Source organism: Paenibacillus sp. GL_099_B (genome assembly GCF_057835695.1).
In genome coordinates this window covers 1,672,472-1,730,142 of record NZ_CM174430.1, presented here as the reverse complement: position 1 = coordinate 1,730,142, position 57,671 = coordinate 1,672,472, and the positions used below count along the sequence as shown (strand labels likewise).

The following is a 57,671-nucleotide window of genomic DNA, read 5'->3' as shown; positions in this document are numbered from 1 at the left end:
TGAAACATTTTTATATCCCTTAGCCCATTTGTTTTTTTCGACTTCCAGTACTTTATCAATTAACAAAAATGGATACCTATGAGGCAGAATATCTTGAATATTAATCATTTAAGAGACTCCTTTTTTATAAAACGGATTGTCAAACCAAGTGCGACAGTTCCTTTATGAAAGATTCGTGAGCGGTTTTCCAGCCCAGACATTTTCGGGGGCGATGGTTGATTAAGTGAAGCGAACGCTCCAATGTTGCATCTGATATTTGCTTAAAGTCCGTGCCCTTGGGAAAGAACTCTCGAAGTAAGCCGTTCGCATTCTCATTCGAACCGCGTTGCCAGGAAGAGTAAGGGTCAGCAAAATAAATCTGTACGTCGTGTGTTTGTTCCAGGTTCGCGTAGCAGGCGAACTCCTTGCCACGGTCTGCCGTAGCGGTTCGAAAAGCCTTAGTAGGATACTGAGCAGCGGCTACGCCAAAGGCGATCTCCATCGACAAAGCCGTCCGATCGGGCATTTGAATCGCGGTGTACAGACGTGTTTTCCGTTCAATGAAGGTTGCTACACAACCCTTGCTCTTTCCACGTCCCGAAACCACCGTGTCCAGTTCCCAATGCCCAAATGTTTCCCGAGAGCGAACGTCCTTCGGACGCTCGGAAATGGGTCTGCCTACAGCAAACTTACCGCGTGTTTCCGCAGGTTTCTGACGTTTACCTTTGTGCCGGAGTACATGCAAAGCACCTTTGGTTAGACGACCTGCATAGATCCAGCGGTAGATCGTTTTAAAACATACGGTGGGTCGATTTTCAGTTTTAAAGCGCTCCACGATCTGTTCAGGGGACCATGTGGCGTGCAACTTCTCTTCCAGCTCTTCAGCATGTGCTTTCGTCCATCTACCCTTGGATACGGAAGCTTTGCGGCGCTGCACATAAGCTTGTTGTGATCTTTCTGCCTGATAAGATTGTAGTTGAACATTCCGGCTGATCTCCCGGCAAATGGTCGTATGATGCCGACCAAGTTCCTCGGCGATGGCTCTTGCACTTTTCCCTTGTCGATGTAGGATTTCTAGCTTGCTGCGTTCGATTATGCTAAGATGTGAATAACTCATGGACTGATTCTCCTTGTGTGAATGCTGGTGTGGTAACTTTCATTCTACACGAATCAGGCTATGAGCCATTTTTTATTTCCAGTAGGTGTCGCACTTCATATTACAATCCGTCATAAATTGCAATAATTTCAGATAACGTCTTTTCTACGAATTCACCCATTTCCCGCGTAAGAGCAAATATACGAATTCGCTTAATGTCCCATATGTATTATTAGACGAAGAGAGGGCTAATCCTCCATCTCCGACAGGTTGCTTCTTATGAGTCGGTCCAGAGGGCTATAAACTAACGTTCCATCTGCCCGCGAGCCTCATTATTATGCAGAATGCATTGGTACGCAAAAAGGCAGCTTCTGCTTTACACATCGCTGCCTATTTGCTTATTAACTTTTTTCCAAAGGACCTATCAATCGTTATCTACATAAAAATTGCGGTCGCTGATTTGGATATCCTGCGAATTCGGCTCACGTTTAATCAAATTCAGCATCCCATCTCTGCCTTGGTGCGTCCTAACATCCCTGGGGTTCCGCCTCGTGGGAGCTTCATTCATACAAATGATGTTCAACCTTTTATACCGCTAAATGTAATGCCGCTAATAAACGTCTTTTGAAGAAAAAAGAACAAAACAATAATAGGTAATGTCATCAAGGTGGATACGGCCATTAATAGACCCCATTCGGATCCCTTTTGACTCTGAAATTGCTGCAATCCGAGCGAAACCGTGTAAGATGGTTCATTGGTTAAATAGAGCAAGGGGCCCATGAAATCAGTCCAGCTCCCCATAAATTGAAACAATGCCACGGCTAAAACGGCGGATTTGGCTAGTGGAAACATGATCTGTAAATATATGCGGAACTCACTAGCGCCGTCTAAGCGGGCCGCTTCGCGCAGGGCATCAGGCAGTCCCATGAAAAACTGCCGCAATAGAAAAATGTAAATTGGCACTCCAAAAAATTGGGGTACAATCAGTGGAAGAGATGTTCCTACCCAACCTAATTTAGTAAACAACAGGAATAGAGGAATCATCGTCACCTGTCCGGGGATCATCATAACAGCGAGGGTAACAAAGAAAAGTATACCTCTCCCACGGTACTCTAACTTGGCAAAACTATATGCAACTAAGGGACAGGATATGATCACACCAAGCGTACTAACGATTGTTATAATCGCCGTGTTTTTCAGATATGTCCAGAAAGGGATATACTCAACGGCACGGGAATAATTACTCCACAGAATTGGATGCGGAATCCACTCTGGGGGGAACGTAAAGATTTGTGTGAGTGGTTTAAGAGAAGTCGAAAGCAGCCAAATGAACGGAATAATGAAAAATGCAGAAGCAACAATTAGACATAAATAGGCTAACGCACGATTGAGTCTTTTGATAGCGATAGGATTCATCCCTTACTTCCTCCTCCTTATTTCCCTTGATAATGAACCCAGCGTTTAGACGTAATAAAAACAATCCCGGTTAATGCCATAACTATAATAAATAAGATCCAGGCCATTGCGGAGGCATAACCCATTTTGAAATACCTGAATCCGTTCTCATATAAATACATGACGTAAAAAGTCATGGAATTTGCAGGAGTTCCTTGCCCTTTGGTCAACGTATAGGGAAGAGTAAACTGTTGGAATGCACCGATCATTCCCATGACAAGGTTGTAGAAAATAACGGGAGTGAGCAAAGGCAGGGTTACCTTTCTCGTTTTCTGAAACCAGTTAGCTCCATCGATTTGTGCTGCTTCATAGTACTCTTCAGGGATGTCTCCTAATCCAGCAAGGTAGATGACGACGGCTTGCCCAATACCCCAAAGCGACATCAAGATGAGTGAAGGCTTGGACCACGACTCACCACCAAGCCAAGAAGGCCCATCGATACCGATATTCGCTAACATCCCGTTCACCAATCCGAAGTTTGGATGTAACAACCACATCCACAGAACAGCCAAAGCCACTTGTGGAACAAGTGTAGGCAAGAAAAAGATCGTTCTGAATATAGCCATCCCCTTGACCTTCATATTCAACATCATAGCGAGTGCCACACCGAAAAATATACTTAATGGAACAAAAAATACGGTGAAATAGATCGTGTTGTATATGGATTTCCAAAACAAAGGATCATGAAATAGATCTATATAATTACTCATTCCGACAAATTCACCAGGCTGCAGAATGCTGTAAGTAGTGAAGCTGAAGTAGATGGACATTAGCATCGGAATTGCATAAAAGCATAGCAGCCCTATAGCCCAAGGTGAAGCAAACAGCCACCCAATCACGTTAGTTCTGTGGAGTGCTCGTTTCCTTGCCGATGGAATTGCTTTTACTTGAACTGAATCGGCCAGTTTCGCCATGTGCATTCTCCTTCCAATTGTCATTCATTAATAGGCAAGGAGAGAGTTCGCTCCCTGCCTACCGAGCACCCTATTTGTCGTATTTTTCTAAAGCCTTATTAACAATCTCTGTTACTCTATCCAGGTTCTCTTTCGGAGTACCGTTACCGCGGGTAGCCTTTTCCGTAGCGGAAGCTAACTCATTCCACAACAGCTGTCCTTCAGGAATAACCGGGCGGTTATGTGAATTGGGCAAAATATTGATAAATTCTTTCATAATCGGATCGTCTTTGTAACCGTATTTGTCGTTAACCGAATCGATAACGGAAATTTGAGAGTCAGCGTTTAATAACGTTTGCCCCTCTTCTTTCCCTAAGAATTCGAGGAATTTCCAAGCAGCAGCGACGTTCTTGGCGCCTTTAGGGATAATAGCGGACCCGCCTCCCGACCATGTCGTAAAATTAGTACCTGTTGGAGTCGGTATTGGTGCAACACCGTAATTTAAATCCGGCTTAAATTTTTCGATACCCTTCACTGTAAAGTTTCCACTTATCTTCATGCTGACTTGACCGGAAATGAACGGATCCATTTCCTCCGTGCCAGCTGCGCTTGTGAATCCGGCAATATCCTCGACATTGTATTTTTTGCCGAAGTCGGTCATCCATTGTAGCGCTTCAACGACTTTAGGATCATTTGCGGTAATTTTGCCGGTGGCAGCGTCCTTGAATTCTCCTCCAAATGCCCATCCCCAAGTATACAGCCAGCCTTGCGAATACCATGGGATGAACCCGATCCGTTTGAAACGTTTACCTTCCTTGATGGTTAACTTTTCGGCGGCCGCTTCAAGCTCGGCGATCGTTTGTGGTGGTTTGTTGGGATCCAGCCCTACTTCTTTGAAATGATCCTTATTGTAAAATAGCAGGCGAGAGTCCGTATCCATCGGCATTGCATAAAGCTTCCCTTGATAACTGGACTCCTCCCAAGCAAATGGATAATACATTTCCTTTAGAATTCCGGATTCTGCTGCCATCGAGGATAAGTCAGTCAGAGAACCTTGCGCAGCCCAAGTACCGACCTTAAACCGGTCGAAAAGTGCAACGTCAGGAGGATTGTCGCCTGCGACTGCAGTCAGCAGCTTCTGATCGGATCCCTCACTGGATTCTGTATAAACCAATTTCATTTTGATGGTAGGATTTTTCTCTTCAAATGCCTTCACGACTTTATTCAAATTATCTAAATCAATGGAGGTAAGACCATGCCACATCGTAACCGTTGTATTCCCCTCTCCTGCCTGATCGCTTGAGTCTCCCTTCGTTGAGCAAGCGGTTACAAGTAGTGACATAGCCAGAAAGTAAACAAGAATTGGAAATGCGATTTTTTTGGATCTCCTCATTCAAAGTCCCCCTTAAGTTAAATTAATTCGTTTAACTTGAATTCCTATAAGATCCACTTCATTTTCTGATCAATCCACAATTTATGTAAGCGCTAACAAGATTGATGATATGAACTATTAAAATCAGAAAATGATAAACGAAGTGAATTTGTTATAAGAACCCCACTAGTTATACTAAGTATATTAATATGACATCATAAAGCGTGTCAATTGCAATATTACGACATAAATATTCATGACGTATGGCTATAATTAGATATATAAATCGACGTTTCAAGGTTCGTTAATCTCCCAGGTCAGGAACGTCCATGCTTCGAAGTTTATATTTCTTATATCAAAAAAAGTGCCGATAAGCCCCTGGGGGCTTATCGACACATTGAAAAATATCCTTGCTTTTGTTGAGCTGCGCTTGTATTAACCCTACCTGTTATTTTTCACGACCATACGATGTTCAATAATGTTCAGCTCGGGAACTGCTGTTCCATGCAACTGAGAGATTAGCATATCCACTGCCAATTCACCCATCTGCTTCTCATCCTGCTTAATATGAGTGAAGATGGGTTGACCCAAGTGATCGTTCAGGGAGTCGAAACATACAATCTCGAATTCCTCCAGAGATTTCCCCATCGAGTGGATGACCTGAGCCAGCATGGTAGCTATTAGAAATTCCGACGCGACAAACGCCTTTACATCAGGGTGTTGTTTCAAAAAATGCTTTACTGTTTCTTTATCACTTTCAATCGCTGTTCCGTTTATGTTCATGGGAAGGGTGCCCTTCAAGTTCGTCAATAAATAATCTTTGTTCAAGTTCATTCCTTCTTGGGTGAAGGCAAACGTATATCCGAGCAGCCTTTCCTCCAATGTCGAAGTGTTCTCTTCCGGCGGAGATAAAAAGGCAATTTTTTTATGACCTTTGCTAATCAGATGACGCGTAAGATCCATGGCTGCTTTCTTATTGTCTGTGTATACCGAACAAACCGGAATTCCTTTTAGATATCTATCGACCAAAACAATTGGAAACCGATCTAATACAAGTCGAAGCAGCTCCGAATTATAGTGTTGACCATGAATGGGGGTCACGATTAATCCTTTGATGCCTAAACCAATAAATAAGTCGATCGCGCGTTTTTCCTCATCCCGATCCCCGCAAGTTCGCTTGATAATGAGTTGATAATTATGCTCAGCACTCCGCTTTTCCATTGATCTAAGAAGTTGTAGGCCAAACTCGTCAGAAAAATTCGGTATAATAAACCCGATCAACCGCTTATCATCCTCAGGAACCAAGGTCGTTCTTACCTCTGAATAGTGCTTCGGTTCTTGTCCTCCAATTATACCATCGGCCACATATGAACCTTTTCCTTGTATTCGCTTAATAACCCCAGAATCCGCCAATTTCTCCAGAGCTTTTTTAGATGTAATACGACTGACGCCAAATTGTTCAGCCAACTCTTTTTCAGAAGAGACTCGGTCTCCTTCTTTTAATCGACCTTCTTTAATCTCTTGTACAATATAGATATATATCTGCTCGTATAAATGCAATTCCACAAAACCACCCTGACATCATAATATTAGTATACTAAGTATATTACACAAGGAGTAATTCGCAAAGTTACTCAGATTACCGACGAACTTCTGTAGCATTGAAGTCAAACTAGACGGATAATAATATGAAGTGCGACAAGCGGTGTTGCACTCCCCGATTCTTGAGCTAGATCCCAAGGACTTTATTGTCGTACAGAGCAAGACTTGCTTCATGGACGGTTCTGGACCTGGGGAACCAACAATTCAAAATCATTCTATATACATGTTTCATTCCAATGCAAAGTGGGTAATTTATTAAACATATTATTGCAGTTATACGGACCTACTCATAAGGGACTCGTTACCTGCTTTTGCATTTTGCATATATCCATTTGGGCGGAGAGAAGCAGTGGCACAATTACAGGCTACTTGAGTTCTCACAGGATGTTAGGGATTCATGTATGAGAACGCATACTTTCCCGTATACGAACAGGGGCTTAATACTTTTTGGATGGAATTTTTTTTACTTAAAATGTTATTACCCTCAGGGATTTCCTCGTTGAAAATTCTCCATCGCCTTGATGATGCGCTTAAACCTCATTTTGATTTCTTTAAAAGCTAACGCGCTTAGCTTCATTTCCATTTCTACATAACAAGTGTGCCGCCTTCCCTTAACTCTGACATCCAACTCTCCCCTCAACAGTTTTTTGGGTCTCCGATGGATAATATGCCAAATGCTCCGCATAATATGGATACTGCTTGCAAAGGGGCGATTGAATGATAGTACTAGAGCATGTGAACAAGGTTTATGATAATGGCTTTCACGCTCTGAAAGACCTTAACCTTGAATTCAAAAAAGGTGAAATTACCGTCCTTATCGGACCGAGTGGCTGTGGCAAATCGACAACGATGAAACTGATCAATGCGCTCAATACGCCCTCATCGGGCAAAGTGATGATTGATGGTAAGGATATTTCGAGATTGAATCCGGTTGAACTGCGGCGCAATATTGGCTATGTCATTCAAAGCGTTGGTTTATTTCCGCATATGAATATCTCCAAGAACGCTGGTGTGGTTCCGCGTCTGAAGAAGTGGGAAAAAGACAAAACAGATCAAAAAGTGAATGAATTGTTGGACATGGTCGGACTGGACCACACAACCTATGCCACTCGCTATCCATCGGAGCTTAGCGGCGGACAACAGCAGCGTGTAGGTGTAGTGCGAGCACTTGCGGCTGAACCTGACATCATCCTTATGGATGAGCCTTTTTCCGCACTGGATCCCATCAGCCGTGAGCAGCTTCAGGATGAACTGATCCGGCTTCAGCAGGATCTCCATAAAACTATTATCTTTGTTACGCATGATATGGATGAAGCTATTAAAATTGCGGATACCATCGTTCTGATGAAGGATGGTGAAGTGATGCAAACGGGTAAACCGGACACCATTTTACGGCATCCCGCAAACGATTATGTACGTGACTTTATCGGTTCGAAACGTCTGCAAGATGAAAATGAAAGCGCCTATGAAATTCCGCTTGTAGATGAAGTGATGATTACTAATCCGGTCACTGCATTCCCGAACAGGGGATTAGCTGAAGCCATAAAGATGATGGAAATGAAGCGGGTCGATTCGCTGCTGATCGTGGACCGTAACCGCCAGCTTCAAGGAGTGGTTTCAATCTACCGGGTTCTCGACCAATACGGCGAGGAAGGGAAAACTGTAGCTGACGTTATGCATCCGGTCCGTTTTTCCGTCGCTTCGGGAAGCACGCTTCCACAGGCAATCGAGACCATGGACAGCCATCAACTCAGCAATCTCCCTGTAATAGACAGTAATAACCGGTTCCTCGGATTAATTACAAGAGGCAGTGTGGTTAAACATTTGGCCGAAGTATATCCAATGATGGTCCCTCCGGTGCTGAACGGAGAGGATGAGTGATATGAACGCATTCTGGAGTTTCATTACGGATCGTTATCCGGATATTCTGAAGGCATTGCAGGAGCATCTGATCCTCTCATCCTCTGCCGTGCTTTTGGGGACGATTATTGCAGTACCAATCGGTATACTATTGGTATACAACCGGGTAGGCTGGATTAATAGCATCGTATTTTTCATTACAAACCTGTTTCAGACGGTTCCGAGCTTGGCACTTCTGGCTATTCTGATTCCGCTGCTCGGCATCGGAATGAAGCCGGCCATACTGGCGCTGTTTCTGTACTCCCTGATGCCGATCCTGCGTAATACCTATGACGGTTTTCACTCCGTGGATAAAGGAGTACTCAATTCTGCCAGGGGAATGGGATATAGTACCGCTCAAACGATTTTGAGGATTCAGCTTCCCTTAACCCTTCCTTACATCATGTCCGGTATCCGCATAACGACGGTGTACATCATCAGCTGGGCAACACTGGCTTCCCTGATTGGTGCTGGCGGTTTAGGCCAGCTTATTGTATCTGGACTTGGTGTCAACAAGCCCGAGATGATATTCATCGGTGGCATTGGTGCTATACTCCTGGCACTTGTAGCTGACGGTTTGCTTGGTCTGCTTGAGGGCTGGCTCAGCAAGCACTACCATCAGAATCAGACCCGGGACGCAGCTATATGAGTAACAACAACCGCAGACTGCGAGCCAGACGGAACAAGGAAGGCGTGATGAAACTGATTAAGCTCAAATGGATACCGATGTTAGTCTGCATGATTGCTCTTGCCGCTTTTAATTCCGCATGCGGAATTAAAAGCGAGATTACGATCGGGACTCAAACCTATACCGAAACCAAGATTATTGCCGAAATGTACAAAGCTCTGATTGAAGACCAAACCAATCTGAAGGTAAATATTATCCCGGATCTGGCATCCAGTTCATTGGTCATCAATGCGATGAAAAGAAACGACGTTCAGATGGCGACATTATATACCGGTGAAATTTTCAACAACCATTTTCCGATCAGCGGTACCAAAGAACGCGCCAAAGTCTTGAAGGAAGCACAAGATGGATTCCTGGAGCACTTTGGGTTCATCTGGATGAATCCTTTGGGTTTTGAGAACACATATGCGTTCACGGTAAGAAAGGATCTTTCCGAATCCAATGGGTATACCAAAATTTCCGATGTCAAACAAGACATGACCAATATGAAGCTGGGGGTAGATACCACCTGGCTGGAAAGAAACACCGATGGATATCCAGCATTCTCCAAAGTATATGACATCAAATTTGGACAGGTGTTTCCTATGGAAATCAGTCTAGTATACAGCGCGGTAGCCAATGAGCAGGTTGATATCGTATTGGCCTATTCTACGGATTCCCGGCTAAAAGCCTACCAATTGCAGACACTTCAGGATGACAAGCAATTCTTCCCTCCATATGATGCAAGTCCGGTATTGCGTTCGGACCTTTTGAAGGAGCATCCTGAAATTCAGGATACAGTAGCGCCTTTAATCGGTCATCTGGATGCAGATACGATGATATCGCTCAATTATCAGGTGGACATTGAGAAGAAAAGCGAGCGGGAGGTCGCGATTACGTACTTGAAAGAGCAAGGCCTCTTGAAAAGCTAAAGGAGGGTAAGCATGGAAAGTGAACATTTAACATTTGCAGACTTTTTGTCCTATATTTCACGAAATAAAGGTTTGCTCTGGGAGTATTTCATCCAGCATGTTACGATGGTGGTTATCGGTCTGGGACTGGCAGTAATCATCGGAGTGCCTCTTGGAATCCTCTGCTCTAAAAGCAAATGGGCTGCCAAGATCATTTTATTTATTACAAACATCCTTCAGGTGGTACCGAGCTTGGCCATGCTTGTGGTTCTCATGTTATGGCTGGGACTCGGAACGAAAACGGTCATGGTTGGGCTCTTCCTGTATTCACTGAATCCAATCGCACGTAATACATACGTTGGGTTAAGACAGGTGGATCCCAGCTATCTTGAATCTGGAAAGGGAATTGGTATGAGCGCCTTCCAAATGCTCGTTAAAGTTCGTTTTCCGCTCGCGCTGACTTATATCATTTCAGGTTTGCGTATTGCGGCCGTCATTGCCATCGGCGTGGTAACGATTGCTCCCCTCGTGGGAGGCGGCGGGTTGGGACGGGAAATATACGCTGGACTGAACAGCAATAACTCCCTCCGGATCTTTGCAGGTGCCATTCCTGCTGCGATGCTGGCGATCGTTGCGGATCTTGTGCTTGGAATTTTGCAGCGTAAAATGGATCTGTCCAAACGAAAGTCACCCAATGCGGCTCCATCACCTGCTAAAATACAAAATATCAAATGACATTGACTCCATAGGGGGTATCCCAAAAGATCTAAGATCGGGATGCTCCCTTTCTTTCAGTTGTCAGACGCTCCGTGTACGAATCATTCCTCCCATAGCTGTTTCCCGACTTCCTCGAATTGCTCTCAAGTCTTCATTCTTCATATCAGCCTTTTCCATAAATATATGTAACATCGACTGGAGGTCTGCTCAGTCGAGTGTCTGGCTTATAAGATTTTGTTACCCTTATTGCCCCTAAAGCCTCCACGTTCTCCCGGCTCCCCCCATCGTAAAACGACCACAAAAAAAGGCCAACCAGTAATTACTGGCTAACCTGATAATACGAAAACCATCCCTCAAAATATATTCATACCTTGAGGAGCAGCTTATCGATACACTGCTGATTATTTAGATAGCTCTTCCTTCACCATAAGCTGACGGGCATATTCATTCAGATCGATAGACTCGCCTCCGTTCAGCCGTGACTTTTCAGCTGCGAATGCAATCAGATGACTCCGGACGGAAGCTGCAGCAGATGTCAGGCTTTCCTGGCCGTTATAGTGACGGACCTCATTCAGAAAATTCCTCACAATGCCGCTGTCTCCCCCACCATGGCCACTGGTTTGAGAAGGGATTGTGATTTCTGTTTTTTGATGTGTCAAAAAGTCGTACACGGTAATTTGATCTTCCTCACCACGAAGTTCTCCTTTCGTCCCCATGATCTGGATTCTACGTTCCTGCTCAAATGTAAAGCCGCACATACTGAACATGGCCGTAGCTCCACCTTCAAATTCCATATTCACGACCTGATGATCTACTACATTATTGTCACTCCGGTATACACACCGGCCGTAATCGGTATTACGTAAGCCCTGTATGATATTCGGCTTCGTCAGCTCCTGTGTAAAATGTCCTGCCCAACCCCTGAACTGGTCACTCAAATAAAATCTTGGTGCAGAATACGCGCAGGTTGGTTCTACAGCACAATCCAAGCATCGGTCAGCGGAACCTTCCGGTGCATTGCCTTCATGAAAATGTTTAAGAGATCCGAACGAACTGACCTTGAGACAAGGCTGATCTACGAGCCAGGATAATACGTCCATATCATGGCATGACTTGGACAGGATCATCGGGCTGGATGTGTTGGAATTGTTCCAATTTCCTCGCACGAAGCTGTGGGCAATATGCCAGTAACCCACATTCTCATTCAACTGAATGGAGACAATTTCTCCGATACGTCCTTCTTGTATCACCTTCTTGATTGTATTCCAGAACGGTGTGTACCGCAGCACATGGCAGATCGTCAGCAGACGGTCATTATCTCTGGCCGCTTGTTCCATCTCAAGACATTCCTTCGGATCAGGTGACATCGGCTTCTCCAGAATAACATGATACTTCTTATCTAAAGCCTGCATCGTTGGACCATAATGCATTCTGTCCTGTGTACAAATAACCGCAATATCAGCCAGCTTAGGTTCAGCCAACAGAGGCTCCCAAGACTCATAACAGTGTTCCGGTGGAATCCCGTGCTTCTCAGCAAATCTTGCTCTCCTCACTGGGTCGGCTTCGGCAACCGCAATGAAGGTAAGCTCATGCGGATAATCAAGTGCATAGGGTGCATAGCCACCAGCTCCCCTCGCACCTGCTCCAATCAGGACTGCTTTCATTTGACTCATATTTGTTCACTCCTTTATGATCTGAAATCTACGGATGAACCTTTAATCCGCTTGGGTATAACGGTCTGCTGCTGATTGATAGATGGCTACATATCGTTCTACGCCCATCTTTTGGAGAGCTGCCACATACTGATCCCAATTGTCAAAGGATTCATTTCCAGTAATGAATTTGTCACGCATTTCATCTACATACGTTTCAATATCCGTTTGGAAAGTGGTCAGATCCCGCTGCTCTTCCTGCGTGAAATTAAATGGAGGCCAAATTTGATCTTGTGGTAAGATGTGAGGCTCTGCTTTTTTCGCATTATCAACCGAAGTTGGCAGACCTTCAGCACCCTTGAAGTACTTCTGCTTCACAAAACCAGGGTAGTACCCACCCGGCCAGATCAGGTATTGACCTACCGCCTGGTCTAGATTAAGGCCATCCGGGTTGTTTTTGATATTGTCGACATAGTCTACGTTACCGTCTGCGTCTTCTTTATACGTCTCATCTTTCCATCCCATGAAGAACGTCTTGATGCCCTCATCGCTGTAGAAATAATCCATCCAGCGGATCATGGCCTCTGGGTTTTGGGCTTTATCTGTAAGTACGAACATCCCGATATTACCGAGTGGAGAACCATATGCATTGTATGTCTGATCGCCATGAGGACCCTTCAGTACTGGCATGCCAACATAACCTTGCTGATTGTATATCGCAACTGGATCGACATTATCAACGACTCCGATCAGGCCTTCCATACCTTTAGCATCCACTTCGGTACTCTTAACAGATACAATGTCCTGCTCGAGCAATCCGTCTTTGTAGAGCTTGTTCACGAACTGTAGCAGCTCCTTGTATTGGGGATCGGTTGGAATAAAGCGTACTTTATCCGTCTGAGGGTCTGTATCAATGTTAATGTTGGAGGTTCCATGATTATTCACCCCAAATGAACCTCTCAGGTAGTTCACCACACCAGCCGTTCCCACACCGCCCCAGGCAATCTCGTCCTTTTGCCCGTTGCCGTTCGGGTCCTTTTCTTTAAATGCTTTCAACATATTATAGAAGTCATCTAATGTCTGCGGTTCCTGCAAACCTAATTTATCAAGCCACTCTTTCTTCACCCAAGGTGTTCCGTACAGAACCGACTTGAATTCCGGATCATACAAGGTTGGCAGCCCATATATGTTACCATCCGGCATCGTAATCCCTTTGCCAATAACCGGATACTTCTTCATTAGAGCCTTAAAGTTAGGCGCGTATTGGTCGATCAGATCATTTAAAGGAATGAATGCGCCCTGCTTGCCGTATTTCAGCAGATCTGATCTCGAAAACGCCGAGGCGTAGAACAGCTCCGGGTAAGCGCCGCCTGCCAGCAGGAGATTGCGTTTTTCCTTCAAATTATCCTTCTGCACCGTATCCCACTGGATATGAACATTGGACATCTTCTCGTACTCTTTCCAGAGTCTGAGATCATTCCAGTCCGCATTGGCAAAAAACTTTCCGGCAAATCCGCTCACTTTAATGGTGTCATTTACGATCGGAAATCCGCTCGCATTGACTTTGCCATTGGCAGCTCTTTTATCCTTGCTACTTCCCGAATCAACACCCTTAGAACTGCATCCAGCCAGCATCGAAACGGACATCATACAAACTAGAGCGATACTCCCCCACTTTTTGAGCGTCATTCTTATTCCTCCCTTTGTCCCATCGTTATCCATACAAGGAATTATCCTTTAATGGCACCAATCATTACGCCTTTAACAAAATATCTTTGCAGGAAAGGATAAAGCAGGAGCACCGGTATGTTGGCAACGACGAGTACAGCATATTTGATGCCCTCCACTTCCCTTTGCTGCTTAATCGCAGACTCGGTTGACATTTTGACCATATCGTTCGTCTGGCCTTGAATCAGAATCTCCCGCAAAATGAGTTGAAGTGGAAATTTGTTCTTGTCTGACAGATACAACATTGCGTTAAAGAAGGAGTTCCAGTGCCCAACAGCATAGAACAGAATCGTCACCGCTATAATGGGCATGGATAATGGCAGGATAATCCGGGTTAAAGTTTGAATATTGGAGCAGCCATCGATTGTCGCCGCCTCATGCAACTCATTTGGAATCGATTGCTGGAAGAATGTCCGCATAATGATAATGTTCCAGATCGAAACGGCATTCGGAATGATCATGACCCAAAATGTGTTTAACATGCCAAGGTTTTTGATTAGCATATAGGTTGGAATTAATCCGCCACTGAAGAACATCGTGAAAACAAACAGGGCCATGATGGCATTGCGGCCTATAAAATCCTTTCGAGATAGCGGATATGCCGCCAGAATCGTCATGACGAGATTAATCAGCGTCCCCACTGACGTATAGATCAGTGTATTGGTATAACCTCTGAGGATATCTTTGTTCTGAAAAATCTTCTCGTAAGAATGGAGATTGATCCCCTTGGGCCATAGGAACATTTCACCACGCAGGACGGCCTGTGGATCACTGAACGAAGCGCTTAACACAAAAACAAGCGGGTAGATAACAATGAGCGTAATTGTAATTAACAAAAAATGGTTAATTATATTAAAAATACGATCTCCTCTAGATTCAACAAGCATGCATCAGCAACTCCCTTACCATAGGCTCGTTTCACTCATACGTTTTGAGATCTGGTTAACAGTGACTAGTAAGATGAAATTGATTATGGAGTTAAACAGACCAATCGCCGCCGAGAAGCTGTATTCAGCATCTTGTATCCCGCTCCGGTAAACGTAGGTAGAGATAATGTCCGAGGTTTCTAAATTCAGTGTGTTCTGCATCAGCAGGACTTTCTCGAAACCAATACCCATGATGCTTCCGATATTTAAAATGAACAAAATGATAATTGTCGGCATAATACTCGGTATATTAATATGCCATATCCGCTGCAACCGGGTTGCCCCATCCACACGCGCTGCTTCATGAAGCTGAGAGTCCACGCCGGCTAATGCCGCCAAATAAATAATCGAGCTCCAGCCCATGGTCTGCCATACATCCGACATCACAAATAAGGTCTTGAACCAGGAAGGTTCAGACAAGAAATTAATGGGATTACCGCCAAACATACCAATGAAATGATTAATGATTCCGTATCGCGGCGATAAAAACATCATCATCATGCCTACGACCACGACGGTTGATAGGAAGTGCGGCGCATAGGTTATGGTCTGAACAAATTTTTTAAACTTTTCCGCCCTTACCTCATTCATCAGAAGCGCCAAAATGATAGGGACTGGAAAACCTACCGCCAAGCTGTACAACCCAAGTCCAAGCGTATTTTTAATTAATCTCCAGAAGAAATAACTGTGAAAAAAACGTTCAAAATGTTCAAAACCGACCCAGGGGCTTCCCCAGATTCCCTTCGTTGCAATGAAATCCTTAAACGCGATTTGAATGCCATACATCGGCAAGTACTGAAAGACAATGTAATAAGCAACAACTGGTGAAATTAACAAATAAAGCTGCCAATTTCGTAAAATGGGGTTCCACTTTTGACGTCTTCTTCTCTTCTTTTCATGTACTGCATTCATTGCAGGTTGTACAGTTGTATTGGCCATGAACATCCCCCCTGGAATTGTCACTACAATCCTGCCTGGCAAAATGTCTTTGTGTTAAATCACCAGCGTCTTTACGCTGCTCGAAGCAGTTCCCACCTTTCTTCTTTGATTTCTAAGATTTGATTTACAGTACTTATATGTTAGAAGTTGTTACACAAAGTGAGTGAATAACGTTAATAGATGAGTTCATCATCTAACGCAAGGGGATTTGTTTTTTTTGGATATATATTTGGATATTTATTTGGTACTAATTTGGAATATATTATATGTAAATTGGTAGGTATCAGTTGGGATAATAGGTTATAAGAGTTTTAGAGGATTCTTGTTTATTTTATATAAACATTGATTTAAAGGGGATGAAAGCGAAATCAATAATTTGGTTTAAGATATAATCTTAGCTGCTGGCTGAATCCAAAAACATGGATAATTACGCCAAACGCTTAATTTCATACATCATAATATAGCCCATAGAAGGTTGTCAAACATTTTTTTGGCTTCATTTGGATTATTTTTGGCTAAAAAACAAGAAAAACCCACGCGGATGCATTCCTCGTAGGTTTTATATGAAAGTTATCTGGATTCATATGTAATATAATATCACACATCTAACTAGTCATTTGTACGATTTGTACGATCATAAACAGATGATTCTCTCACAATAAGGGTGCTGGGCAACAAAACTTTATGGAGAGATGAATAACGTCCATCCAAATAATCGTTAATTAGTTGTGCTGCCACTTTGCCGATTTCATATTTTGGAACTTGCACGGACGTCAGAGGTGGTGTTGTATACTGCGCCATAGAAATATTATCCATGCCCACGAACGCGATATCTTGAGGAATACGGCCATTTTGTTCAACAACTGCCCGCATCGCAGGAATAGCGAGCATATCACTTGCACAAAAGATTGCCGTCGGCCAATCAGACTTGGGCGTCTCGGTCAGGAGATCCGTCAGTCTGCTGTAGCTGAGATTCACATTCCAGTTGGTGTTGATAATCCAATGTTCATTCAGATTCAGGTTTGCTTCCAGCATGGCAAATTTATAACCGACATACCTTTCTTCGCTCTCTATTTGTTCCGAATATGCGGGGCCACCGATAAACCCAATCCGGGTATGGCCTTGCTCGATCAAATGACGGACTGCTGTACGGGCAGAAAATATTCGGTCACAGTCAACGACCGGTACAGTAAGCCTTTCGTCATTGAGACTTACACCCAGTACAGTGATATTCTCTTGCTCAAGCAGCTCAAACAATTTTTCATCGTACCAGCTGATTGCGACTATACCTTGAGTACCCGTTTCCTGAAGCATCATCTTTATCCGTTCGGTGTCACTAAGTTCTTCGCAAGTGCGGACAATTGCTGGAGGTAGCCCCAGTTCCGTCATTTTGACGTGAAAACCTGTCAGTACCTGTGAAAAGTACGGATGATCATCCATCAAAATCTGTGGCACGATACAGGCTATCCGTTTGGCTGAGGTAATCTCTTTTCCAATTGATTTGGAGGATTCATCCAAAATGTATCCCAACTCAAGAGCAGCTTCCCTAATTTTTCGCTTTGTCCCTTCATTGACCGGTCGATTGGTATCATTGCTGATCGCACGCGAAACCGTTGATATGGATACGCCTACACGTTCTGCGATATCTTTTAATTTTGGCATTACAGCACCTCCCCTTGCTCTCTTCATTTGGAGCCAAAATTTATGTTTAGCAATGATCATATCATAATATTGTAATATTTTGGCGTCAATTAAACAAGCCGCGGTACGAGTTCTGTTATACTATCAACACGCGATTTTTGCCACTTTTCATAAGCTTTTAAATTGTTTGACAATCTGTCCGATAAAAAAGCCCCCGGTTTCCCGGAGGCTTATCGAATACTAGTTATTTTACAGCGATAACTTCAATCTCCACAAGTCCGTCCTTCGGCAGCTTCGCAACCTCAACGGCGCTACGTGCCGGATAAGGCTCCGCAAAGAAAGTGGCATATACTTCATTAACAGTTTGGAAATCGTTCATGTCTTTTAGAAATACTGTCGTTTTCACTACATGCTCCATGGCATAATCTGCCGCTTCCAAAATTGCCTTCACATTAGTTAGCGATTGCTTCGCCTGCTCCGATACAGAATCCGGAAACTCTCCTGCAGCATTCATTCCAAGCTGTCCGGAAGTAATAATCATATTCCCAAATTGCACAGCCTGTGAATAAGGGCCGATAGCACCTGGAGCGTTTGAAGTTGCGATTGTTTTTCTCTCTTGTTTTGTCATAGAAATTCTCTCCCTTTATCCACGCATTAATACGCTTTGTTTTTTTCTGTTTTCACAAGCGAGGGGGGTGATCCCCCTCTTATAATGATTTAGCTGCTTTTGCATCATCATATTCCTTGAGCATTTCCTGCTGCTGCTCTGTAGTCAGCTTGGTGATTCCAAAGCCTGTAAAACCCCATATGATCGCAAAGATAATACCTGTCCAGCAGAGGACTGCCCAAGGCAAATATGACAGAGTTGCGACGCCAAGCGTACCAGCCATATAAGCCCCTGCTGCGGTCCACGGCAAGATCGGTTCAATAATGGTAGCGGAATCCTCAATGGTTCGACCCAGGTTCTTCGGATGCAGGCCACGTCGAATGTAAGCCTCACGCAGCATTTCACCAGGCATCAGGATCGATACCTGCCCATTACTCGTTACCCCGATCATAGTCAGACCGGTAGCAATTGTTGCCAAAATCAGCGATCCTGTCGAATGTACAAATTTAAGGATCTTACCTACAATCAATTCCAGCGATTTGGTCAACGAAATGGTACCGGCGAACGTAATAGCACAGAAGCAAATCAACAATGTTCCCATCATGGAATTCATCCCACCGCGGTTCAGCAAGGTGGGAATATCTGAAATCACTGTAGCCGCATCGAAGCCTTGGACGTTAATCATAGCTACATCGAATCCATTAATGACGGAAGAAGTCACATCATGCAGTGTGAATCCTTGAAAGATCATGCCACATGCCATCGCTACAAAAGAGGAAATCAGCATCACCGGTATGGTAGGCTTTTTGCGAATGGATCCATACAATACGATCAATACCGGAAGCAGTAATAATAAATTCCAATGAAACACCGTACTGAGCGTGTCCATAATGGTAATAACCTTATCAGGAATGGCGATATTGCTGGCATCGGTATTGAATCCCGTAATCAAGAAGACCGCTCCAGCCACGATAAATGATGGCACCGTCGTATACAACAAATGACCTATATGTTCATACAAGTTAACTCCTGTTGACAGCGCTGCCAAGTTTGTTGTATCTGATAAAGGGGACAGTTTGTCTCCAAAATAGGCCCCTGCTACGACTGCACCTGCAACAGCAGCCAGATTCGCATCAAGGCCAGCTCCTACCCCCATAAATGCTACCCCGATCGTACCTGCCGATCCCCAAGAGGTTCCTGTACATAAGGAGACAATGGAAGTGACAATGAATGCCGTAATCAGCAAAAATTGCGGATTAATAATATTAAGTCCATAATAGATCATCATGGGTATCGTACCACCGATCATCCAAGCGCCAATCATAAATCCGACAGTAATCAGGATCAAAATAGCCGGCATGGTCTTTGCGATTTTTTGCGCGATGGAACCCATAATGTCATCATAGTTGTAACCCAGCTTGATGGCGATGATTCCGGCAACCACTGTGGATATAATGATTAGCGGCTCAGGTGGCAATTCGAATAGAACATATCCTATACATAACAGCAGAATCATAGTAACAATCGGCAATAAAGCTAAAAACAGAGTAGGTTGCTTAACCGTCTTTTCCTTATTTGGCATAGCCATTGTAAGGTTCCCCCTATCGATGATGTAAGAAGTTATCTGTTACTTTAAAGGGTAATTGCTGACCATTCGCTCAAAAGCCTCTTGCAATAGTGCCCTGGGAGCACCGAGATTCAGGCGAATAAATCCTTCGCCATCCACGCCAAAGGACGAACCAAAACTGACGCTAACCCGGCTCTTTTGTTGAATCCATTCCATTAAATCGCTTTCATTCCTGCTAAGGGCCGTACAATCTACCCACAGAAGGTAGGTTCCTTCTGCTCTCACGATTTTCAGTTCAGGCATATGCTCAGTAAAAAAATCTTCCGTAAATGAAATATTGTCCGTAATATAAGATCGAAGCTCGTTAAGCCAATCATCACACTCTGTATAAGCCACATCCAAAGCAGGGATGGCAAAAAAAGTAGGATTATGAATACCAGCCTGTCGTAACCCAAGTTGGAAACGCTCTCTTAACTGCATATTCGGGATCACAATATTAGCGATTTCAAGACTTGCTAAGTTAAAGGTTTTACCTGGCGAAGTGCAAATAATGGAACGCTCCGCAATCTGCTCTGATAATTTCGCGATAATCGTATGCTCATGTCCTTCGTGAATAAAATCGGCATGAATATCATCCGATACGAGCAGTGCATCATAACGAATGCAAAGCTCGGCTATACGTTCCAATTCCGCCTTTGTCCATACACGCCCGGTCGGATTATGTGGGGAGATTAACAGAACAATCTTGACCCCTGCACTCATTTGGCGTTCCATATCATCAAAGTCGATTTCATATCGTCCATCTCTAAGCAGCAGCCGGCTTTCCACTAATTTTCTATGATTAATTTCAACAGCATTAGCGATAGGTTGATATGCAGGAGTATGCATCAAAATTCGGTCACCAGGTTCTGTGAATCTCTCGATTATAATCGATACGGCCTGTACAATACGCGGGCAGAACACAATCCATTCTTGCGGTACATCCCATCTGTAAGCTTTATCAAGCCAATGTTGTACGACCTTATAATACGGAGGGAACGCATCGGTATATCCGTAGATTCCATGCCGTGCCATCTCGCTCACCTTATTTACGACTTGAGGAGGCGCTTGAATATCCATATCCGCAACAGAGAGGACGATCATATCATCCCCCAAGCTGTCCACTACCCCGTCCCACTTCGCGCTATTAGTGCCTATTCTGCTAATCACTTGATCAAAGTTATAGCTCATGTGTCTCACCTTCTTGTTTTCCATCTAGATTTCTGTTTATTTCAGCTTTTGTAAATAGCGATATACCGTAGGTTCAGATATTGATAAAGAAACTGCTACCTGTGAAACGCCGCCTTTCAGTAAGAAAACTCCAAGCTCGTTTAATTCGCGGACAACTTCAATCTTCTCCTGCGATGACAAACGTTCCGGCGGAATTTTTAATTTGCCAATAACCGAAGTTATCATATGTTGCAGCAGATCATCTGCATTTCCCTGCAGGTACTCCGTTGTTTGCTTTTCTTCCTTCGACTTTTCAGCAGCAGGCATTACATACGGGTTAGGTCCGCCTTGTAAAATATGTTGAACCCATTCAGCCGCTACTTCCATATGAGTAACGTCTATATTCAGGCAGAGCAGACCAACCAGCTTATTCTGATCATTCTTTATATAGTAGGTAGACGATCGGAAACTTTGACCGAATTTGCCTGATGCTTTGTAGTTGGCTATATACTGTTCCTCATGATAAGCTTCCGATTTGAGGATTTTCAAAACAAGGTCAGTGGATGCATCGCCTACTTCACGGCCACTAATATATCCGTTCTCAATAAAAACAATAGAGTGCTCCGGATCACTGATATCATGTACGACGACTTCACATTTAGGTCCTATAATTGCCGCAATAAATGAAGCGATCGGAAAAAATCTCTCAAGATACTGCCGATTCTCACTCCCCATCACTTTGAACTCCCTTCTCTTCATTCAACAATGTATTTTTATTGTACAAATAATAAATTATTATCTTGATAAAAGAGTATCACACTTATAAAACGCTTTCAACTTTTTTTTGTAGATGACCCTCATTTAAATAAAAAAAAGCCTGCACGATCACTCCTGTGACCTGTGCAAGCTTCTCACTCATTTTCTCGAACATTGAGTCGATAACAAAACTGAATTACAACGCGTTATTTTTCCCAAAGCTCGATCAGTCGACCTTCAGGATCTTCAATCCAGACAAACTTTCCATACTCACTAATCTCTTTTTTCTTAACAAGAGGAACCCCGATATGTTCAAGATGTTGAATAGTCTCGTTTAGATTATGCACTTGGAAATTTAACATCACTTGTTGTTCTGTTGGAAAATAACTGTCATTCTCCGGAAAGAAAGAAAAGATAGTCTCATTACCTGCTTCGGGTTTGATCACAGTCCCATTCCAATCTTCTATTTCAATCTTCAGCACATCACTGTACCATTTTTTTATCACTTCAAGATTCTTAGTTCTCCAAAAAATCCCTCCGAAGCCTTTTATCATCGTTTCCAGCTCCTGTCTATCATCAAATTTTAAATATCCATTAAATTAGATATATCACGAATCCTAGAATCTTAATCCCCCAATAGGGCGCCCGCAATGCGCTTGGCATTAAGTGATGTCAGACCTTCATGCATCAGCTGCATTTTACTGCTCAGATTTGTTATCTTTCTCATTGCCGCGTTTATAATTCCCAGTAATCTTTGCCATGACTAACTGTATTTTCTTATGATCTTTACCTTCAATTGAATTTATAAATTTATTACTTGCCTTCGTGTAACTTAGATCTGTAAACTTATGAATCTACCGAATTAGCAAAATCATCCCCAGGTTTCATCAAGATGTTGTGCATAGTATTGGATCGGTCTGCTAAAATACTGAAGTTTTTCATCTGAAGTTGTTTCTAGCAAATTAGATAAAAGAAGTTCCGTCGACTCTTTGTATTTTCCCGTATTATAAAGAGAGATCGCCAGAAACACTTGAAGGCCTCTATGATCAGGGAACTCTTTTACACCTCGACGTAATGTTTCCTCTGCTTCCTGATAAAATCCTAAATATCGATATGTGCTTCCTAGACCAAGCAAGGCTCTTTCAAGATCCGGTCCAGATAGTCCTTGTTCAATAGCTCGAACATAAAATGGAATGGCATCTTTTCCTAGTCCCGAATTGTCATGAGCAACAGCCGTCTGAAAGTTGATCTCCGCATCGTCCGGGTAAGTGAAAAGCAAATCTAAAAGCATTGTACGCGCTTCAGCAAGTATCGCTTGATCCTGCTTAGCTCGGCCTTCTTCGCGAAGTTGTATGGCCGTATCCAAAAGTTCTCTTTTCATTTTTACATTTACCTCTCTTTTTGAAATCTTGGATATAATGTTATCTGACGTAAACCTCTACTGTGAATTAGCTATAATCTTCTCCGTTAAGTTAAACTCATGACGGCATTCATAGTAATAACTTTTGAATTTATATCCCCCAGCTTTAAATACAGGCTTATGTTGATACCACACTATAATTAGCGTTCCTTCAAAAAGGATTCTACGAAGGATATAAACTATTCGGTTAAAGAGAACGTTTCTATTTTGAGCAAATTTATGAAGTGTTTCGGATTGAAACTGAACATGTTTCTCCTCATCACTTAAAATCTGATTACATAAATCTATTAATACTTCTGACTTTGTAGATTTTTGCAAGGCTTTATAGTACAACTTAGCAATGATCTCAGCAGTTAATAGAACAATGACTGATTGCTCTAGACTCGCATATCGACGTAATCTTCTAAATACATTGTCCACCCAATGTCTACTAAGGAGTGGGATTCCCTGTACCTTCATAAATCTGCCTAGATCTCTAGCGTGCCTCTGTTCTTCTTTAATGAATTCTATAAGTGCTTCATAGTAATCCTGATCTTGTGTCTGATATACATATTCTTGCGCACGTTTAATTAGATATTTACCTTCAGAGTTTTCTCCTAATTGAAACTGTTGAATTGACTTAATGATTATTTCTCTTTCATTAGTTGTTAATTTATAGTTGTCATCCCAATGAATATATTTGAGATTTTGATTATTTCTTCGATAATATTGCACCCATTTCGAGAAAGTGATATTCATTATTTTCTCCTAAAATGTAATAGGTTTATGTCAGATAACCGTTTTGTATTGACGACGTCCTGGCCCCTTAGAGTCGCTGCTTATAGTGTGAGGCTTGCCGAACACCTAATGCAGTGGGTCCCGACGGGCTTAGGGGCTGAATCTGGTCATTCGCTTCTCAGAGTGACCCGGATCGTCAATATTTTGTTAGTCGACGGAAGTTTTGGAAGCAGCCATTGCATTTATGGCGTTCTCAAAATAGCTATATACTTCATCTGCAATTCCCAGAAACTCTTCAACAAGTACATCACTATCCAAGTAACAAGCATACAGATAATCAACTAAAGCGGAGTCAATCTCACAATAATTTAATATGGCATTCTTCATCTTAATAATGTCATCTTGCCATACCCCTGTATGTTCTAAAACCAAAGAGTATAATGCACGAATTAATCTCTTAGAGTAACCTTTAATATATCTAGTTTTCATTGTGTGATCACTAGCATTAGAAAGTGAACGATGTACACGATCCACTTCCTCCTTGGTCTCTGTATTTAAGTCTATGATGAACTCTGGAGAAATCATGATCAGGGGTACTTTTTCACCAATGTCATCCCCATGTATGCAAACACAAATGATCTTAACCCAAAAACCCCACTCATGTGGTTTACTTAATACATCGTCAATCGAGCAAATAATCGTATCGATCTTAGTTAGGACTGGATATTCTTCCAAAAGCCTATCTTTAATATTTGATATTCTTTCGTAATCAATATCTTCAGGATTTGCACATACAATAGTAAAGTCTGCATCTGACTTAAAAGGTGTAGCCGTTCCTTTTGGAACCGAGCCACACATATAAATGCTATGAATCTTACCTTTAAATTCAGTAAGTATATTATTTATATACTTATCAACAAAATCCTTATATTCACTTTGTATTACAATTCTATTTATAACTTTTTCTAATATCATATAGACTCCTCCTAAACTAAAAACTTCTTTCGACTAACGTTGTGTATTCATGACGCTTGGCGAATGCCAAGTGTGTCCGGCAGCCTCTGCTTACCTGAAATACTTCTGCAGGACCGAGGGCGTATGCTCGATGCGTGAATATATTGTTATCTGATTTCAGGGTAATCTATGAATAACTTTCAATAATGTTTCAACTATGATCTTCAATCAGTATTAACTTCTTATCTTTCATTTGAAATATTGATTTCCCTTGAAGTTTTAATGTTTCTCCTGCCTTCATTCCATTAGGGAGATCACTGGACAATATTCCCTCATAATCAATGTCAACCTCTGCTTTATCTCCTGCGAAAATAATGTTCTTTATTACTTGACGCCTTTGAGAAAATACCTTAATTGACTGCTCTGCTAATGTGCGAAATTCCTGAATCCCCTTTGTTTCCGAATTCACTTCACCTTTAGAAATGTTTCGAAAATGAATATTTTCATTCAAAACTCCTATCATTCCATCAATGTTAAACGTGTTATATGCGCTCAGGTATTTTTCAATAAGATCTTTTAAATTTGAGTTCTCCAAGTCGAATCACACTCCTAGATTTTGATATTACATATTTGTCCTGATTTCAGATAACGTTGCTGTATTCACGAATCCGAGAGGCTTAAAGGAGCGTAGCGACTGGGTCCGTCAGGACTTGCCTCTCAGTGGTTGTCGCCTGAGTCCGCTTCCTTTCTACTGAATTTCGCCTCGTTATGAATCTGCTTATCTTGTTCCGGTCGACCCAGGGCCTTACCAGGCCCGCAGCGTGAATATAATGTTATGAGATGTCATCGACTCCAATGAAATACAAGAATATTATTAAATGTGGTTTTATTTCAATTAAAGTTTAATAAACTTATTATTTCGCTAAAACCTCATCAATGTTATCCCATTCATAAATTAATTCATTTAGAACTTTTCCTCCGATTATTATTTGAATTGATTTACATAATTTAGCTCCATAATGTTCATAGAAATATCGTGTATTATTATCTTCTAGAACTTCAACAAATATCTTTTGATAGCCTAAGAATTTAAATTGTAGAAATAGTTGTTTAAGTAATTCTTTCCCTAAACCTCTTCCGTGATATTCCTTAAGTATGTATATAGATGTTAAATCACTAGAATTGGCTATTATATTTGTTTCTCTCTTCCAAGAATCTGCAAATCCAATAATTTCTCCTTCTGGGTTTTCTGCTATAACTACAAAATTATCTTCTCTTTCAATATTTTCAATCCATAATTCAGTTCTTTTTTTATATGATAGATTATATAAGAATTCATCTGGAATAATACCTTTGTAAGTTGTTCTCCAACTATCCACATGAACTTTTGCAATGCCTTCTGCATCATTAATCGTTGCTTTTCTTATTTGCATAATAACCACCTCATAAGATTAGTTAAAACGAATATTTCAAGCACTTAGCCATAACTGTATATAATGAGTAGCATTATACAGTTCCTATCTTGTAATTTATTTACGGTGATTTCTCATAACTTTCTTGTATTCACGAAACGCCCCGGCCTTAGATAGCTCTTATCTTAGGCTGGGGCGTTTGTCGACTGAGATTTCTTCCATAATTATACACATTTCAATCAAGGGGCGATAGCCCTACAGCTTGAATAGTGTGTTAAACGCAGTTGCTGACTTCATCGAATTATCAAATGTTTGCTTTCAGTTTGTTTTATATGATGCAGCATATGGTTTATATTCTATAAAATTGTCTATTAGTTTGAATAGATTCTCCCAATTATCCATCGAAATACTCCAATCATCAGGAATCCCATTGAAATAGATAACATTCATCCGGTGATGCATATATGACCCGATATGGCCTTCTTTATCCATAACCATTGGCAACACGCTTTCCTCGAGACACAAAAAAGGACAAGGCTATCTAAATGGTATCGATCATAAAAAAGTACTGGATAAGGAGAGAACCATATTAGGAATAAGTAAATGGCATACAGGAAAACATAAATCCAGGAACTTCATTAACTAACGGATCTAGGAGGTCGGCAAATGGCAAAGTTTTTCGTTTTAATAATATTATTATTGGTGGCAGGCTGTTCGTCCCATAACAATATGATGCAAAAACAAGTGACTCCTGAGCAAAAACAAATTTCAATTCATGATCATGCTGCTGCACCAAACTCTGTCCTCACACAGGCATCATCAACAGCTACATCTTGGCAAGAGAGATCTATTACAACAAAAGAAGCCCAAAATGGAATTCCATTGGATTTGTTGGATCTGGTTCGAACACCGGATGGAAATCCAGTAAACCAGGCACCTGCAGGAAATCCTGAAAATAAGGAGCCAACAGGACAAGTACAGGAAGGTAAAAAAAATACTACGGATAAAACCGATTTTGAGCAGCAGGTTCTGGATCTAGTCAATCAAGAAAGGGCCAAAACAGGATTAAGTTCCTTGAGTAGGAATGAAGAATTGTCAAATGTGGCTATGGTCAAGGCACAGGACATGTACAACAACAGTTACTTTGATCATAATTCGCCAACACATGGATCCCCCTTCGATATGATGAATGAATTCGGGATCACATATAATACCGCTGGAGAAAACATCGCAAAAGGGCAAACCACCCCTACTCAGGTTATGAAGGAGTGGATGAATAGCCCTGGCCACAAAGCAAATATACTGAATAATAGTTATACTCATATCGGTATTGCTTTTTATAACAACACATGGGTTCAGGAATTTACTGGGTAGCGCCTTTCATCTCCCAACAATAAAGTATCAAAAACCCGCAATTTATGTCGGGTTTTTGATACTTACAGATCCTGCATACGCCACCAGTTGTTCCTCTGTGAAAGATTCGTGGGCGGTTTTCCAGCCCAGACATTTCCGAAGGCGATGGTTGATTAAATGAAGCGAACGATCCAATGCTGCATCTAATATTTGAGTAAAGTCTGTTCCCTTGGGAAAAAACTCACAAAGTAAACCGTTTGCATCCTAATTTGAACCTCGTTGCCAGGAAGAGAAAGGGTCGGCAAAATAGATCTGTACGTCGTGCGTTTCCTCCAAGTTCGCGTAGCAGACAAATTCCTTGTCACGGTCTGTTGTAGCAGTTTGAAAAGCTACAGCAAGATACTGAGCAGCACCTACACCAAAGGCAATCTCCATCGATAGATTTGAATCACGGTGTACAGGCGTGTTTTCCGTTCAATGAAGGTTGCTAAATTGTCGATGTAGGATTTCTAGTTTGCTGCGGAGCTTCTGGAATGTGATACGGAATACAATCAGCTTTCTACGGAGACAGATCAATACTTTAAAACACTTCGTGATGCTTTGCCCGATCAATCCATCTTAGAAAGAAGTATCTACTTACAAGGTTTCAAAGACGCTCTACAACTCTTTAGTGAATTGCAAAACTCTAACATTTAAAGGATCATATGATCCTCTTTTCTATTGTTTTTGATTCTGTCGTATAACGTTCCTGTATTCATGACGCGAGCCGGCCTTAGATAGCTCCTATCTTAGGTCGGCTCGTGTGTCGTCCGAATATCTACCATGATTATACATCTGACCATCAAGGTGCGTAAGTCCCGATAATACGTTGTTATACAAAGGGTTTTGCTCCTTAGAATTTTCTAAACATTTATTGCATTGTAAATGATTTTTCCTAAGCTACTGACGTAAGCAACCTTATTAAATTCCCCCTTTGAACCAATAAAAGATAAATCATTCACACCAACAAATCCATATGATTTTAATCTTTCAATTGAAGCTAATAACATATATTTATCAATCGTAGGAACTGAAATATTTTCAATTTCAACTGCCCCTTCAACAAGCAAATTATCAAGGACAGCTATGTCAATAAGTTGCATTGAATCTAAGCATTCCGAAAAGTAACAAAATGTTTCCCAATTATATTCTTCATGTACGTAACCCATGAGTAGTTTAGCAAGCAAAATAGCACGCTGTTCCGTTCTTAGTCTATCAATACTTACTATAATTTGTTCTGTTACTTTATCTTTAAATTTCAGATCTGTATTGAGTTTATTTTTAAATTTCGCAATATAATTGGACGAACTTCCTGAATGAAACTCCTTTAAGAAACAAAGAACTTTTTTAGTGAAGTGAAGTTGCTTAATAGAAATCCCTAATCTACCCAAAGCAACAATACTCTTAACTATTGGTATTTCGCTAATAAGATCATTACTCAAAATTGAATCCAATGCTATTTCGCTATAATCAACAGTTAAATCTAAAGCAGTATTTATCAGTTCATTAGAAACAGCATCATTTATTGGTACACTTTGCAGTTCATTAATATTCATTTTCACTTCCCTCCCTCTGTTCTACTCTTTCGCATAACGTTCCTGTGTTCCCGACATCCGGCGTAGTCGGATGTGTCCGGCTGAATCATCTTCCTTGCACATTACATCTACCGGAAGCCCACAGTGGGAATAAATGTTAGATGAAGGAACTTAGAGTTGCCTAGAAATTAATTGAGTTTTTGTGTCAAATTAATTGGGTTTACAAATTCAATAGTTGGACAAAGTCTCATAAGAACATCTTGGTTCATAGGTACTCTACTTAAAATTGTTGCTTTGTCTAAGGTTAAAAAATAATCGCACTTTTCCTTCATTGCATAAAAAATATGCTCAGAATCATCAAGATCAAAAATCTCTTTTAATTGTGAAAATAATTTATCCTCAATAAAAGTCGGTCTATTAAATGCCATTCTATTAAATCCCATCTCACGATGTATCAAGTTCTGATTAGGTATTTTTTCAATAAATTTATATATCATTTTTAACGCGACTCGAGTGGAATCATTCTTAGTTCGGATAAACTCTTCAAATGATTTCTTCGAAGTTACGAAATTCAGATCTGGATTTTCACTTAACTCATCTAATGCAGATAGCTGATGTTCATTAATACGTGCATCAATTAACCTAGAAAAGATGCATGTGTCTAGGTATATTTTTTTGATTTTTGCATCTTCTTGAATACTCATTATCATTCTCCGTCCTTTCATTTTACGTTCCCTTATTCATGACGTCCTACGTAGTCGAATGTGTCTGCTGAATCTACTTCCTTGGAATCCATCCGGCAGACCAAGGCTCCGTGAGAAGCCGCAGTTTGAATATTTTGTTAGGTGAAGTACTATGCTTTCTAGACATTCTAGAAGGAATTTTTCTGCGCCCATTTCTCTATTGCTTGCTCTAATAGATCTCTTTGAGTTAAACCTCTTGATTTATAGTAGGGATTTCGTTCATCCTTTGGTAGGCAACTTATTGCTACTATAAAGGCTCTCCTGACCCAAGGGTCAGAAATAATACTAAATTTGTTTTCTCTAAAATATCTATGATTTTTTGATCTTCCTAAATCCAGGATCAGCTCTCTCACTGTGAAGTTATCATGATATTTCTTTATTAATTCTGAAAAAAAATGTTTATTGTTCCATTCATCATTATTAGAAAATAGATGCAATAACCACGATCTATTGAATTCTAACTCACTCATAAAGCTACTTTGAAGTAGGCTTAACACTTTATTTCCTATTTCATGTTTTTGTTCTTCACTATAAGATCTAACTAGTTCAAGATGATTAATAATAGTTTTAATAATAGGAAACAACTTTCTCATATTTTCTTCTGTCAATATCAATTCTGCTACTTCAGTATTATCAAAACGCGCTAAATTTCCGATTAGAAATTTAGCAAAGCCTATATCAAAGTCGTCTTTATCAAGTTCTTCTTCTAATAATTCAAATATGTTTAACTCATGGAGTTTTTTTATTTCTTCTTCTCCCAATAAGGAAAGATCAATTTCCCCATAGAAATCTCTGCTAAAACCCAACTTATCTAATAACTCATAGAACTCTTCAATTACCCTATCTTTTTCTCTATCCTTATATAAATAAAGATACTTAGAAATAAAGCTTTCAGTAGTCAAAATTTTAGTTTTTTGTTCATTTAATTATAAATTTAAAATATCATATAACTTTTGTGCTAAGAATGCTAAAGATTTATAGGCATCATTTTCAGATTTACAAAAAAGCCGATAATCATCGACATATCTAATAAACATAATATCATTTTCAATAAGTATCAGATCGATCTCATTTAGTATAAGCTCTGCTATTGGGCGACTAAACTGAGGACCAATTGGAAGTCCTTTATGAGTCTGACTGATGTGCATAGCTTTAATTATATTAATCAAAGTCTCAGCATGTGCATTTTTTCCACTTAACCTAACACATTCGCGCAGATGGGTTTCAATATTATGTAAATATATACTTGGGTAAAAGTCCGTAATGTCTGTCATCACAACATACGAATACTCTTCAGATTCTAACAAATCTCTTGTTTTATCTTCGAATGCTTTCCAGTTGTATTTATGATCAAACAGGGTACCATCACTTTCAGGATTTAGCCTGAATGAATACACAACATCATATACAGCTGATATTCTTTTGTTTTCTATTTCTTCGTATATCTCATAAATCAATGCGTTATATACTATTGAATCTAAGGGATCTAATTGAGTACATATTCTAAACCCGACATTACTCTTTGGTGTAATAGTAGTTCTATATGGTCTAACTCCATTAGAGTATACATCAGTTGTTAATAGATGATTTTTCACATCATCCCAATTCTCATTAATTGCTTCAAATTCAAAAAGCTTTGGAAAAACATAAGAATCCCCGTATTTATTAATATGCTTCAAGGACCAATTGAGAGATTCTTCTTTTAGTTTCAGCATTTAAATTTTCCCTCCAAATTATTATAGTATTTCACCTAACATTCCTGTATTCATGAACCTTGTAGGGGTTATCTGCATGCATCCGCTTCCCCCCATTATCTACGGCAGACCCAGGGCCGAACGGCCCGCAGCGCAGGATATGCATAAAACTCTATTTCTTTACGATGACGCAGACCTTTCTGTTCATACAATATTAGAACGTAAAATCTATTTACAGGGTTTTAAGAATGCTCTTCAATTACATGATGAATTAAATATATCAACTAATTGAAAGCTGAACAGCTCTCTTTTCATTTGAGTCTGTCGTATAACGTTCACTGTATTCACGACCCAGCGCATGCTGGGTGTCCGGCGTATGCCGGACCAAGGACGTATGTCCGCAGCATGAATATTATGTTATAAGATGTGGGCGTCTTCTTAGAATTACTGAATTAAGATTTTTAATTTATCAAGGAAATTTTCACTGAACAAACCGGTTAACGATCCTATAATAAAACCACCTAAAAAATCCTCAACGGTAATTGCCTTGGTAGTATTGGATTTTCTAGCTGTTACTAACGCGACCAAAAGTCCCAATAGTATACTTCCCGACATTGAACTCCAATTGATTTGAGTAAGACTATTAGATGATATTAGACTTAGTTTAATAAGATATCCACAGAGTGATCCAAGCATACTTCCTGTAGGTACAGCAAATGCAGAAGGATATATCTTTATTTTTTGAGTTATAGAACTATTAATAGTGGTACCACATTCAGACTCTTTGTAACTTGTTTTAAATTGTTTTTCTCCAACTTTTGATTTTAATAGGTGAGGCGCCTTAAAACTAAAAGGGAATGTTAATGTTTCCCCCGCCGCTAGAGTAAATCCTTTGTTTAATTCGTTTGAGCTTCCTAACTCGTTTTGCAAATTTATTTTATCTATGATTCTTTTTAGCTTATCTTTATTCATTAAAAATGCTTTTTTGAGAAATTTATCCTCTTCAATTTTTCCCATTATATCATTTTCAATTCGTTCAACATCTTCCCAATCATCAATTTTGAGGGCTTCTGTGGCCCATGTTGGTGTACTTTTAATAGTTTTCTTGCCTGTAAGATATCCAAACATCCCAGCATATACATCCATTATTTGTACAAATGTTAAAATAATTTTTTCAAATGTATTCAAAGAGTCTAGTTGATTTCTCTCATATTCACTATCAATCTGTTTTTGCATTTCATTAATTATTTTATTTTTCTTTTCTTCTAAATCACACAATTCCACATTTTCAATTTCATTTAGTGAAGTTAATTGTAGACCAATCGTATGTGTAGGAAAAACATCTAATTGATGAATTTCTTTGCCTGATATATTTGTTACATTTACGGAAATAGTGTATTGTGTGCTTCCTACGATTTGTTCATCTGCTACAATGTCTATTTTGAGTTTTTTGTTTTTCATGTAAAGCCCCCATAAACTGTTTAAATATCTGTCTACGCCAATTTCTTATAACGTTCTGGTATTCACGAACCCGAGAGGCTTAAGGGAGCAACGTGACCGGGTGGCTCCGCCACTTAGCCTCGCAGGGTTGCCGCCTGAATACACTTCTTCGAGAAACTTCGGGCGGACCAACGAGCGTATGCAACGCAGCGTGAATACGTTGTTATAGGATGTCAGCGACTTCTTCGAAATACTAAAAAATCTTTCATCTTTCCCTTCATGTTAAAGATAATTCCTCTTCAATATCTCTAAATATTCAACTGGAACTTCAGTAATTTTCGAAATATCTGGCACTTCAATTCCTAATCTTAGAGCACTTCTTGCAGTTCTCAAATTATGTTTCACTTTAGTAATCCTACTTTCGAGTAATAAACCTCCAAAGTCTAAATAATCATCAGCTATCTCACCGTCTAAAAAGAACTCTATGTTGTAAGTACCAATATTTACTTCTATGTATGATACATTAATTGAGCAAAACACAAATGCTTCCCCAGCGTTAAACCTATACTGTAGGTATATAGCACGTTCCTCAAGTCTTATAAATTCATCATACAACTTCCCCTTAAATGTTTTGTGGTAATCATCTTTGTTTTCATCACGCCATTTTCTATATACCGACCAAAAACCATCCATAGTACGTTTCATCGCACTATGCTTGCTATCCCATTCGAGTAAAGTGTCTTTGTTCATTTTAATCACTTCCTAACACAAAAGTTCTGTGGATTTAATTAAAAATATGTTTCGCTGATTTCCTATAACGTTCCTGTATTCACGACCCGACGCATGTCGGGTGTCCGGCTTATGCCGGACCAAGGGCGTATGCCCGCAGCGTGAATATTATGTTATCTGTAGTTGATATCTTCCTGAAACACTTTCTGCTTTATGATTCATTAATAATCTGTACCAGCTCTTCACTGCCTATTCCTGAATAATTTTGAAAAACTACTTTTATAAGGTTCAACTCACTTTTAAAATTTTTTATTATTTTCTGCTTAGGAATGCCAGAGTCGATTTTCTGTTGAATTTTATTAGGAACATACGCAGCAAGATCAGCTAGTGAGCTATAAAGCAAGGCAGTTTTTGAATGAAAATGAGGATGCTTACATATGGAAATATATTGGCTCGGAAACTTCGGATACATTTGTTCAATTCCAGAATATAATTTTCTAAAAGTAACATCAGCAATATTTTCTATCTTCCCGTCTAAAGAATACTCTTGTTCGACAGATATATGATAAATATTGTTCTGAGTGTTTGGAATAGTTATTATTCTCTCAAAATTGTTCCAAAATAAAGTGAAGTATATTTCTTCATTACTCATCACTTTCTCATTTACTTCAGTGAATAATTCTTCCTTATTCTTTCCAATAAATAATGCGACCTTAGGTATCTGATTCACAACTTCAGCATAACTAGAAATAAATTCGTCCCTTCTATTTTTAAGTTGTTTAGAACCATAAATATCTGTAAAGTGAATTTTTTCAATTCCAAATTGTAACGTTAAATCCTCAAGCTGTTTTTCAATTCTGTTCAAAAAATCAGTAGCTAAAAAAGGCATCATAACTAAGCAAACTCCGTAATTCCCTTTAAACTCCGATTCATCTGATAAAATTGTATATAAATCTCCTCCAGGATTTATTACTGGATTTATATAATCATTCGCGTGATGCCCTGTTACTTTATACAATTGTTTAGAAAGGTCTGTGGAGTCATCTGATTTCTCATCATTATTTGTAAATCTATAATATTTAAAATTATTCACTTTAAAAATCCTCCTTCATCAATTACAGATAACGTTTCCGTATTCACGACGCTTGGCGAATGCCAAGTGTGCCCGGATCTTGCCGGGCCGAGGACGAATGTCCGATGCGTGAATATTATGTTAACTGATGTCCGATCTTCCTGTGTCTACTTTACAAGGATTCTTGGTTTTTAAATGTTTCTTATAAATCTTAAAAATTCTCTGCCAAAATCAGTGATATAAAGGTGTGTTAGGCCTTCCCTTTCCATATCTTTATAAGTGTTCCCTGTTGTTTTTGTATCTATAATAAGTGCTTTGGATATCAAATCACATATATAAAATTCATACTTTCCATGAGATTCAATAGTGGATAAGTGTGTAGATTCAGCCTTTATCTTTTGGATAATCTTATCTTTATAAGATGCACTCGTCAGAATACTTATACTACTATCATCACCTTCAATAATGTCCATACTTCCCGATCTTCCAGTGTGTTCAAACATCTTTAAAATTTCCATCTCCATAAAGTCCAACCTAGTAACTAAATCTAAAAATGTTTCGTTAAAATCTGATTGATACTTTGTAGTTAACGTTGAGGTTAGGATATCTCTAAAAGTTTTTAACTTATATTCATTTTTTGTATCAACTACACGCTTAATTATCGCTGCATAAATATCATTAAAATCTTCGGAACTAATAATCTCTTCGTCTAATGTAACCCCTAAATCATTTAGATGCGCTAAAAAGCTCTCTACAAATTGATTTATTCTATCTTGTGCAATTCTTCCTCTAACTTCAAAAAGTGCTTCATTAAGTACGCCGCCTAAATAAGGGAATGCAGCAGAGATGCTACTTTTCGCTACTCCAATCAAAACCTGTTTTAGTTTATTATTCATTTAATATATTCTCTACTTTCCTAATTATTTCAATAGTGCATCTATCGGATTTCAGTTAACGTTCCTTTATTCACGACCCGACGTATGTCGGATGTCTGGCGAATGCCAGACCAAGGACGAATGTCCGCAGCGTGAATATTTTGTTAGGCGAAGTTCGTGCTTCACTCTATGATTTCATAGTATATACTCAATACTTCAAACACTTCACTTAGTTCCCTCTTAAATATGTGAATATCCTTTACTGATTCTATAGTTAAAATATTTCTATACGTTTTCTTGAATTGGATATATCCGTTCATACTCTTTTTCCCCTTCTGAAATAACAGTAATGAAGTCGAAATTATCAGATTCACAGCGTGCTACTGTATATTCTATCCAAACTTCATCTATATTCTTATTTTTAACGTTATCACGTATCTCACAAATTAACTCGTTATACCCATCGTCTATTTCCAATCCCATTATTCTATAAAAATTATTATTAAAAAAAAGAATCTTCTTATCAACGCTATTACAGTTTTGAAATTTTTCTTTTGCTTCTTCAATCATTCGTTTAAGGTGTACGGTAGGAGTTGAGAAGGTAGAATTTAAAACACTAGGAGCAATTTCAATGTCATTACTAGAATCTATAAGTTGGATAGCAATCGTTATTTTTTTCTCACTAGTGTGAATATACTCTTCCGTTTTATAAGAATGATTTAATAATGTATTTTCATTCAAGTAACCTTCCAAATTATCAATGTTAGTCCTATTATAGAGAGTACTTTTTACTTTTTTCATTTTTTTATAATTTAATTTTTTATATTTTGAAATATCTAGTATTACGCTACCAAACTCTTCAGTTTTTTTTCTCATGTTTTTAGTTTTGTTGTATACAGCAGTTAAAATTCTATGAGTCAGATCTTCTTGCTCAACTTTATTATCTTTATTCATTAAAATAGATGCTAAGCTTAGTATCGTTTCATCTAAAGTTAACCGCACTCCCCCTATATCAGATTTTTTTTTAGTTATCGATTTACTTATCGATTTATTTCTGCCTCTACTATTTTCTATTAATTCTACTATCTTTTTAGAAAATGATATTACTGTATTGATCTCTTCATTAACTAAAGTCTTAGCCTCAATAACAGTTTTTTTTCCTTCAAGGATGAATGATATCTCAGGTTTTGCTCCTTTTTCTCCCGAAAGATCCAAACATTCAAAACCAATATTTCGAAGGTCACATTTATAAACTTCATTAATAAAATCATTTAAAAATAAGTTTACTTCGCATTTTTTCTTTTGGCACATTCCATTTTTAAAATTTGCACATATTTGATTCATAGATGCTCCCCTCTTCACATTTGATATATAAGATTTGATTATACTTTAAAGAATTTCGCCTAACGTTCAGGTATTCACGAACTTGCGCAGCAAGTTGTCACATGAATTCACTACCCTGACAAAAGCATCACAGTGACCAAGGCGTAGCCGCTACGTGAATATTATGTTATCAGAAGTGACAACTACCTTGAATTACTTTCTTTATCTTCAATTATTTAATTCTCTTTAAGATATATGTATTAATTTGCAGGGTATCATCATTAACATAGACTGGGTGGACCGATTCAGAACTATCACCAATTATTGATATATAATTGTATCCATCTTGATAATCCAACTCATAACCACCTGTAATTGTTGGAAATTCAATTGATCCGTCTCCAAGTATTGTTATTACGTTATCCTCTTCAAAATGCTCTGCAATTCTTAAACCTTCATATATTCTAATCATTCCATGTGTCGAAGTGAATTTTTCTAGATTAACCTGTTCGCTCGTTACTTTCCATTCACCAATTATTTGATCTATTGCAATTTGTTTTTCAGAACATCCTATTAATAATAGAAAAAATATAATTGCTGTACTCACAAATATTAATTTTACTTTCACAAATTCACACCTCGATTTTTTAAAATTGTAATTTCTGATAACGTTCCTGTATTCACGACCCGACTTATGTCGGGTGTTCGGCGAATGCCGGGCCAAGGACGAATGTCCGCAGCGTGAATATAATGTTATAGGATGTCATCTGCTTCTTCGAATTAATTATTTCTCTTATACCATTCCCTTTATATCAACTATATTTTTCTTTTAATATTTCTATATATTTGAGTGGGATTTCTGTGATTTTCAAAATGTCTGATACTTCAAATCCCAGTTTTAAAGCGCTTCTTGCAGTCTTCAAATTATGCTTTACTTTAATCATCCGATCTTTAAATAATACGTCTCCAAAATCCAGGTAATCATCAGCGATCTCACCGTTCAAAAAGAACTCTATATCATAAGTTCCTATTTGCTCTTCTATGTAAAAGATATTAATCGAGCAAAATACCACTGCTTCTGTTGTATTAAAACTATATTTTAGGTATATGGCACGCTCTTCAAGACTTATAAATTCATCATATAACTTTCCCATAAAAGTATCATGATAATCGCTTTTGTTCTCGTCACGCCACTTCCTATAGGTTTTCCAGTAATTTTTTTTCGTGCGTTTCATCGCACTATGCTTACTGTCCCATTCAAGTAGAATGTCTTTATTCACTCAATCACTTCTCCTCAAAAAATATGTTAAATAAAACAAGTTCTCTTTGTGTGTTTGCTGATTTCCTATAACGTTCCTGTATTCACGAACCCTGAAGGGGTTGTCTGCCGGAATCCCTCCTCGAAATGCATCCAACAAACCAAGGCTCCAACGGAGCCGCAGCTTGAATATTATGTTATCGGACGGTCTTGCCTTCTTCGAATCTACTGCATATATCTCTTCTGCCTTCCAATCACTTTTCATATTTATCGGTTTTATGTGTTTTTTGACTCTCATGATTTTTGGTTTTTTATGTTCCTTGACTTGCATCGCTCTTCGTTCTTCAAACTGTCCTTTGAACTTCAATGTTTTTTGTTACTTGATCTTTCTATTTCCCTTCGATTTTTAAAATCGCTTTCGTCCTTCAATGTCATTCGATATTTTTTCATCTATCTTCTTGATCCTTCAATATATTTGTCCGATTTACTCAGTTTTTTTTAATCCTATTGTAAGTCTGTTCCGATAACGTTGCGCATTTCAGACGTTCAAGCGGCTTAAGTGACCGAAGGGAACGGGTCGTCAGACTTAGCCGCTTGGATGTGTCGCTAGAATAAGCTTCTTCGATATCCCACTTGGCGACCAAGGAGCGCTAGCGACGCCGCTGAAATGTTATGTTATCGGATGTCAACGTCATCTTCGAATTGCGTTCAAAATCATTAATTTGTCTTTGCATATATATAAGTATCTGTTAGTTCTTTGCCATCTACGGAGATATCCTCGGATCTTAGAGTTCCTTCTAATAAAAAACCTAATCTTTCTGGAATCGCCTTACTCTTATTGTTTAATGTGTCACATCGAATTTCTAATCTCCGTGCCTTTAATTCCTGAAAAGCATACTCGCAAATTCCTTGTACTGCTTCGGTCATGTATCCATTTCCACTATAACGCGCATCTATCCAATATCCAATTTCAAACTTAGGAACATCCCAATTGAGATTATGTAGACCTGAAGAACCAATAAATTGATTGGTGTCTTTGAGGAAAATAAGAAGTCTCAGATCCTCTCGCTTCAAAAATCTCAGGTGAGCTTCTCTCATATTTACTTCAGTATTTTCTTCTGATTGCTCTTTCTGAGCAAATGGTAACCACTTCTTCAACTCATCAATAGAATTTATTATTCCTTCGTAAACTGCTTTCCCATCTCCTGGCATTGGTATTCTTATTAAGAGTCTATCAGTATTTATTTGACTAGGAAAATCTAATAGTATTGGATTCAACAAATACACACTCCTTTAGTTATACTAATTCTTCACGTTGATTTCCGATAACGTTCCTGTATTCACGACCTCAGCGTATGCTGAGGTGTCTGGCTCCTGCCAGACCAAGGGCGTGTGCCCGCAGCGTGAATATTATGTTATATGATTCCGCCACTTTTTCGAATAGCTTAAATACTTATCTAAAATTTTTAATCCAGCATTTTAATAAATACTTTGAATTTCTTTTCTTCAATGCTTTCAATAAACTTTTGTAATTCTTCATATAACTCAATAGTAGAGTCTAGGAATTGTATATAGTCATTTACCAATGGTTCTTCAGTAATTTGAAATTCGTTTGATTCGCTTCTATGTTTAGCGTAAATGTCTGTACAGATAGAAAATTCAGTAGTATACAAGGAATAAACCGCATAAATCAATTCGTCACTATCCTTAAAGTACCTGATATCTTCTTTCAATTTCATTTCGTCTATTTCTTTCTGAAATGAATCACTAAAATTCTGTATTTGTTGTTGACTCATATTTTTAAAATATTCAGCAAGATTTTTCTTGAATTTTTCTTTCTGTTCTTCTGAGTCAATTTTATTATACGAACTCATAAGCTTTGGGATATCATACATATCAAACCCCAAAATTCTTTCTTTTTCTCTTTGTTTAATGACTTCAAATTCTTCTATTTCAGAAAGAAGCTCTAAATGTTTATAAAGCAAAAATAATAATATTCTTCTTAGCTCAGTATATAATTTAAAGTCTTTTTTCTTCTCTGTATATCGTTGAACGTAGTAGAAAATGATAGCTGCTGCCACACCAATGGAAAGATTACATAAAACAAATAAAATAATATCAACAAATTGATAAATGATACTCCCATATGCAAAAGCCTCTGGAAAGCTTCCAAGTATGGTCCACACTCTACTGAGCAAAATAATCAATACACTAAAAATAAAAGTTTTACTAAAATCGATTTTGTATCTCATGATTCCTCCTATAGGTATATGTAGGAAAACAAGAATCTTTGTCTTTTTGGCGGTTTCATATAACATCTAATTTATGTACTTCGTAAATACCACACACCCTGCATGATATGTGAACTACGTATATGATAACCTATGGTGTAGTATTTGCGAAGAAGAATTTGGTGAAAAAGGGAGATTTACTAAGCACTCAATCTCCTAAATCCAAACGATCCAATGGACTCTGAATACGCTGAATATTTTTCGTACTAACATGGGTATATCGCTGTGTTGTTCGTGCACTCGTGTGACCAAGTAGTTCCTGAATATAGCGCAGGTCTGTTCCGTTTTCCAACAAATGAGTAGCAAAAGAGTGCCTCAAGACATGAATACTAACCTTCTTCACAATGCCTGCACGTTGTCTGGCTTCTTCAAAAACTTTCTGCACACTTCGCTCCGTAAGATGCCTATCAGAAGATTGCCCTGGAAAGAGCCAACGGGTTGGTCTATATTCAGTGACATATTTCTGCACCATATCCCACGCTAGACTCGATAGGATCGTTCTTCGATCCTTTTGCCCCTTCCCCTGTCTCACGATGAGTGTTTGCCTTTCAATATCAAGATCGCTGCACCGCAAACGCACAACTTCACTTACACGAAGTCCAGAAGAATAGGTTAGAAACAATATGGCCTTATGTTTAGGGTTGGTTACGGATTTGAACAATTGAGCGACTTCCTTTTCCGACAATACTTGCGGAAGCTTGGTCTGCTTCTTGGGACAAATATACTGGATATCAGTGGGTTGATGGAGCACATGCACAAAAAAACGGATGAACTACCGGCTGGACAACAGCAGCGGGACTGCCATCGCGAGAGCTTTGGTCGGAGAACCTGAATTAATTCTGGCCGATGAGCTGACTGGAAATCTAAATAAAAAAACCGGAGAGGAGATCATGAATCTCTTGCAGCAGCTCCATCAGGAAGGAAAAACCGTCATTATCGTAACGCATGATTTAGAAGTCGCCAAAAGATGCAACCGCATCATCGAAATTGCAGATGGAAAAATAAATAAAGATCAGCTTCAATGATAAAATAGCACTGAGTGGGACAATTAAAGACCCTCTCATCCCTTCTAGGGATACGAAATATTCCGTGACTCAGTTTTAAATCAGGTTTCATTACCACCACTTTTATAACATTTTGTGCGCGCTAATGAAAATTTATATTGTTGATCATCTCCTGTAATATTCACGGATTTTTTGTGGGTAACATTGAATATCCAGCCCAAAAGTGGACATTAAGGCGTATACCCAACGATCAATACCAAATGCTACACAACCTGAATGCAGGAATTTTTTATCCATTGAGGAGGTTATCTCAAATTCCCTACATAGCGTATCTTTGACATTATTAAATGAGGCAATGGAAAAGGAAATATCTGAATTGGGAATCTCCACAACTAATTCGTATTTCATATCTGCAAGCATTTGATGTTGGGCTCGTGAGGAATCCTGAGGGAAATAAAACGGGTCGTGCGCAGTTTCTATCCTACCGCAAAAACCTAATTCATTGAACAGATCCCAGATCTCCTCTAAAATATCATTACGTATTTGGCAAACAAATTCTGGTTGTCCAAAATAAATAATTTCTCTCATTGAAAATTCGTTCATTCGATGTTGCCCCACTCTCCACGCTGCTTCGTGTCTAAAACAGCTTCCTTCGGCCGTGAAAACGATCGAATCCTTTATTTCTTGATTTTTGAGCTCCTGGTAACAATGAAAACATACAGCAGGCGAAAGCATAAATTCATTCAACCTAACGAAATTTTCTATATCATTTTCAACTTTAACTTGTTTGAGTACGTAATAGTCATGAGGCAGTTCAGCTACAAAGTATGCATTTTGAGGGAAGTAATTTACATATTTACATACATCCATTACCTCACGCGGGATAAGAGAGGAATATTTTCTGTTTTTTGCGTTGTAGTTTTGGCTGATGTTTTGAAAAATCAAATCAAATATGGAATACAGTTCTACTGCAAGTTCTTTTTTCGTTGTTCCATTCAAATCGAAATAATTCGCTATTTCAGTTTGATCAATGGTAGGATAGGTTTGCTTTTGTTGATTTTGCGTTTTAATCAAGCGAGATCCCATTGCTCTTATTTCTTTTTCTTCAAGGATCATTGTTTGAATAATACCAAGCACATATTCCGTATTGGATTCGTTTTCACTTTCAACAATGATCTCTCTATTGATTTCGTCGTATGTACATGCACATATTCCCTCCATACTATAGGCCAATTTTAAAGTGAGTGCGTATGCTTGTTTTTCATTTAGCACCCCTGTAACAGGAACCCGTATAGACATGACTAATTACCTCCTTAGGATTGAAACTATATTAAGCATTGAAGAGCGTAACATAATGAATCAAAATAAAATCAGGCAGGACTCTCGGAATGATCTAGGGAAGTCCCGCTCCTGATTCAATAAATGACTATGTTTCATTGATCTGTTTGCGACGCATATAAATTGCCGGCATAATCATATACAACAATAAGATCGCGATCACGCCAGATAAACCAACAAAAATGGTAATCCCTATTGGTGATAAAACATGTGCTAAATAAACCCCTATTGCACCAATCAAACTAGCACCTTTAGTGGCAATTTTGTTAAGTGCCAAATAAGAACCTCGCAAATGATCAGGTGCAAGATCTCCTAAAAGGGATTCATAAATAGGCACAAAAAGCACTTCACCTAGAACCGCTATTACCATTATTCCAAATAAAATCCACGCTTGATTGCTGTATGATAAAATGACATAACCAAAGATATACATTGAAAATCCTATAAACATCGTTCTTTTTTCAGGCCACGTTTTAATGAATTGCGTGAATATAATTGAAAGAATAATTACAAGTATCGTGTTCTCTGTTCTCAAATAACCGTAAACCTGTATCCCATCTAATGCCCAATTTAGAGGTGACAGTACAAAATCCTGAATGTTATTTTCTAAGCGAATGGCTATAAAATTTGCCAAATGACTTTCAATCGAAAATAACAACATACTAGCTAGGATGAAAAGGATAAACAGAGAATCTTTCATTACAGTCCTATAATTAAGAAATAGATCCTTAAATACATTTCTCTTTTTGTTTTGCTCGTCTTGGGGCAAGTTTGTTTCTACAATAAATTTGTAAGTAATGATGAACGAGCATATGGAAGAGAATAATAACAACATGAATAAAAAGAATAGATGGTTATTGAATAATAACGCTCCAAGCGTGCCCCCCAAAGCTATGGACAGGTTGGTTGCCCAATATAATATACTGTACATTAATTTTCTCTGTGCTGAATTAGTTACATCAAGGAGCATGGCTTCTGAGGCGGGACCGTATAATCCTGAACATATACTGTTCATCACAAAAAAAACGATAGTTATATAAGGAAAAGCGTTGCCGGGTAAGTTTGATAACAATAACATGAGATACGTGATTACACGTAAGCCCTCTGATAAAATCATCAGTTTCTTACGCCCTATTCGATCAGAGAAATATCCTCCCAACATCCCTGCAGCCATGTTACACAAAATGGCTATGGATAGAATTATACTTGTTGCACTAATTCCGATAAATCTTGCGAAATAGATAGACATAAAAGGAAAGATCATGTTGGAGGTGAGGGTACTAAAAAAAATAATAATGACCCTTAGTCTTACATTTCGATGCAATTGAAAAAATTCACTCATGAGAATGTCCTATGATTACGGGTTCAGTGCGGTATTCCCACACTGTGTTTTCCTGGAACCATAAATACAACATATGCAGTCGATTTTCTATTTCTGTCTGACTATCTCCATAAATTAATAATGAAGCAATGGCATCTACGCTTGATTCGGCACCATTAAATGACTCTCCGATGTTTTCTTCCTTTATGGTGCACTTTAGTACCCATTCAAAGGGCAGATTAGAATTAACAGATAACAACTTCCCATTTTGAGGAGGTACTAACATCCAACCCGTTAGTCTATTCGAGGTCTGGTTTAATTTTATGGTTTGACCGCATTGGGATCTTATAGATTCTTGCAATATGTCAATTCCGGTCGCATACTTTACACCTTCATTAATCTCCCCTCCACCCACACGACAGGCGACTTCACATAATAATATTTGATCATTGGCCGTATGAAAAAACTCTGCATGAAATGCAATAGGATGATCGGGTACGGGGAGTGCATTTAATACGGTTAGCAAGGTTTGCTGAAGTCTTTCATATAGCAAGTCTTCTTTATCTAACATCACGGAGCCCAAATAGTTATTATCCTGAAAAGCCAGGCATCCATTGATATAGCGGGAAGGACTATACAATAAAATTTTATTGTTCTCGTATAATCCATCGATATGATACATGTCTCCATCAACAAAACATTCAGCCTCTAGATTCTTATCAAGCCCGTTAGTTAGAAGACGTTCAAAATCGGTTTCATCACGGACAATTTTTACACCTACAGAAGCAGCGCTATCCACCGGCTTGATCACTATAGGAAGACCATGCTTCTTTTTGAACTCTATTAAATCAAATACATGATTTATTCTTACGAACACAGGTACGTTAGCTACTTCGGAAACCATCTCTTTCATTACAACTTTATCCCTGAAAGCAAGTGCACTTTCCGCAGTTTGCCCTTTAATATTAAGATATTCTCTAAGCTGACCAGCTTTCAATAAATCAAATTCGTGAGCAGCAATGATCCAATCGATTTTCTTTGTTTGATGAAGCTGCACAATTGCGGAGAAGGCTCTTTCGTCAGTATCGATATTCTCATATCCAATTTTTTCATCGAAGAACTCACCAAAATGCTCGATATGTTTATGCTTCGAAAAGATTATGAATTCACTATCAATACCACGGAGCCACTCTTCGTAATTGACTGTATTCGGAGAAAACCTATTTAAGATAACCGTTCGCACAAGCTCCACTCCATTTCCATAATAGTTGCTTTCCAATATTAGTTCTAATACGCCACTTATATTTGGAGTGACTGCCTGCTCAATAATTGTATTTATTACTTTTCTTCATATCCAAATGTTTTGGATAAGTAATAGAATTGACTGTTCACCAAGATGTAAAAAGAGAACAAGTAAACACCTTGCTTTAATTTCGAGCTTGGCTTCAATTTAATAAATATGGATGAACTTTCACCTGGCTGAATTTCCAATTTATCCTGATCAATCTCCACATCAATAAGTTCGCTATCAATGCTAATCCCTGTAATGTTTATTTCGAAAGGCTCATTTTGCTGATTACTTATCTCATACAATTTTGCCTCTAAACCCTCTCTCCCAAAACGGAGATTTGGGTTCCCTTTGATCGACAATGCAGCCTCAGGAAAATCAGAAATGCATCCACACTGAAAACATTTGTAACTTATTCGTTTCACTGACTTCCCTGGTCCTGTCATAATCGAAGATTCAAATCTAGCACTTGCATAACCACAATCATAACAAGTAGAAGTAAAGGCAAGCGCAGTGATATTCGTACGCTTTTCACTTATCTTTTCAAAAAATATATCTCTTTTGCTGCTTGTATATGAAACCATCTGACTATATATTTCTTGACTCACGTTCAAATATTTCTGTTCCAATTTGTGCATCATTTTTTCCAGCTTGTTTCTTGATTGTAAACAATAACGATATCGACGATATAAATAAGGGACTGATTTCCAATAGTTATGAATATCCTCTATTTTCCCTTTTAAATTGCTGCCTATGGAAACACATTCCTTAAAAAAATCCAGACTATCTTGATAGATTTCAATTCGTTTCATGGCTTCTTCCACATGATTTCGTACGGTTATTACCACATGAATCTCATCACATTCAAACGGTTGGTTTGAGAACAAAAGTAACTTCACTCTGGAAACATCACTTTTAATAAATGCGAAGTAAAGTTTCTTCTGATGTAAAGGTATTTGTCTATGATCAGAGTCCATAAGGGATATTTTCGCAAGATCCAGCCCATGCAAACTCGATTCTTCCACCTGAATATCAACCTCAGCATATGTTTCTTGAGCTATATCACACAGGGTAACTTCGACCTTTGATGCATCAGTCATGGAGACACGAGTCTTCTTGACTTTAAGACCCCCATATATCAAGCTTGGATCTCCAATTTGATAGTAATAGTTGTTTTCAATACCGCTATACCTAAGGAATTCATTGATATACTGTGTTTTGACCCCTTCGGTATACCCGTATTTCGATAAATTATGGGCCAGAATATTCTCAGAAACATCACCGATTTTAATGCTTGGTGTTGTAATGACGCTTAGTGCATGCCCTTCAATAAGGTTTCTAACTATCGTATGACGGTAAGGAATAAAGCTCTGTGCTCCGTCACCAAGGTTGCAACCATTCAAAAACAGAAATTTGGCATACAGGTCCTTGATGGAAAGCCGTTTGCGATTTTCAATACAGCATTGGTCTGTGTGTAACAGGCAACGTGGTGCAAATTTATTGCATTCTTCAGTGTTGTTATCGTTATCGGGTTCACCTGCCTGCACACTACAAAACAAATAATCATTCATTACGATCGCACATTCGCGACAATGTGACATATAGTTAAACTCGAGCAGCCTGCTTTGTCGGAACATTAAGTCTGATGTGCTTTCCAGGGAACAATGATCTCGAGGTAGGTAATGGGTTTCCATCTGACCCGCGACGGCCTGTATGGCCTCATCCTCTCGGAGTTTAATCCGATTGGCCAGCACAGAATTCAACCGAATGCTGCTATTTAACTTGTCCTCCAGCACGATACGCTTCAACAAATACAAACTTAAAGTAGTGTAATCGGTAAAAGGAAGGAATCCCCTGGGCTTTGCAAAATGAGCTAGTTTAAGATTACTTTCGCCATCTAAGCGTGAGTAAGGCATAATAAAAAACCAAGAGTCATAGTGGTCTCTGACACTTAGCCCTTTATTTTGGGTGAACTCATCCAAGCTATTCAGGCTTACCACTTTCTTGCTAAAATAAATAGCATATAATAACGCAAAAAGGGATTCTTCCACCCCCCACGTTGAACTCTCCACCCACAGACAAACTTCGCGGCAGGTAGAGGGCAGAGCAGCATTATGCTGTGCAATCAATTCTTCAATGGAGTCTGTACAATGGATCTCAGAAGCAACGGGTACGTATGGGCTATCCGAGAATAGATGTGCACAATCTTCCTTTTCCAGAAAAGCAAAGATGCTTTCTTGATTTTCTTCGAAAACAGGCACCATCTTTAGTGAACCCACTGTTCCAATCCGATCTTTAACAAAAAAGCGCAGCTGATTTTTAGATGGCAATGAATGAAGCATGACTGAAGGACTATGCATGTTGAATGATTTCTCCATTGTCCCATTTCATTGACGTTTGAAACCAATCCACTGCTGCCAGTAATCGTTCTTCTATATCTTGTTCACTATTGGCAATTAATACAAAGGAAGCCAGACAATCATTGCAATTACGACCATAGTTAAAGTGTTGGTTAGAGGATGCAAGAAGCTCAAAATCGATTATCTCATCCGGGTACTCCGTTTCTGGTGGGCCCAAAAACGTGCCTTTCCCTGGATGGACAAGCACATTACCACTGATCGTCCGCGGCTCTTTCTCAACGGATTCCCAGGATATCGGGATACCACATTGCATTTGAACCCATGTTTTCATTAAATCAATATTAAAGGCCGTTTTTAATGTTATACCGATTTTGGAACCCCCCACACGACTGGCTATCTCGCACAATATTAATTCATCATCCTCTGTGTGGAAAATCTCCGCGTGGAATGCAATAACCTCCGGACATGGCATATAGGATAAAATCTGGTTTACCATTTCATTCAACCGCGTTACAAGTGGATTATCAGCTTCTAGAATATAACTTCCCGATGGTTTCGCATCCATATAAGCGAGACAAGAATTAATGTATACAGAAGGCCAGCAAAATAAAAGCTCGCCCTTCATCGCAACACCATCAATGTGATAAATTCGTCCCGATACAAATTTCTCTGCGATCCATTCTCCCTTGAAGCCTTCTTCTAATCTGTGCTCCAGTTCTGATTCTGTATGAATGATCGCTACTTCTTTGGAGCCTGTCCCGTCTACTTTCTTCACTACGATTGGATAGGAATGAGCCGCAACAAACTTCAACAAGTCTATACTCGAAGTTACCTTGCAATAAGGCGACAGTTGGATGTCTGTATGTTTCAGTTTGTCTTTCATCATCACTTTATTGCGAAATGCTAAAGCACTCTCCATCGTTTGGCCTGGAATGCCTAAATAGTCACGTAATTCCGCTGCTCGAATCAGATCTGATTCAGAAATAGCAATGATGGCTGTGAACTTGTATATTTTATGTAAAGCAATAGCTCGCTTCTCGACATTACCATTGACCGAGAAATGATCGAACCATTCCAAGTGTTCATAGTTATTTACAACGTGATTATAACTTAACTGGTATTCGGAGGAAGACAACATCACTAGTTTTTGTTTTGTTGAGATTAACCAGTTTTCATAGGGTGTGATGGCATGATCTCTTCGATTGATTATTAAAATAGCCACAATGAGATACTCCTCTCTATACTTTGGCAGCGGATAACTCATAAAAGGTTATAGTATCCGCATCACTACAATAAATGGCCCATTTTGAAGGTGTGCTCTTTATATCTCCAACATTAATAAGGTATTTTTCATACTTGTCCAAAGGTATCGGACTCCCCAACTGAATGGGGATTTCTTTGTAAAACATCTCTCCATTGACCTGATTGACACCAAATATTCTTTGATCATGATTATGACCATAAAAAAAAAGCCGATAAGTAAACATTGCATTTTCAATTAACGGATGGAACACCTCAGGGTCCCCCTCTACCCATGACAGCTGATGACCATGGATAAAGAGCAGATCCCCTTTGGTAATTTCTCTTGGATAACCTAAAAAAATAGCGATATGTTCAGGTATTTGGGTTGAAGGCATGAGTTTGATCAGTTTTTCTTCCTGATTACCGATAACACCTGGAAACGTATTAAGGGTATGGATAAATGAATGCGTAGCATTCATAACATAGTTGGATAATGGCATCGGTTCTATCGCAGTTTCATCCGCTGAATACACGGGTTTTTTCTCCACTTCAAAAACATCACCCATACATATGATTTCCGCTTCAGTTTGATCTGTACGTATTTTGGTTACCACTTGTTCCGCTTGAGCAAACCGACTATGAATATCGCCAATTAAAGCGATCTTCATTTCGCACTAACGTCCTGTTTTACTTCGGAAAAATGCTGTTGAATGTAGGCAAGAATATGCTCGTTATCTTCTAGGCGGCCCGAAAGAATATGATCTCCATCATGCAGAGCCGGGACAAAAGGTACACCCGTAAGCTCAATTAGTTCTGTTCTTTCAGATCTTTCTTTCGTAACATTGATATTGATATAAGAAACACCCAGGTCGGTTAACAGTTCCCTCACAGGCTTACAATAGGGACATTTTTCTCTTTGGTATAACTTAAACATAGACTGATTCCTCCGCTAATGAATTTTGAATGGCTTTCAGACTACTTCCTCGATCAAAGGTATAGCCCATTTCGCTTAAACTCATTTCAATAGCACCGAAAATACCCATTATGTCGATTACATCAACTGCACCCACATGACCAATTCGAATACCGGTATCTTTTAATTCACCTTGTCCGCCTGTTACGGTAAGCCCAAATTGGTTACTGAGGATTTGAAGTAACCTTTTTGCTGATATACCACCAGGTGCTTTAGCAACGGTAACCGTATTACTTCTTACCTTCGGATCCTGAACGAACAATTCAAAACCTAATGCTTCAAGTGCAGCTCCTGCCGCTTTAGCAATCCCTTGATGTCTGCGTACACAAGCATCGTAACCTTCATTATTTAATAATTGTAAAGATACCTGCAGAGCTTGAAGCAGAGATACACCTGGGCTTGAAGGAGCCATTGGGTAAAATTTGCGATAACGTGCAAAAGAAAAATAATAACTGCGTGGCTTCACCCGATCAATGGCATTCCATGCTTTTGCGGACACACTAACAAAAGCGAGACCAGGTGGCATCATAAATCCTTTATGTGACGCAGCTAATACGATATCCAGCCCCCACTCGTCCATCTCTAGCGCATGTGATAACAAACCACTGATTGCATCCACAATAACGAGCGTATCTTTATCCTTAAAATACTGCCCAATACTTTGGATATCGTTTTTAACTCCTGTAGAAGTCTCGCTATAGACTACTAAGATGGCTTTCGCATCCGGGTGCAGTTCGTACGTTGCCTCAATGGATTCCATTGAGGCAGATGTTCCCCATGGAGTGCGGATCTCAACCACCTCGACACCCTGAATGCGGCAAATATCTACAAATCGCTCACCGAAATACCCATTGGACACTACGATTGCCTTGTCACCTATATTTAAGCTATTAGAAATTGCCGCCTCCATTGCCCCGGTCCCTGATGAAAGTAAGATGTAAACATCGTTTTGTGTTCGAAACCATTTGGGAAGCTCCTGATTAATTTCCTCAATCAATGTCTGCATTTGTGGTGAACGATGATGAATGACTTCCTTTGCACCAGCCATTAAAATTTCATTGGGAACCTGCGTCGGTCCCGGAGTTGCCATACGAAGTTTCATAGTTATATTTTCCTCTCTATAAATCAATAAAAAGGGTACGGGTTGCTTCCTGCAAATCAAAATCAAATAACACAACACGATGGGTGGGAGACATTGCTAATTTATAATTGCTCACAGGAAGCGAAAGGCTTGTTCCTAAAATGGAACTCTTGATGTGAGAACTTCCGTTCATATCACCAGTCGTACGAAAATGTTGGTATTCATATTTTTTTTCATGGGGGGCTATTTCATTTAACATCTGTAACAGATCTTGAACCGCACCGGGTTCATAACGCATGACGGTTAAGCCGATCGTACTTCCCACTGCACATACATGTACGATCCCACTGCCTTTTTCCATCTCTCCCAGGCAGCATTCAATTTGCTCTGTAATATCATAGGAATGATCAGAGCCTTTCGAAGATATTTTTATTTCTTTTAACATCGCGCGCTCCTACGTTCGTAAATTTAGCTAACTAATGATTTCTTTTCAGTCACCATGCTGACAATGGAGCCAATTGATAAAAAGTTATCAAGAACTAGATCCTTGTCTTCAAACATTATGCTAAAATCATCCTCCAATTTAACAATAATGGCTACGGATGCAAAGGAATCAATCGGCAAAATTTCTTGCTCCGCAGGTGTTTTTTCGAGCTTTGTAACTGTCATGACAATTTCGATTACTTTTTGCTTCAACTCTTTATCCACAATTCCACCTACTTTTCATGTCATTTTTTCTTTAAATTGTTCCAGTCTTGAAGTTCCTTCTAATTCATCCGCATTAGAAAGGGAGAAAAAGCGCTCGACAAATGATTTCTTCCATTTCACGGCGCTGCCATAATCCAGCTCTCCGTACTTTTCCAGGAATGTTTCATCTCTAATATTTAAAATCGGTTGGAGTTCATCTGAATAATGTTCATCATACAAGTAATCCAAATAGTAAAAAGAGTAGAACAACGCTTCGGTTGCAAGCAAGTCCTTCGCTCGTTTTGCGAGTAAATTCCAATCCAATCGACCGCTTTCCAACAGGTTCAGCGTACATTCTCGCAAATCACAAAACTTAATCAAATTTAAATCGGCATGCAGTAATACCCATTGAACGTTGGTTGCTTCTTTATATAAATGGATGGCGATGTGGATCAAAAAATCCATTTCTTCAAGTAAAAAAGCAGGTGTACCTTCTAAATTAGTTTGTACTGCATTCTCTAGTAATTCTTTTGATGCTTGATAATTTTTCTTTAGATCAACATCGTAAGAAAAATCGATATCGATATGCCTTACGATCGGGTCCTCAGAAAGTTTTACATGCGGATAAATGTTGCCAATATGCATTTTCCAAAGCATTTCCTCTTGTCTCGATACTTGGTTTATCGTGTTACTGGACCAATCATAATCACCAATCACATACCCAAGTGATTTAAGCACCTGAGAAACTTTGTTTCGATCCGATAAATCAATCAAGAAGTCCAAATCATTACAAATTCGAAGCCCCATATCTTTATATACTTTTGGAAGAAGCACAAAGCCTTTGAGAGGGATCGCTTTAATCGATTGTTGATCAAATGCCTGTAAGACTTGCAAGCCTTCGGCAAACATCAGTTCATTACGATGTTTATTACTGATATAGTAGGAATTGAATAATCGCTTATACATGTTTTTAATTTTTCCTGTTTGATCTAATCGAAGTAAGTGACCACCGATCAGCTGAAGCACCTTATGACGATTCGCCAAAGAAACCAATTTATCGATATCAAATCCCTTATCAATAATTCCTTTAGCCTCTTCTTCGTTTTCTACTGTCATCTCAATACGTGAGCAGAGCAGTAGAAGCCTTTCATGATCTTGAAGCTGTATATTTTCGTTCATTTTATCCTCCTGAATGAAGTGGTAATGAAATACTCTCATGTTCCGGCAGTACCCCTGAACCGATGATTCGGAGCGCTTGCACTTGCTCTAACATTTCTGTAATTTTGCTAACAGATAATCGAAGCTTGTCATGATTAACTTTTATATAATGATTCCAGCAACTGTCGCTGTTCTCTTGTATCGTTTCGATATTTTCTCCTATTCTATCTTGATGATCGGATAACGATTCAATGAAGCAATCGGGAGAAGATGAGACGGTTGGATAAAAAATATACGCCACCGGGCATCGTACTCCTGGTTCAGATGATGGCATTAATTCTCTGAATAATTGAGGATCAACGGCTACCTTATGTTTAGGTGACCAAATATCCTTAATTTCTTCCGCATTAATGTTCATATTTACTTTCTTGATCACTTCCGGGTATTTGGTAAGTGTTCCTATGCCGATATGGGGGTAGTCTGGCCAACCACTGGCCATCAGAACACCATTTTCTTCAAATAGAAACGTTTTGTCTCCGCTCATTAATTGATAGCCGAACCGATGCACCAACTCCATGATTGTCGTTGTTTTCCCAGAGCCTTTAGGCCCTGTAATCAAGTAGGCTAAACCATTTCGGAAAGCACATGAAGCATGAAGAATCACGGTTCCTTCGTTTTCTTCATTCTTAATCACGACATCTCTAATCAGCTCAATTAAAATCAAATTAAATGCTTCAGACGTTATGTCGCCACTTGTAATGTCAATGGATTTATTAGAAGCATCAAACGTTAAGAGCGTATTTGTATGCTTGCAGAATAAATGTTCTTTTTCTCCAATTTGCTGACGTACAGCCGGAATCGTGAAAAAAGCAGATGCACTTTTTCGAATATATACAGATTCCCAACCATGATTATCAGCATAATTTGCAAGATCTGCTTCTCCCTTTTGTATACGAATGGTCGCTATACACGAAGAAGTATCATCCAGTGGTTCATGGATAACAAAATGTGTGCTGAAGAAGTCAATCACCCTGTCTATTTGAACTCCATCCTCAACTAACATAACAACATTTGAATTCAGAAAATGAAGTGTAATCGTTTTGATTTCAAACACCTCTATTCGATATTTAGAAATTACTTAGTAATGTGATTATGATCCCTATAGGCTCTTCGCATTCCGGCCAAAGATTTCTTTATAGGATTCGCATCCTCCCATTCAATTAAGGAAGTAATGAGTTCTTGGGTTACAGGGTGAAGACTTTCTCTATATGCTTCATCCTTCATCCAAGGACGTGACGTATATCCGCCCTTCGTTTCGTCCTTGGCTTGCAAGCTAAAATGGACAGTTCGTCTTTCACTACCCGCTTTAGTAGACCCACGGTGAAGAATTAAAGCGTTAAATAGTACGAGATCACCAGGTTCACAATGCAGTGTGACTTCATTAGGGAGGGGGGCCGATTCTCTGTTTAAAATTGCTTGCAGTTCTTGTTCATTCAATGCTCTGATATGCGTACCAGGAACTGCTTTAAAAGCTTCATCTTCATATAAAGAAAGATTGGCTAGCAGAAACGTAGTTTGTCCCTGTTGATCAAAATCATAGGGATCTTGCTGATCACGGTGCCAAACAAGATTGTAATCCACTTTTTGAGGAGCCCAGAAAGAATGCATTGTCCAAAATCGAAGTTGATCACCAATAATTTGAGATATAGAAGACATAATTTTCGGATTAGCTAACAACTCGTCAAAAGAAGGATGACGAAGTTCCGGAGATAAGATGTCCGCAACGCCCCATGTATCATAGTCCTCATCCTTTTGGGTATACCTGGTCTTGAACTGTAAAGGATCACTGTTAACTTTTTGATAAACCAATTCTATAGCCGATCTTAACCTTTCTAAATCCTCGGCTGATATTACATTCTTTAATAAAATGAATCCATCCTTATGATAGGATTGCAGCTGATCAATGGTTAACAAGGCAAACAGCTCCTTTATCGTTATTTACTTATAACCGGCACTTCCACCTTTTTATATCTTTGTTCTGTATAATAGTCTTCAGCATCAAGCATTTCTTGAAGCCCTTGCAATTTAAAAACATCTTGAACCGATGCGATTTTATCTTCGATCTGTAAGGTATTTCCTGCTAATTTGATTTGCTGGAATGTTTGTCTGATCGCGTGGATGGAAGTTCTGAGTCCATGATTTGCATAAATAACCATTTTCACTCCATACTCTTGCAGTTCTGAGGCACTAATCTGAGGGTAGGTTGTGGGTACCAAGATGATGGGTAATCTATTGGAATAGAGACTTAAAAAATGTAATATTTCAGACGGATCATTTTTCTTAGAATGAATTAATATAGCGTCTGCTCCTGATTCTTCATAAGCCTCCGCTCTTGCTACAGCTTCATCCATTCCAGCACCCGCAATGAGTGCTTCAATTCGAGCAATTACCATAAAATCAGGGTTACGCTGTGTATCCTTAGCAGCTCGTATTTTCCCGGAAAACTCTTCAATGGTAGCGAGCTTTTGTTCTCCGCCAGCAAAACTATTTAACTTAGGAAACAATTTATCTTCCATGCAGACAGCAGCAATACCATTACGTTCGTATTCACGTACCAAATGCATTACATTATTCACATTTCCATAACCCGAATCACAATCTGCGATCACCGGAATGTTGGTTACAGCATCCATTGAAGCAGCGGCTTGTAAATATTGCGTCATCGTGAGGATATTCGCATCTGGCACAGCATTTACTGCCGAAATTTCCAGACCACTTGCCCATATTCCGTCAAAACCCGCTTCCTCTACCAGCTTTGCACTTAATCCATCATGCGCTCCAACGATTTGGATAATTCGATCTCCAGCAAACAAACTTCTGAGTTTTTGTGCTTTCACAATAAATCTCCTCACTTTTTGGGAATGGTACTTCCTTGTTCCAACTGAATTATTTCTCCTATCTTTTCCACGATATCCGCGTCGACTCCAAGCGGCATCAGCTGACCAATTCGGTAGCCAAGGTACATGGGATCAAGACCATTCGTTTTGCTGACACGATCAATGTGCTGATAGTAATAGTAATGTAAGTTATTTAGTCCACAGATTATTTCCGGCTGGGCAATTTTCATCGGTACCGTTAATACCTTCTCAAGGAAATACTCGGAAAGCTGTAATATAGGCTTTAAATCATACTCCACTTCATACCGCTTCCACTTATTCATGACTGCTGCGAATTGCTCCGTAGCCAGATTACCTGCTCCTCTAGCCATTCCACATATGGATGTGTCAATATAAGACACCCCTAAATCCAAAGCTCTCAGCGTATTAGCAAAAGACAACCCAAGATTGTTATGTCCATGAAACCCAAGCGGTATCTCTGTCTTATTCTTTAATGTATTTACAATGGTTGTAATATCGTCAGGATGAAAAGCGCCGTACGAATCTGCAAAATAAAAGACGTCAGCGCCTGCGTGTTCGGCCTCTTGGGCAATCATGGATAATTCACCAGCACCAATATAACTCGCTGACATCAAGTTAAAACAAACTTTAAATCCCCAGTCTTTCAGTACAGAGACATAGGTTAATGCATTTTGAACATGTTGGGGGTATGCAGCAATACGAATCCAAGTCACACATGAGTCTCGCAAGTCTTCAAGTTGACTAAGTGCACAGACTTCAGGGATTACCATGACAGCATACTGTGAATACCTGAGTTGTTGTGGAAGGGAGAGAATCAATTCAGCATCACATTTGGCAACGCTTCCAACCTGAGTGGATCGATTGCTCCCCGATCCACCGCGATATCCAATTTCTATAATCTCAACGCCTGCATGATCCAATTGATGGATCAGCAGTTTAATCTCTTCAGGTGTAAACTTCCACATGTTAAGATTTCCGCCATCTCTCAATGTGCAATCCAACAACGATATTGGGCTAATGGTTTAAACCTCCGTTTCACAGGTACAAATCAAGAGACACTCACAGCCAAGGTAGACGTAAAGCGTTTTACAATTTCTTGTGGTGTCCACTCTACACGTTTTCCAATGTTCCCTGAATTAGCTTCTACCTTGCAGTGAATCATAACGGGGCCTTCTTCCACTTTCTCCGGGAATTGATCTAAAGATTCAATAACATGCACCTTGTTATACCCTATATTTTCCATAATTGCTTTTGAGTTTGAGATGGGAACAGTGTGTTGTCCCCCTGTACTTTCATGCATTTCGTTATCCAAAACAATATGGATAAGATTGGAGGGTTTGTGCTCGGCAATCATAAGCGTAATACCAAAATTCATTACAAACGAACCGTCTCCATCCAGAACAATAAATGTGTTTTGAGGATTCGTTTTGGCCAATCCCAAGGCAATAGGTGCCGCCATTCCCATTGAACCAACCATATAAAAGTGTTCCGGCCTATCACTGGCATTATACAAATCTCGCGTAATGTATCCACAAGTTGATATAATATGAGCATCCGGATAATCTGTAATCAATTTTTCTATAACTTCTATTTTCCTCATATGGCCTCCTTAAATCGCCTCTTTAATCAACAAAGCAACCGGCATGCTATTCTTTTCAATAAGCTCAGTACAAGCTTTAACAGAAGCTGCACTATGTTCTTTGTCAAATTCCACATAAGGTATTTTAATAGCATCTAGTACATGAAGAAGCCGCTCGCCAATGAGATCATGTTCGACTGCATCATTCTCAAAAGCCCCTCTCCAACTGATAATTAGCAAAGCTGGAATTT

General features: G+C 39.4%; 57 protein-coding genes and 2 pseudogenes (2 of these 59 running past the window's edge). 6 read left to right on the top strand and 53 right to left on the bottom strand.

Features of this window, described 5'->3' with window-relative positions:
- From AC3ITG_RS07940 to AC3ITG_RS07915, 6 genes are all read right to left on the bottom strand, one after another.
- On the bottom strand, window positions 1–108 hold the start of the coding sequence (locus AC3ITG_RS07940; RefSeq protein ID WP_489253380.1) for an ApeP family dehydratase. Its footprint begins 327 nt before the window's first position; 108 of the gene's 435 nt are visible here — the first part of the coding sequence; its start codon is at window positions 106–108; the stop codon falls past the left edge of the window.
- Window positions 109–139: 31 nt separating this feature from the next.
- Complete coding sequence (locus tag AC3ITG_RS07935; RefSeq protein WP_413372728.1) at window positions 140–1,096, bottom strand: IS30 family transposase; 957 nt, start codon at window positions 1,094–1,096, stop codon at window positions 140–142.
- 558 nt (window positions 1,097–1,654) lie between these two features.
- Window positions 1,655–2,491, bottom strand: coding sequence for a carbohydrate ABC transporter permease (locus AC3ITG_RS07930; RefSeq protein WP_413376426.1), 837 nt, complete (start codon window positions 2,489–2,491; stop codon window positions 1,655–1,657).
- A gap of 17 nt (window positions 2,492–2,508) precedes the next feature.
- On the bottom strand, window positions 2,509–3,444 hold the full coding sequence (locus tag AC3ITG_RS07925; protein WP_489253379.1) for a carbohydrate ABC transporter permease: 936 nt from the start codon (window positions 3,442–3,444) through the stop codon (window positions 2,509–2,511).
- Window positions 3,445–3,514: 70 nt separating this feature from the next.
- Window positions 3,515–4,816 carry an ABC transporter substrate-binding protein gene (locus AC3ITG_RS07920; protein ID WP_489253378.1) on the bottom strand — a complete coding sequence of 434 codons (1,302 nt, stop codon included), beginning with the start codon at window positions 4,814–4,816 and terminating at the stop codon, window positions 3,515–3,517.
- A gap of 420 nt (window positions 4,817–5,236) precedes the next feature.
- Window positions 5,237–6,361 (bottom strand): GntR family transcriptional regulator, encoded by a 1,125-nt coding sequence (locus AC3ITG_RS07915; protein WP_489253377.1) that lies wholly within the window; start codon window positions 6,359–6,361, stop codon window positions 5,237–5,239.
- 753 nt (window positions 6,362–7,114) lie between these two features.
- Here AC3ITG_RS07915 and AC3ITG_RS07910 point away from each other — a divergent pair.
- The 4 genes from AC3ITG_RS07910 to AC3ITG_RS07895 are packed head-to-tail and all read left to right on the top strand — an operon-like array spanning window position 7,115 to window position 10,609.
- A complete protein-coding gene (locus tag AC3ITG_RS07910) occupies window positions 7,115–8,278 on the top strand; it encodes an ABC transporter ATP-binding protein (RefSeq protein ID WP_413376418.1) in 1,164 nt (387 codons plus the stop codon).
- A gap of 1 nt (window position 8,279) precedes the next feature.
- Window positions 8,280–8,945, top strand: a complete 666-nt coding sequence (locus AC3ITG_RS07905; RefSeq protein WP_489253376.1) for an ABC transporter permease — start codon at window positions 8,280–8,282, stop codon at window positions 8,943–8,945.
- A 47-nt stretch (window positions 8,946–8,992) separates the two neighbouring features.
- Window positions 8,993–9,895 carry a glycine betaine ABC transporter substrate-binding protein gene (locus tag AC3ITG_RS07900; protein ID WP_489254440.1) on the top strand — a complete coding sequence of 301 codons (903 nt, stop codon included), beginning with the start codon at window positions 8,993–8,995 and terminating at the stop codon, window positions 9,893–9,895.
- Window positions 9,896–9,907: 12 nt separating this feature from the next.
- Window positions 9,908–10,609 carry an ABC transporter permease gene (locus AC3ITG_RS07895; RefSeq protein ID WP_413376412.1) on the top strand — a complete coding sequence of 234 codons (702 nt, stop codon included), beginning with the start codon at window positions 9,908–9,910 and terminating at the stop codon, window positions 10,607–10,609.
- Between the two features lie 383 nt (window positions 10,610–10,992).
- Here the strand turns inward: AC3ITG_RS07895 and AC3ITG_RS07890 are convergent, their stop codons facing one another.
- The 15 genes from AC3ITG_RS07890 to AC3ITG_RS07820 form a co-directional block, all read right to left on the bottom strand.
- A complete protein-coding gene (locus AC3ITG_RS07890; protein WP_489253375.1) occupies window positions 10,993–12,264 on the bottom strand; it encodes a Gfo/Idh/MocA family protein in 1,272 nt (423 codons plus the stop codon).
- A gap of 42 nt (window positions 12,265–12,306) precedes the next feature.
- Entirely contained in the window at window positions 12,307–13,932 is a 1,626-nt protein-coding gene (locus AC3ITG_RS07885; protein WP_489253374.1) for a type 2 periplasmic-binding domain-containing protein, read from the bottom strand.
- Between the two features lie 41 nt (window positions 13,933–13,973).
- Entirely contained in the window at window positions 13,974–14,858 is an 885-nt protein-coding gene (locus AC3ITG_RS07880; RefSeq protein WP_489253373.1) for a carbohydrate ABC transporter permease, read from the bottom strand.
- Window positions 14,859–14,873: 15 nt separating this feature from the next.
- Complete coding sequence (locus AC3ITG_RS07875) at window positions 14,874–15,836, bottom strand: ABC transporter permease (RefSeq protein WP_083584731.1); 963 nt, start codon at window positions 15,834–15,836, stop codon at window positions 14,874–14,876.
- Between the two features lie 609 nt (window positions 15,837–16,445).
- Complete coding sequence (locus tag AC3ITG_RS07870) at window positions 16,446–17,498, bottom strand: LacI family DNA-binding transcriptional regulator (protein WP_489253372.1); 1,053 nt, start codon at window positions 17,496–17,498, stop codon at window positions 16,446–16,448.
- A 223-nt stretch (window positions 17,499–17,721) separates the two neighbouring features.
- Complete coding sequence (locus tag AC3ITG_RS07865) at window positions 17,722–18,105, bottom strand: RidA family protein (RefSeq protein WP_376032221.1); 384 nt, start codon at window positions 18,103–18,105, stop codon at window positions 17,722–17,724.
- A 79-nt stretch (window positions 18,106–18,184) separates the two neighbouring features.
- Complete coding sequence (nhaC, locus tag AC3ITG_RS07860; RefSeq protein ID WP_489253371.1) at window positions 18,185–19,672, bottom strand: Na+/H+ antiporter NhaC; 1,488 nt, start codon at window positions 19,670–19,672, stop codon at window positions 18,185–18,187.
- 39 nt (window positions 19,673–19,711) lie between these two features.
- Entirely contained in the window at window positions 19,712–20,881 is a 1,170-nt protein-coding gene (locus AC3ITG_RS07855) for a MalY/PatB family protein (RefSeq protein ID WP_489253370.1), read from the bottom strand.
- A 36-nt stretch (window positions 20,882–20,917) separates the two neighbouring features.
- A complete protein-coding gene (locus AC3ITG_RS07850) occupies window positions 20,918–21,595 on the bottom strand; it encodes a helix-turn-helix transcriptional regulator (protein WP_489253369.1) in 678 nt (225 codons plus the stop codon).
- A gap of 227 nt (window positions 21,596–21,822) precedes the next feature.
- Entirely contained in the window at window positions 21,823–22,170 is a 348-nt protein-coding gene (locus AC3ITG_RS07845; protein WP_489253368.1) for a VOC family protein, read from the bottom strand.
- Between the two features lie 317 nt (window positions 22,171–22,487).
- Window positions 22,488–22,997, bottom strand: coding sequence for a tetratricopeptide repeat protein (locus AC3ITG_RS07840; RefSeq protein ID WP_489253367.1), 510 nt, complete (start codon window positions 22,995–22,997; stop codon window positions 22,488–22,490).
- 57 nt (window positions 22,998–23,054) lie between these two features.
- Window positions 23,055–23,774, bottom strand: coding sequence for a ferritin-like domain-containing protein (locus tag AC3ITG_RS07835; RefSeq protein WP_489253366.1), 720 nt, complete (start codon window positions 23,772–23,774; stop codon window positions 23,055–23,057).
- A 186-nt stretch (window positions 23,775–23,960) separates the two neighbouring features.
- The gene (locus tag AC3ITG_RS07830; protein ID WP_489253365.1) at window positions 23,961–24,728 is read right to left on the bottom strand and encodes a nucleotidyltransferase domain-containing protein; all 768 of its coding nucleotides are present in this window, start codon (window positions 24,726–24,728) and stop codon (window positions 23,961–23,963) included.
- Between the two features lie 190 nt (window positions 24,729–24,918).
- Window positions 24,919–25,302 (bottom strand): nuclear transport factor 2 family protein, encoded by a 384-nt coding sequence (locus AC3ITG_RS07825; protein ID WP_163756688.1) that lies wholly within the window; start codon window positions 25,300–25,302, stop codon window positions 24,919–24,921.
- A gap of 319 nt (window positions 25,303–25,621) precedes the next feature.
- Window positions 25,622–26,140: a GNAT family N-acetyltransferase gene (locus AC3ITG_RS07820; RefSeq protein ID WP_489253364.1), complete on the bottom strand. Its 519-nt coding sequence runs from the start codon at window positions 26,138–26,140 to the stop codon at window positions 25,622–25,624.
- A gap of 645 nt (window positions 26,141–26,785) precedes the next feature.
- On the opposite strand from AC3ITG_RS07820, the gene AC3ITG_RS07815 reads away from it, so the two are divergent.
- A complete protein-coding gene (locus AC3ITG_RS07815) occupies window positions 26,786–27,493 on the top strand; it encodes a CAP domain-containing protein (RefSeq protein WP_489253363.1) in 708 nt (235 codons plus the stop codon).
- Between the two features lie 42 nt (window positions 27,494–27,535).
- Here the strand turns inward: AC3ITG_RS07815 and AC3ITG_RS07810 are convergent.
- The 15 genes and pseudogenes from AC3ITG_RS07810 to AC3ITG_RS07740 form a co-directional block, all read right to left on the bottom strand.
- Window positions 27,536–27,963: pseudogene (locus tag AC3ITG_RS07810) on the bottom strand (IS30 family transposase); the annotation flags it as partial.
- Between the two features lie 411 nt (window positions 27,964–28,374).
- Window positions 28,375–29,067, bottom strand: coding sequence for a hypothetical protein (locus AC3ITG_RS07805; RefSeq protein ID WP_489253362.1), 693 nt, complete (start codon window positions 29,065–29,067; stop codon window positions 28,375–28,377).
- 167 nt (window positions 29,068–29,234) lie between these two features.
- A complete protein-coding gene (locus AC3ITG_RS07800; RefSeq protein ID WP_489253361.1) occupies window positions 29,235–29,750 on the bottom strand; it encodes a hypothetical protein in 516 nt (171 codons plus the stop codon).
- Between the two features lie 167 nt (window positions 29,751–29,917).
- Window positions 29,918–30,691, bottom strand: a complete 774-nt coding sequence (locus AC3ITG_RS07795) for a hypothetical protein (RefSeq protein WP_489253360.1) — start codon at window positions 30,689–30,691, stop codon at window positions 29,918–29,920.
- A gap of 24 nt (window positions 30,692–30,715) precedes the next feature.
- Window positions 30,716–31,504, bottom strand: a complete 789-nt coding sequence (locus AC3ITG_RS07790; RefSeq protein WP_489253359.1) for an RNA-directed DNA polymerase — start codon at window positions 31,502–31,504, stop codon at window positions 30,716–30,718.
- A gap of 423 nt (window positions 31,505–31,927) precedes the next feature.
- Window positions 31,928–32,944: a hypothetical protein gene (locus AC3ITG_RS07785; protein ID WP_489253358.1), complete on the bottom strand. Its 1,017-nt coding sequence runs from the start codon at window positions 32,942–32,944 to the stop codon at window positions 31,928–31,930.
- Between the two features lie 261 nt (window positions 32,945–33,205).
- A complete protein-coding gene (locus tag AC3ITG_RS07780; protein ID WP_489253357.1) occupies window positions 33,206–33,673 on the bottom strand; it encodes a hypothetical protein in 468 nt (155 codons plus the stop codon).
- A 190-nt stretch (window positions 33,674–33,863) separates the two neighbouring features.
- Window positions 33,864–34,745 (bottom strand): hypothetical protein, encoded by an 882-nt coding sequence (locus AC3ITG_RS07775; RefSeq protein ID WP_489253356.1) that lies wholly within the window; start codon window positions 34,743–34,745, stop codon window positions 33,864–33,866.
- Between the two features lie 170 nt (window positions 34,746–34,915).
- The gene (locus AC3ITG_RS07770) at window positions 34,916–35,620 is read right to left on the bottom strand and encodes a hypothetical protein (RefSeq protein ID WP_489253355.1); all 705 of its coding nucleotides are present in this window, start codon (window positions 35,618–35,620) and stop codon (window positions 34,916–34,918) included.
- Between the two features lie 264 nt (window positions 35,621–35,884).
- Entirely contained in the window at window positions 35,885–36,943 is a 1,059-nt protein-coding gene (locus tag AC3ITG_RS07765; protein ID WP_489253354.1) for a hypothetical protein, read from the bottom strand.
- Between the two features lie 211 nt (window positions 36,944–37,154).
- Entirely contained in the window at window positions 37,155–37,550 is a 396-nt protein-coding gene (locus AC3ITG_RS07760; protein ID WP_489253353.1) for a hypothetical protein, read from the bottom strand.
- Between the two features lie 184 nt (window positions 37,551–37,734).
- Window positions 37,735–38,202 carry a hypothetical protein gene (locus tag AC3ITG_RS07755; protein ID WP_489253352.1) on the bottom strand — a complete coding sequence of 156 codons (468 nt, stop codon included), beginning with the start codon at window positions 38,200–38,202 and terminating at the stop codon, window positions 37,735–37,737.
- Window positions 38,203–38,897: 695 nt separating this feature from the next.
- Entirely contained in the window at window positions 38,898–39,458 is a 561-nt protein-coding gene (locus AC3ITG_RS07750; protein WP_489253351.1) for a GNAT family N-acetyltransferase, read from the bottom strand.
- A 188-nt stretch (window positions 39,459–39,646) separates the two neighbouring features.
- Complete coding sequence (locus tag AC3ITG_RS07745) at window positions 39,647–40,432, bottom strand: hypothetical protein (protein WP_489253350.1); 786 nt, start codon at window positions 40,430–40,432, stop codon at window positions 39,647–39,649.
- A 187-nt stretch (window positions 40,433–40,619) separates the two neighbouring features.
- The gene (locus AC3ITG_RS07740; RefSeq protein ID WP_489253349.1) at window positions 40,620–41,132 is read right to left on the bottom strand and encodes a tyrosine-type recombinase/integrase; all 513 of its coding nucleotides are present in this window, start codon (window positions 41,130–41,132) and stop codon (window positions 40,620–40,622) included.
- A 63-nt stretch (window positions 41,133–41,195) separates the two neighbouring features.
- On the opposite strand from AC3ITG_RS07740, the pseudogene AC3ITG_RS07735 reads away from it, so the two are divergent.
- Window positions 41,196–41,496: pseudogene (locus AC3ITG_RS07735) on the top strand (ATP-binding cassette domain-containing protein); the annotation flags it as partial.
- 144 nt (window positions 41,497–41,640) lie between these two features.
- Here the strand turns inward: AC3ITG_RS07735 and AC3ITG_RS07730 are convergent.
- The 17 genes from AC3ITG_RS07730 to AC3ITG_RS07650 form a co-directional block, all read right to left on the bottom strand.
- A complete protein-coding gene (locus AC3ITG_RS07730) occupies window positions 41,641–42,774 on the bottom strand; it encodes an aminoacyl--tRNA ligase-related protein (protein WP_489253348.1) in 1,134 nt (377 codons plus the stop codon).
- Between the two features lie 127 nt (window positions 42,775–42,901).
- Window positions 42,902–44,155, bottom strand: a complete 1,254-nt coding sequence (locus AC3ITG_RS07725) for an MFS transporter (protein WP_489253347.1) — start codon at window positions 44,153–44,155, stop codon at window positions 42,902–42,904.
- Complete coding sequence (locus AC3ITG_RS07720; protein WP_489253346.1) at window positions 44,148–45,377, bottom strand: ATP-grasp domain-containing protein; 1,230 nt, start codon at window positions 45,375–45,377, stop codon at window positions 44,148–44,150. Before AC3ITG_RS07720 ends, AC3ITG_RS07725 begins: the two co-directional genes overlap by 8 nt.
- Window positions 45,378–45,472: 95 nt before the next feature.
- Window positions 45,473–47,782, bottom strand: a complete 2,310-nt coding sequence (locus AC3ITG_RS07715; RefSeq protein ID WP_489253345.1) for a hypothetical protein — start codon at window positions 47,780–47,782, stop codon at window positions 45,473–45,475.
- A complete protein-coding gene (locus AC3ITG_RS07710) occupies window positions 47,775–49,004 on the bottom strand; it encodes an ATP-grasp domain-containing protein (RefSeq protein WP_489253344.1) in 1,230 nt (409 codons plus the stop codon). Before AC3ITG_RS07710 ends, AC3ITG_RS07715 begins: the two co-directional genes overlap by 8 nt.
- A gap of 16 nt (window positions 49,005–49,020) precedes the next feature.
- Window positions 49,021–49,692 (bottom strand): metallophosphoesterase family protein, encoded by a 672-nt coding sequence (locus AC3ITG_RS07705; RefSeq protein WP_489253343.1) that lies wholly within the window; start codon window positions 49,690–49,692, stop codon window positions 49,021–49,023.
- Complete coding sequence (locus AC3ITG_RS07700; protein ID WP_400346876.1) at window positions 49,689–49,958, bottom strand: glutaredoxin family protein; 270 nt, start codon at window positions 49,956–49,958, stop codon at window positions 49,689–49,691. Before AC3ITG_RS07700 ends, AC3ITG_RS07705 begins: the two co-directional genes overlap by 4 nt.
- Window positions 49,951–51,099, bottom strand: coding sequence for a pyridoxal-phosphate-dependent aminotransferase family protein (locus tag AC3ITG_RS07695; RefSeq protein WP_489253342.1), 1,149 nt, complete (start codon window positions 51,097–51,099; stop codon window positions 49,951–49,953). The genes AC3ITG_RS07700 and AC3ITG_RS07695 overlap by 8 nt, the downstream gene beginning before the upstream one ends.
- Before the next feature lie 16 nt (window positions 51,100–51,115).
- Complete coding sequence (locus tag AC3ITG_RS07690; protein ID WP_163756666.1) at window positions 51,116–51,523, bottom strand: YjbQ family protein; 408 nt, start codon at window positions 51,521–51,523, stop codon at window positions 51,116–51,118.
- Window positions 51,524–51,546: 23 nt separating this feature from the next.
- The gene (locus tag AC3ITG_RS07685; RefSeq protein ID WP_489253341.1) at window positions 51,547–51,786 is read right to left on the bottom strand and encodes an acyl carrier protein; all 240 of its coding nucleotides are present in this window, start codon (window positions 51,784–51,786) and stop codon (window positions 51,547–51,549) included.
- A 15-nt stretch (window positions 51,787–51,801) separates the two neighbouring features.
- Complete coding sequence (locus AC3ITG_RS07680) at window positions 51,802–52,944, bottom strand: nucleotidyltransferase domain-containing protein (protein ID WP_489253340.1); 1,143 nt, start codon at window positions 52,942–52,944, stop codon at window positions 51,802–51,804.
- A 1-nt stretch (window position 52,945) separates the two neighbouring features.
- Window positions 52,946–54,037, bottom strand: a complete 1,092-nt coding sequence (locus AC3ITG_RS07675; RefSeq protein ID WP_489253339.1) for a phosphoenolpyruvate carboxykinase (ATP) — start codon at window positions 54,035–54,037, stop codon at window positions 52,946–52,948.
- 20 nt (window positions 54,038–54,057) lie between these two features.
- Window positions 54,058–54,897, bottom strand: coding sequence for a phytanoyl-CoA dioxygenase family protein (locus AC3ITG_RS07670; RefSeq protein ID WP_489253338.1), 840 nt, complete (start codon window positions 54,895–54,897; stop codon window positions 54,058–54,060).
- Window positions 54,898–54,917: 20 nt separating this feature from the next.
- Entirely contained in the window at window positions 54,918–55,820 is a 903-nt protein-coding gene (aepX, locus tag AC3ITG_RS07665; protein WP_449008493.1) for a phosphoenolpyruvate mutase, read from the bottom strand.
- Window positions 55,821–55,831: 11 nt separating this feature from the next.
- The gene (locus AC3ITG_RS07660; protein WP_489253337.1) at window positions 55,832–56,842 is read right to left on the bottom strand and encodes a beta/alpha barrel domain-containing protein; all 1,011 of its coding nucleotides are present in this window, start codon (window positions 56,840–56,842) and stop codon (window positions 55,832–55,834) included.
- Window positions 56,843–56,889: 47 nt separating this feature from the next.
- A complete protein-coding gene (locus tag AC3ITG_RS07655) occupies window positions 56,890–57,441 on the bottom strand; it encodes a thiamine pyrophosphate-dependent enzyme (protein ID WP_449008492.1) in 552 nt (183 codons plus the stop codon).
- Window positions 57,442–57,450: 9 nt separating this feature from the next.
- On the bottom strand, window positions 57,451–57,671 hold the end of the coding sequence (locus tag AC3ITG_RS07650) for a hypothetical protein (protein ID WP_163756653.1). 283 nt of this gene lie beyond the right edge of the window; the window shows 221 of its 504 coding nt (coding positions 284–504); the start codon falls outside the window, past its right edge; it ends in the stop codon at window positions 57,451–57,453.

Excerpts from the sequence above, each read along its gene's own strand:
- AC3ITG_RS07805 (WP_489253362.1), bottom strand. The coding sequence starts at position 29,067 with ATGAATATTAATGAACTGCAAAGTGTACCAATAAATGATGCTGTTTCT.
- AC3ITG_RS07840 (WP_489253367.1), bottom strand. The coding sequence starts at position 22,997 with ATGAAAAGAGAACTTTTGGATACGGCCATACAACTTCGCGAAGAAGGC.
- AC3ITG_RS07910 (WP_413376418.1), top strand. The coding sequence starts at position 7,115 with ATGATAGTACTAGAGCATGTGAACAAGGTTTATGATAATGGCTTTCAC.
- AC3ITG_RS07890 (WP_489253375.1), bottom strand. The coding sequence starts at position 12,264 with ATGAGTCAAATGAAAGCAGTCCTGATTGGAGCAGGTGCGAGGGGAGCT.
- AC3ITG_RS07770 (WP_489253355.1), bottom strand. The coding sequence starts at position 35,620 with ATGAATAATAAACTAAAACAGGTTTTGATTGGAGTAGCGAAAAGTAGC.
- AC3ITG_RS07895 (WP_413376412.1), top strand. The coding sequence starts at position 9,908 with ATGGAAAGTGAACATTTAACATTTGCAGACTTTTTGTCCTATATTTCA.
- AC3ITG_RS07725 (WP_489253347.1), bottom strand. The coding sequence starts at position 44,155 with ATGAGTGAATTTTTTCAATTGCATCGAAATGTAAGACTAAGGGTCATT.
- AC3ITG_RS07705 (WP_489253343.1), bottom strand. The coding sequence starts at position 49,692 with ATGAAGATCGCTTTAATTGGCGATATTCATAGTCGGTTTGCTCAAGCG.
- AC3ITG_RS07780 (WP_489253357.1), bottom strand. The coding sequence starts at position 33,673 with ATGAACAAAGACACTTTACTCGAATGGGATAGCAAGCATAGTGCGATG.
- AC3ITG_RS07700 (WP_400346876.1), bottom strand. The coding sequence starts at position 49,958 with ATGTTTAAGTTATACCAAAGAGAAAAATGTCCCTATTGTAAGCCTGTG.
- AC3ITG_RS07865 (WP_376032221.1), bottom strand. The coding sequence starts at position 18,105 with ATGACAAAACAAGAGAGAAAAACAATCGCAACTTCAAACGCTCCAGGT.
- AC3ITG_RS07845 (WP_489253368.1), bottom strand. The coding sequence starts at position 22,170 with ATGATAAAAGGCTTCGGAGGGATTTTTTGGAGAACTAAGAATCTTGAA.
- nhaC (WP_489253371.1), bottom strand. The coding sequence starts at position 19,672 with ATGGCTATGCCAAATAAGGAAAAGACGGTTAAGCAACCTACTCTGTTT.
- AC3ITG_RS07820 (WP_489253364.1), bottom strand. The coding sequence starts at position 26,140 with ATGCAAATAAGAAAAGCAACGATTAATGATGCAGAAGGCATTGCAAAA.
- AC3ITG_RS07695 (WP_489253342.1), bottom strand. The coding sequence starts at position 51,099 with ATGAAACTTCGTATGGCAACTCCGGGACCGACGCAGGTTCCCAATGAA.
- AC3ITG_RS07800 (WP_489253361.1), bottom strand. The coding sequence starts at position 29,750 with ATGAGTATTCAAGAAGATGCAAAAATCAAAAAAATATACCTAGACACA.
- AC3ITG_RS07920 (WP_489253378.1), bottom strand. The coding sequence starts at position 4,816 with ATGAGGAGATCCAAAAAAATCGCATTTCCAATTCTTGTTTACTTTCTG.
- AC3ITG_RS07830 (WP_489253365.1), bottom strand. The coding sequence starts at position 24,728 with ATGATATTAGAAAAAGTTATAAATAGAATTGTAATACAAAGTGAATAT.
- AC3ITG_RS07730 (WP_489253348.1), bottom strand. The coding sequence starts at position 42,774 with ATGTCTATACGGGTTCCTGTTACAGGGGTGCTAAATGAAAAACAAGCA.
- AC3ITG_RS07935 (WP_413372728.1), bottom strand. The coding sequence starts at position 1,096 with ATGAGTTATTCACATCTTAGCATAATCGAACGCAGCAAGCTAGAAATC.
- AC3ITG_RS07690 (WP_163756666.1), bottom strand. The coding sequence starts at position 51,523 with ATGTTAAAAGAAATAAAAATATCTTCGAAAGGCTCTGATCATTCCTAT.
- AC3ITG_RS07880 (WP_489253373.1), bottom strand. The coding sequence starts at position 14,858 with ATGCTTGTTGAATCTAGAGGAGATCGTATTTTTAATATAATTAACCAT.
- AC3ITG_RS07680 (WP_489253340.1), bottom strand. The coding sequence starts at position 52,944 with ATGAACGAAAATATACAGCTTCAAGATCATGAAAGGCTTCTACTGCTC.
- AC3ITG_RS07930 (WP_413376426.1), bottom strand. The coding sequence starts at position 2,491 with ATGAATCCTATCGCTATCAAAAGACTCAATCGTGCGTTAGCCTATTTA.
- AC3ITG_RS07790 (WP_489253359.1), bottom strand. The coding sequence starts at position 31,504 with ATGCTGAAACTAAAAGAAGAATCTCTCAATTGGTCCTTGAAGCATATT.
- AC3ITG_RS07850 (WP_489253369.1), bottom strand. The coding sequence starts at position 21,595 with ATGGGGAGTGAGAATCGGCAGTATCTTGAGAGATTTTTTCCGATCGCT.
- AC3ITG_RS07885 (WP_489253374.1), bottom strand. The coding sequence starts at position 13,932 with ATGACGCTCAAAAAGTGGGGGAGTATCGCTCTAGTTTGTATGATGTCC.
- AC3ITG_RS07655 (WP_449008492.1), bottom strand. The coding sequence starts at position 57,441 with ATGAGGAAAATAGAAGTTATAGAAAAATTGATTACAGATTATCCGGAT.
- AC3ITG_RS07870 (WP_489253372.1), bottom strand. The coding sequence starts at position 17,498 with ATGCCAAAATTAAAAGATATCGCAGAACGTGTAGGCGTATCCATATCA.
- AC3ITG_RS07765 (WP_489253354.1), bottom strand. The coding sequence starts at position 36,943 with ATGAATCAAATATGTGCAAATTTTAAAAATGGAATGTGCCAAAAGAAA.
- AC3ITG_RS07905 (WP_489253376.1), top strand. The coding sequence starts at position 8,280 with ATGAACGCATTCTGGAGTTTCATTACGGATCGTTATCCGGATATTCTG.
- AC3ITG_RS07875 (WP_083584731.1), bottom strand. The coding sequence starts at position 15,836 with ATGGCCAATACAACTGTACAACCTGCAATGAATGCAGTACATGAAAAG.
- AC3ITG_RS07785 (WP_489253358.1), bottom strand. The coding sequence starts at position 32,944 with ATGAAAAACAAAAAACTCAAAATAGACATTGTAGCAGATGAACAAATC.
- AC3ITG_RS07715 (WP_489253345.1), bottom strand. The coding sequence starts at position 47,782 with ATGCATAGTCCTTCAGTCATGCTTCATTCATTGCCATCTAAAAATCAG.
- AC3ITG_RS07900 (WP_489254440.1), top strand. The coding sequence starts at position 8,993 with ATGAAACTGATTAAGCTCAAATGGATACCGATGTTAGTCTGCATGATT.
- AC3ITG_RS07855 (WP_489253370.1), bottom strand. The coding sequence starts at position 20,881 with ATGAGCTATAACTTTGATCAAGTGATTAGCAGAATAGGCACTAATAGC.
- AC3ITG_RS07815 (WP_489253363.1), top strand. The coding sequence starts at position 26,786 with ATGGCAAAGTTTTTCGTTTTAATAATATTATTATTGGTGGCAGGCTGT.
- AC3ITG_RS07745 (WP_489253350.1), bottom strand. The coding sequence starts at position 40,432 with ATGAGATACAAAATCGATTTTAGTAAAACTTTTATTTTTAGTGTATTG.
- AC3ITG_RS07835 (WP_489253366.1), bottom strand. The coding sequence starts at position 23,774 with ATGAATATCACTTTCTCGAAATGGGTGCAATATTATCGAAGAAATAAT.
- AC3ITG_RS07925 (WP_489253379.1), bottom strand. The coding sequence starts at position 3,444 with ATGGCGAAACTGGCCGATTCAGTTCAAGTAAAAGCAATTCCATCGGCA.